Genomic DNA, 54496 nt, shown 5'->3' on the forward strand with positions numbered 1-54496 from the left:
TCGCGGGCGAGGTTGCTCCAGGTGAGATTGGGGACGACGCTGCCCCAGACCGCGAAGTCGGGCTGCGCGCCATCGAGGCGCGCCAGCATCGCCTGCACCACCGGCACCGACAGGGCAATGGCGTCCTGCGCGGCCAGCGCGCCGTCGACCTTGGCGAAGGGCGTGCGGACGCCGGCGGCGATCCAGGCCTGGGGGGTTTTGAGGCTGCTCATGAGGGAACTCCTGTTGGAAGACGAGGGGTCAGGCGGCACGGCGCAAGCCACGCACGGCGGCAATGCCAAGAGCCAGGAAGACGATCAGCAGCAAGCCCTGGCCGAGCGCGAAGCCGGGCGACTGGTCGCTGGGCACCAGCGCATGCAGCGCGGGAATCTTCAGAAAAGCCTGCACCAGCGTGACAAAGGCATCGAGGTAGATCGCGACCGCCAGCGTCGCGCCGTAAGCCGTGCGCCAAGCACCGGCGAGCTGCCGACTCCAGCGTGCGTAGATGGTCACCGCCAGCAGGCCCAGCGACAGGATGCCGAAGGCATGCGAGGGCAGGAACTTGATGAACGGAAAGCCAAAGCCGGTGGCGCTGGTCAGCAGCAGCAGCACGAGGGTCACAGTTGCCAGGCCCGGCAGCGCCTTGCCGGCCTTCCAGCCGAACAGCAGGGGCAGACCGGTGAACAGCGCGGCGAGGCTGATCAGCACATGGATCAGCGTGTAGGTTTGCAGGTCGAACATGGCGGACTCCTTTCTCTATTCGTAAGAAAACGAGGGATGCTGGAACGGGTTCACTGCTTGTAGCGCGGTGCCGCCCGGTTGAGTGACAGCCTTGGCGCCATCTGCAGGCGCGCTGCGGTGTAGGCCTGCCAATCGGCGGGATCGGGCAGCGAGGGAATGCTGATCAGCTCGCCCTGATCGAGTCCGGCGAGCGCGGCGTCGACCATCTCGTCCACCTCCATCAGCATCTCCTTGGGCAAGTGATCGACCGCCGCACCCCAGATGGCGGTGCGGGTCGCACCCGGCAGCACCGCCTGCACGCGCACGCCGTGCGGCCGGAGTTCTTCCTGCAAGGCCTGGCTGAAGTTGATGAGGTAGGCCTTGCTGCCACTGTAGACGCCATTGAAGCGCTCCGGCAGCAGGGCGGTGACCGAGGCGATGTTGATGATGGCTCCGGACTGCTGGGCGATGAAGCCCTCGGCGGCGGCCAGCGCCAGGCGGGTGGGCACGATGCTGTTGAGCTGGAGCATCGCCTCCAGCCGGTCGGGATCGGCGGCGATCATCGCGCCGGTCACCGCCACCCCGGCGTTGTTGACCAGGATGCCGATGCGCTCGTCGCCGCGCAGCTGGGTTTCCACGGCGGCGAGATCGGCGCGCTGGCCGAGGTCGGCGATCACGGTTTCGACGCGAACGCCGGTCTGCTCGCGCAGGGTCTGCGCGACCGCCTCCAGACGGCTGCGGTCGCGGGCGACCAGGATCAGATCGTGGCCGCGGCGGGCCAGGCGGTCGGCGTAGACGGCGCCGATGCCGGAAGAGGCGCCGGTGACGAGGGCGGTGCCGGGCTGGGTAGTGATGCTGTTCATGTGGCGATCTCCGAAGCGGGGTGCCTGGCGCGGCCGCCGGGCTTGGAGACAGCTTGCGCGGCAAAGGCGCGGCGCGGAATCAGGGCCCGCGCAAGCTCACTTTGCAGATTTGCAAAGACCCTCCCGGCGTCGGCGAGCGATGGCGACGGGCTGCGGCGGCGGCCACGAACTGGCAAGCTGATTGCGCGGAGCCGCCAGCCATTCCGCCAGGACCCTGCCGCATGAGCGCTTCCGACCTCGACTGGAACGACATCCCGCTGCTGCTGGCCTTGGCCAAGGCCCGCAGCATGAGCGCGGCGGCGCGCGAGCTGGGTCTGGATGTCTCCACCATCAGCCGACGGGTGGCGGCGGTGGAGACGAGCATGGGCACGCGGCTGTTCATCCGCAGCAACCGAGGCTACGAGCCCACCGATGCCGGCGCGGTGTTCGTCGCCCACGCCGAGCGGGTGCTGGGCGAGGTGCAGGCGCTGCGGCTTGAAACCCGGGCCGAGGCCGAGGGCGTGCAAGGTCCGGTGCGGCTGACCTCGGTGGATGCGCTGTTCGACCACTGGCTGATCGCGCGACTGCCGGAACTGCTGCAGGCCCACCCGGGCTTGCAGGTACACCTGCTCGCCGACAACCACAATCTCTCCTTCACCCGCCGCGAAGCGGACTTCGCCTTGCGTCTGGGACAGCCCACCGAGGATGCGGCGCTGCGCATGCGCAAGGTCGGCACGCCAGGGTTTGCGGTCTATGGCACGGCACGCTACGCCGGCCTGCCGCGCGAACGCTGGGGCGAGCAGCCCTGGCTGGGCTACGGCGAGGAGCTGGCCGGCACCCTGGAAATGCAATGGTTGCGGAGCCTGCGACCGGAGCCGCGCCAGGTTCTGCAGGTCAGCAGCTTGAGCAGCCTGATCCGCGCCTGCGAAGCCGGACTGGGCCTGGCGCTGCTGCCCTGCCTGCTCGGTGAACCGTCGGAACTGTGCCGCCTGAGCGCCGGCGTGGAGCTGCGCCGCGAACTCTGGCTGCTCTCGCACCGCGACGCCGCCGGCATCCGCCGCTTCCGGGTGGTAGCCGACTGGTTGCAGCAGCGCCTACAGGCCGATGCCCAGCTGCTCGCCGGCGACTAGCTCGCGCCTGCCCGCCTGGCGGCGGGCAAAAAAAACCGCGCCCGGAGGCGCGGTTTCTTGTTGCAGCGTCTGATTTAGACGGCGCGGATGCGCGTGGCCTGCATGCCCTTCATGCCACGGGCGGCCACGTATTCAACCTTCTGGCCTTCGGTGAGGGTCTTGAAGCCCTCGCCCTGGATTTCCTTGAAATGCGCGAAGAGATCTTCGCCGCCAGCCGAGGGGGTGATGAAGCCGAAACCCTTGCTGTCGTTAAACCACTTCACGGTACCGATGGAGACGTCGCTCATGTTGTTTCTTCCTAACTTGATACGGGCAAAACCGCCCGCTGGGCTTGTGCACTCAAGAAAGAAAGCTCGTGAAGTAAAGACAACCGTGAAGACGGAAGTGTTAACGCAGGACTCTAATGCTTGACGTACAGCGACGCGGATCATGCGCGCTCGGGGAGCCCTTGTCGAATCGGTGCGGCTGAAAACCGGACGATTGGTGACCGATTCAGCGGCCGTTGGTCAGGCCGGGTCCGCTCGTTTGTCTTCTGGTGGCAGCCGGATCAACTCATCGGTCTTCCGGCGGCAGCCGGATCAGTTCACTTGTCTTCCGGCGGTAGCCGGGTCAGCTCATCTGTCTTCCGGCGGTAGCCGGAAGACCGGCAAGCGCAGATTCCAGACGATGGCGGCGATGCGCAGGCCGAGGATCGCCAGCATGCCGGCGCCGGCGGCGAGGTTGGTCTCCAGGCCCTGGCCGATCAGCAGCACGTACAGCGAGCAGCCGAGGATGATGGCGGTGGCGTAGAACTGGCCCTGGCGGAAGATCATCGGGATGTCGTTGCAGAGCACGTCGCGCAGCAGGCCGCCGAAGCTGCCGGTGATGACGCCCATCACCACCGCGATCACACCATCGTGACCGAGGCCGACGGCGATGCGCGCGCCGGCGATGCCGAACAGCGCCAGGCCGAGCGCGTCGGTGGTTTCCAGCACCCGCTCGGGGATGCGCCGGCGGCGCGCGTAGAGCAGGGTGAAGGCGGTGGCGGCCAGCGCCGCCTGCAGATACGAGGGGTTGGCGATCCAGAACACCGGGCGGTCGAGCAGCAGATCGCGCACGGTGCCGCCGCCGATGGCGGTGACGCCGGCGATCACCGCCACGCCCAGCCAGTCGAACTGCCGGCGGCCGGCCACCAGGGCGCCGGCCACCGCGCTGGCGGCGACGCCAATGAGGTCCAGCCATTGCCCCAGCGTGCTCATGCCGAGCGCGTGCGCAGCCAGTCGGCGGCCAGCGCCCAGGTGGTGGCGGGCGCCTTGCTGCCGGCGAACACGCCAGCGTGCCCCCCCGGCGCCAGGGCGAAGCGCTTGTCGGCGCTGGCGACGATGTCCATCACCTTGCGCGCCGCCTCGACGGTGACGATCTTGTCGCTGGTGCCGGCAATCGCCAGCAGGGAGGCGTCGATGCGGTCGAGCAGGGCTTCCTGGTCCTTGCCCAGCGGCACCCGGCCTTTCGACAGCGCGTTGTCCATGCCCACCCGCACCACGAAGTCCTGGACGATGCCGCCGGGGTAGGCGTGCATGTCATTGAACCAGGCGGCCATGGTCTGGTGCTGCACCACGTAGTCGCGGTCCCAGAGATTCATCAGCAGATCGACATAGCTGGTGAGCGTGCCCAGCGGATTGGTGAGCTTGAAGGCCAGCGAGGACACCCAGCCGGGCACATTGAGCCGCGCCGGGTCGAGTTTGTGGATGCGGAATCCGGTGTAGCGACGCACCAGCTTGATCGGCCCGCGCATGGCCGCCAGCAACTGGCCGGCGACCCCGGCCTGGTGGGCGTCGATGGGGCTGGCGATGGTGACGATGTTCTTGATCTGGCGGTCGTGCGACCAGCCGGCATAGATCAGGCAGAACAGCCCGCCCATGCAGTAACCGAGCAGCGACAGGCTCTTCAAGCGCGCGTGGCGGCGCACCGCCGTCAGCGCCTCGGGCAGCAACTGCGTGGTGTAGTGGGAGAGGCCATAGGCGGAGTGGTCGCGCTCCGGGCTGCCGAAGTCCACCAGATACACCTTGTAGCCCTGGGCGAGCAGGTAGCGCACCAGGCTGCGCTGCGGCAGCAAATCGAAGTTGAGCGGGTCGGCCGCCAGCGGCGGCACCAGCACCACCGGCACCCGGTGGGGCTTGCGCCGCACCGGCACACGCTCGCCGCCGATCTCGATCTCGTCCTCGCTCAGCGGCAGATAGCGGCGCACCGACAGCAGGCCGCTCTGGTGGATCAGCTCGTAGGGCGTCTGGTCGGCGGCGACGAAGCGGTCGGCGTCGCTCAAACGCTCGACGGCGTGCGTGAGCCAGAGCGTGGCGCGCTCGGCCTGCTGACTCAGGCGGTCGGGGATGCGGTCGGTGAGGGGCATGAAGACTCGGAGTAAGGGCCTCATCCGGAAAGGGGCGGAGGACCGGGTGCGTGCCACAATTCTACCGAGACCCCGCTTGCCGCCCTGCCATGACCCTCGCCGCTGCCACTCCCGTCGTGCTCGACTCCGTCGAAGCTGCCGTCGATGCCCTGATCGCCCGCGTCGGCAAGGATCTCCGCATCGGCCTGCCGCTGGGCCTGGGCAAGCCGATTGAGCTGGTCAACGCGCTCTACGCCCGCGCCAAGGCCGATCCGACGCTGTCGCTGACCATCCTCACCGCGCTGTCGCTGGAAAAGCCGGTGCCCGGCTCGGAGCTGGAGGCGCGCTTCCTGCAACCCTTCATCGACCGCGTGTTCGGCGACTGCCCGGACCTCGCCTACATGCTCGACCTGCGCGCCAACCGGCTGCCGGCCAACGTCCAGATCAAGGAGTTCTTCTTCAAGCCCGGCAGCAATCTCGGCAACGCCCACGCCCAGCAGCACTACATCAGCACCAACTACAGCTTCGCCGCGCGCGATGTCTTCAACCAGGGCTGCAATGTGGCGGCGCAGATCGTCTGCAAGCGCGAGACGGCGGAAGGCAGCCGCTACTCGCTGTCCTGCAATCCCGACACCGGCCCGGAACTGATCGGGCTGCTGCGCGAGAGCGGGCGGCCGCACGCGGTGATCGGCCTGGTCAACCAGAACCTGCCGTTCATGGCGCACGACGCCGAGGTGGGGCCGGAGTTGTTCCACTTCCTGGTCGATCACCCGCGCTACAGCACCACCCTGTTCTCGACCCCGAAGATGGCGGTGACCACGCCCGACTACGCCATCGGCCTGTACGCCGCCAGCCTGGTGCGTGACGGTGGCACCTTGCAGATCGGCATCGGCGCGCTGGGCGACGCCATCGTGCACGTCTTGCAGGCCCGCCACGCCAGCAACGCGCTGTTCCGCGAGGCCGCGCGCAGCCTGGGCGCCAGCGAGGAATACGGCGCGCTGATCGAGCGCTGCGGCGGTCTGGCGCCTTTCGAGCAGGGCCTCTACGGCGCCACCGAGATGTTCGTCGATGGCTTCTGGCAGTTGCTCAAGAGCGGCATCCTCAAGCGCAAGGTCTACGACCACTGGGCGCTACAGCAACTGGTCAACGACGGCCGTTGCCGCCCGGAGCGGCTGGAACCCGAGCTGCTCGACCAGCTCGTCACGCTCGGCGTGGCGCGGCTCGATGCCCGCGAGTTCGGCCTGCTGCGGAAGCACGGGGTGTTCAGCGATGCGCTGCGCTGGCAGGACGGCGAGCTGCTGTTGCCGGACGGCAGTCGCGTGGCCGCCGATCTCGGCGATGCCGGCGTGCGTCGACGGCTGGCGCAGCAGGGGCTGGGCAGCGCCCTGCGCGAGGGCGTGCTGCTGCACGGCGGCTTCTTCCTCGGCCCGCGCGACTTCTACCAGGGCCTGCACGAGATGAGCGAGGCGCAGCGCCGCGAGATCTGCATGACCGGTGTCAACAAGGTCAACCAGCTCGACCTCGATCCGCGCCTGTACCGGCTGCAACGCCAGCACGCGCGCTTCATCAACACCGGCCTGATGGCGACCCTCTCCGGCGCGGTGGTCAGCGACGGCCTCGCCAACGGCCAGGTGATTTCCGGCGTCGGCGGCCAGTACAACTTCGTGGCGATGGCGCACCAGCTGGACTCGCCGAGCGTCGGCGGCCGCTCGATCCTGCTGGTGCGGGCAGTGCGCGACAAGGAGGGCAAGACTTCGGAGCCGTCCTCCAACGTCGTCTTCAACTACGGTCACTGCACCATCCCGCGCCACCTGCGCGACATCCTGATCACCGAGTACGGCATCGCCGACCTGCGCAGCAAGACCGACAGCGAGGTGGCGAAGGCGACGCTCAACCTCGCCGACTCGCGCTTCCAGCCCGCGCTGCTGGCCGAGGCGCAGCGCGCCGGCAAGATCGAGGCCGGCTACCGGATTCCGGAGCGCTTCCGCAGCAACACGCCCGCCGCCCTGGAGCAGAAGCTCGACCGCTTCCGGCGCCAGGGACTGTTCCCGGCCTTCCCGTTCGGCACCGACCTGACCGAGGAGGAGATCCGCCTCGGCAAGGCGCTGAAGGCGGTGAAGAAGGCGGCCTCGGCCAGCCCGAAGTGGCTGCTGGCGCTGCAGGCGCTGCGGCCGCAGGCCGTGCCCGCCGAGTTACGGCCCTACCTGGAACGCATGCAGCTGAGCAATCCGCGCAGCGTGCAGGACAAGGTGGTCCGCATGCTGCTGTTGCAGGCGCTGCGCCGCGGCTGAGCCCCAAAAAAAAGCCCCGGCAGGACCGGGGCTTCGACCGCGCCGCGAGCGCCTTCAGTTGGGAAAGGGCACGCTGGCGTAGGTGCGCGCCGCGAAGGCGGCGTACTCGGCACGGCTGAGGCCGGCCTTGGGCTTGATGCGCGCCTGCTTGGCCCCCGCCACCTCGCTGATCTCGGCATCGAGGATGCCCAGCTGCAGCGCCACCGCCAGATGCCCGTACAGCGCCGGGTCGATCTCGGCGGCGTCGACCACCGGCACCGCCTTGCCATCGGCATCGCTGACGCTCAGCGCGGTGTTGGCGGCGATGGCCTTGGCGGCGGCTTCGTGACCGGTGGCCTGCACCAGGGCGTAGGCGACCTGCTCACGGCTGGCGGCGGCCTGGGCCTCGAAGCGGCTGCCGGAGAGCAGCATCAGCGGCGCCGACTCGACGCTGCGATCCATGATCAGCTGGCCCTTGCGGGTGACCGCCTCCGAGGCCAGTGACAGCAGCGCGTTGTCAGCGACGTCGGCGAACTTGGCGCTGCCGGCGATGGCGCGGGTCTGGCGCAGGCCCCATTGCATCAGGTACTCGGCGAGCAGGCCGCGGGTGAGCACGGCATCCGGCTCGAACCTGGTACCGGCGCCGTCGACCAGCCGCCGCGACACCGCGAACAGCACCTGCTGCTCCAGCGGGTGGCCGACCACATCATCGAGGCCCACCGGCGTGCCGGCCAGGAACTGCTCGACGCTAACATCGGCGGTGGCCGGCGGCGCGATGCCATTGCTCATGCCGGTCGGGTCCAGCGGCACGCCGGACACCGAGCCGATGCCACGCATCTGCACCGTCCAGGTGCCGGCCATGCCGGGCGCGGTGGCGGCGACGTTGGCGCCCAGCACCGGCAGCGCGATGCTGGAGCCGTAGCGATTGCCCGCCGGGTCGATCAGCAGCACCGCGCAGGTGCAGACCGGGGCGTCGGGCATGGAGTACTTGGCGACCACCAGCGCGGTATCGGCGCCCACCTCGAACTCCTGCACGGTGCTGAGCGCGCCGGTGGGCTCGAAGATCAGCGAGTAGGTTTCGCTCTGGCTGCCCGCGAAGCCGGTGCTGGCAAAGGCGCCGCGCAGCAGCTTGTTGGCGGCGCCGTAGTCCTTGCGCAGGTTCAGCGCCATCGCCAGGGCGGCTTCGACATTGGCGAAGCCGGCGCCGGCCTCCCAGGCGGCGTAGCCGGGCATGTTGGTGGCGGTGGCCTTGAAGATCGGCTTGATCTCGCGCCAGGTCAGCGCCGGATTGGCTTCCAGCAGCAGCGCGGTGAGGCCGGCGAGGTGCGGCGCCGCCATGCTGGTGCCGGTCTTGTGGGTGTAGTACGGAATCTGCGCCAGCGGGATGTCGCCGGCGGCGATGTCGGCCTCGGTATCCAGCGGCGCGAAGGGATCGGCGGCGATGGCGCGGCTGGAGATGATGTCGGTGCCGGGGGTGACCACGGTCGGACGGTCCTCGACAATCATCGTCTCGCCGTCCACCACCACCTCGTAGACGCCGCCGCTAGGGCGGCCGCGCGAGCTGCTGGGCGCGAGCAGGCCGGTCTTCTCGCCGTTGCCGGCGGTGAGCACCCAGGGCGCCTTCTTGAAGTTGCCGGTGATGGTGCCGTGGCCGGAGCCGGAGTTGCCGGCCGAGAACACCACGATCACGCCACGGTCGGCGAGCGCCTTGGTGGCGATATTGGTCGGGTCTTCAGGATCGAAGCAGGTGTCGATGTCGCCGGTGTTGCCGAAGCTGTTGGTGACGATGCGGAGGTTGTATTCCGGGTGCTCGTCCAGCGTCTGCATGGCGTAGTCGAAGCCGCCGATGGTATCGAGCACCAGCAGCACCGCGCCGGAGCCATAGCCGATCAGGCTGGCGCCCTTGGCAGCGCCGGCGAACTTGCCGTCCGAGGCGCTGCCATCACCGGCGGCGATGCCGGCGACGTGGGTGCCGTGCGAGCCGCCGAGGTCGGTGTTGGGCACGCCCTCGGTGGGCGTGAACGGGAACATCTTGCGGTCCACCAGACCGAGGTCGAGCAGGCCCTGGAGGTTGGTGTGGCCCTGCACGTTCTCGATCACCTTGCTGCCGAAGGCGAGGTCGGGATGCAGACCATCGACGCCGGAGTCGTTGACCAGGATGGTCACGCCCTTGCCGGTGATCGCTTCGCCGGCGGCGTTCTTCAGCTCCGGCGCGGTCTGGGCCTGATCGACCGAGGTCAGGTAGCGGGCCACGTCGTCGTCGTAGCTGAGCCGGTCGTTGAAGCGCACCGAGCGCACGCCCGGCAGCTTCTGCAGGGCCTGGATCTGCGCCTTGGTGGCGATCAGGCCGGCGATCGGCAGCTTCTGCATGAACACGCCGCCGAGACCCAGGCCTTCCAGCAGCTTGAGTTGCGACAGGCCCAGCGGGCCCTTGCCTTCGAAGCTGACGATCACCGAGGCGGTTTCGGCCGGGCCGAGCAGTGCCAGGCGCTGTTCGGTGACGGTATTGGCGTCGATGCATTCCTTGCTGACGATTTCCAGCGGCGGCGGGGTCAGCGGCTCCGGCGTGACCACGGAGGCCGGGCCTTCGCTGCTGCTACCGCAGGCCGCGAGCAGGGGCAGAAGCGCGAACGCGGCAAGCGCCGTGCGCGGGCGGGACATCAGAAGCATGGGACTCTCCGGAAAGGGAACGGAGAGTTAACGGCGCAATGACAACCTGGTTTACTCGTCAGATGACGGAAGCCGGCGGAATTTTCAGACCCGGCCGGCCGGCGGCCCCTGCGCCACCACCGATTCGTGGATGTAGGCGGACTTGCCGCTGGCGAGGTCGAGCACCTCGTACCAGCCCAGGTGCTTCGGCACCAGCCGCCCCAGACGCACCTGCCCGGCCGGCACCATGGCACTGGGCGCGGCCTTGAACGAGGGTGCATCGCGCAGCACCGCGCGCTTGAGCACGGTGAGCTGATAGCTGGCCTGCGCGAGCGGCGTGGCGGCGATGCCGGCAGTGGCCAGCCGCACCGTCTCCGAGGGCTTGGTCACCACCGGCTTGGCCGCCGACGGCGGCGGGGCCGGGGCCCGGCTCACCGCCGGCTGCGCGAGGGCGGCGGCGGTTGCCGGCACCAGCACTGCGACGGTCGGCCGCGCCGCCGCGCGCACCTGCGCCTCGATGGCGGCGGCCTCGCGCTCGGCCTGCTGGGTGACCAGCGCAGCCAGGCGGGCGCAGGCGCCTTCCTGCACCGAGCGGCGCTTGAGGCCGGTGATCAGCACGCCACGCTGTTCGTAGGGACGGTCGTAGACCAGCTCGATGACGCTACGGCAACGGGCATCGCCCAGCGCCTGGACCTCGGCGGAGCCGTTGACTTCCTCTTCCGGCGTCAGCGCCACCCGCAAGGCGCGGGCGCTGCCGAACAGGCCGCGCACCGCGTCGGCCTGCAAGCTGGCCGCGACACTGGTCAAGGCGTCATTCGCCAGCGCCAGGCCGGAGGGAGCCGCCAGGCACAGGGCGAGAGCCACGGAGAGGAGAGAACGGCAGGCCATGTCTGGGTACCTGACGAGAGATTCTGGTTGAGTATGCCGCCGCTCGTCCGACTACACCACGCCGCCCGTCGATTACGCCATGGGTAAAACTTGCTTATCCCAGGTAGGTGTAGCCGCTCAACCCCGCTTCCAGCTCGGCCAGCAGCGTCGCCTGCTCCCCGGCCGGCAGGCGGCTGGCGGCGAGCTTGCGACGGTAGCTCTGGGCCAGCTCTTCCGGCGCCAGATGCACGTAGCGCAGCAGCTCGTCGGTGCGGTCGCCCTGCTCGGGGTCGTCCAGGCGCCAGCCCTCGGGCGCCGCCGGGTCCAGCACCACGTTGACGGCATTGGTATCGCCGAACAGGTTGTGCATGTCGCCGAGAATCTCCTGGTAGGCCCCGACCATGAAGAAGCCCAGCAGATAGGGTTCGCCAGGGCGCAGCGGGTGCAGCGCCAGCGTCGGCGTCAGGCCTTCTCGGTCGACGTAGCTGTCGAGCCGGCCGTCGGAGTCGCAGGTGAGGTCGCAGAGCCGCGCGCGCAGTTCTGGCGCCTCGTCGAGGCGGTGGATCGGCAGGATCGGGAACACCTGGTCGATGGCCCAGGCATCCGGCACCGACTGGAACACCGAGAAGTTGCAGAAGTACTTGGCGCTGAGCCGCTCGCGCAGCAGCTCCAGCGCCTCGCGATGGGCGCGCACGCCGGCGTCCAGCAGGGGGATCACCGCCCGCGCGGTGGCGTGGGTGGCCTGTTCGGCCCAGGCGCGGCCGGCGAGGCTGAGCTTGCCTTCGGCGTACTGGGCGTGGGCCTCGGCGAGCAGGGCGTCGGCCTCGTGCAGGCTTTCCAGCGGCCCGCGCTCGACGATCTCGTGCAGGCAGTCCCACAGTTCGTGCAGCACTGGCGCAGCCTCCTCGGCCGGCGCCTCCAGCGCGCTCTCCGGGATCACCTCGCTGTCAACGACGTTGGCGATCAGCACCGCGTGATGGGCGGTGAGCGCGCGCCCGGACTCGCTGATGAGATCGGGCACCGGCTCGCCGGACTCCGCGCAGACCTCCTGCAAGGTGCGGACGATGCTGCGCGCGTACTCGCGCAGGCCGTAGTTCATCGAGCAGTGCGAGCGCGAGCGGGTGCCCTCGTAGTCGACGCCCAGGCCGCCACCGACATCGACCACCGTGATCGGCGCGCCGAGCCGGCGCAGCTCGACGTAGAAGCGCGCCGCCTCGCGCATGCCGCGCGCCACGTCCTGCACATTGGCGACCTGCGAGCCGAGATGGAAATGGATCATGCCCACCGCTGACATCAGCCCGGCCTGACGCATCATCTCCAACGCCTGCAGGATCTGCGGGGTGGTGAGTCCGAACTTGCTCTTCTCGCCACCGGTGTTCTGCTGGGTGGACTCGCTCATGTTGGCCAGGCGTACGCGCAGGCCGATCAGCGGCGCGACTTCGAGATGCTTCGACTCCTCGATCACCAGCGGCAGCTCGCTGAGCTTCTCGACCACGATGTAGACCTTGTGGCCGAGCTTCTGGCCGATCAGCGCGCGACGGATGTAGGCGCGGTCCTTGTAGCCGTTGCAGACGATCACGCTGCCCGGCCGCGCCAGGCCGAGCACCGCCGCCAGCTCCGGCTTGCTGCCGGCCTCGATGCCGACCCGCTCGCCGCCGTGTTCGAGGATGGCCTCGACCACCGACTTCTGCTGGTTGACCTTGATCGGGTAGACCGCCGTGTAGCGACCGCCGTATTCGTATTCGCGGATCACCTCGGCGAAGGCCCCGGTGAGCGCATCGACGCGGTCGCGCAGGATGTCGGTGAAGCGCACCAGCACCGGCAGCTCCAGCCCCTCGCGCGGCAGGCGCGTCGCCAGCGCCGCCAGGTCCACCGCCGGCCCGGTCTTGAACGGCCGCACGGTCAGGTGTCCGGCGGGATTCACGTCCACATAGCCCTCGGACCACTGCGGGATGTTGTAGAGCGCGCGCGCTTGACTGGGCTGCCAACTCATGGGGGGGACCTGATAGCCTATTCGGCGGGGAAGTGGGAGCAGTTCAACGCTCTATGGCATCGCTGCGGCGTGCGTAGGGTAGCGGCTGGCGCCGCCACTGCAAGCACGCGTCAAGGAAGACGTTTCAGCGCCGCCCCGCGCAACGGTTCTTCCCACGAGTGACGCGGCCCCGAGGCAATGATCCAACACCGTAACGACATTGATGGCCTGCGCGCCGTGGCCGTGGGACTGGTGGTGCTGTTCCACCTCGATTTTCCGGTCTCCGGTGGCTTCGTCGGCGTCGATGTGTTCTTCGTCATCTCCGGCTATCTGATCACCGCCATCCTGCGCGACGACCTGGCCTCCGGCCGCTATTCCCTGCTGGAGTTCTACCAGCGCCGCGCCCGGCGCATCCTGCCGGCACTGGCGGTGGTGCTGCTGGCAAGCACCCTCGCCGCCCTGGTGTTGCTGCTGCCGAGCGGGCTGCGCGGCTACGGTCTCAGCCTGGCCAGCACCGGCCTGTTTGCCTCCAACTTCTACTTCTGGTCCGACGCCGGCTATTTCGCCGGCGCCGCCGAGTCGCGCCCCCTGCTGCACACCTGGTCGCTGGCGGTGGAGGAGCAGTTCTACCTGCTGTTTCCCCTGCTGCTGGCCTTCTTCCACCGCCACGCCCGCAGCGGTTTGCGACTCGCTCTGGCCGCCCTCGCGGTCGGCTCTCTGCTGTACAGCGAGTGGCAACTTCGTCGGGCGCCGGAAGGCGCCTTCTATCTGCTGCCCTCGCGGGCCTGGGAGTTGCTGCTGGGCTCGCTGCTGGCCATGGGCAGCGTCCCCCGCATCCGCAACGCAGCGCTTCGCCAGGGGCTGGGGTGGCTGGGTCTGGCGGCGATTGTCTACGCCGCCTGCACCTACACCGAAAAAACCCGCTTCCCTGGCCTGGCGGCGCTGGCGCCCTGCCTGGGCGCCGCGCTGCTCATCCACAGCGGTGGCGATACCCAGGTCGCGCGCCTGCTGGCCCTGCGCCCGGTGCGTTTCGTCGGCCTGATCTCCTATTCGCTCTACCTCTGGCACTGGCCGCTGATCGTGTTCTACCGCGAGGGCCTGCTCGGCGACTACGGCTTGCCACAGCGTCTGGGCCTGCTGGCGGCTTCGCTGGCGCTGGCGGTGCTGAGCTGGCGCTACGTGGAGACCCCGTTCCGCCAGCTGGACCGCCATCGCTGGCCCGCCGCCCGCTTGCTGCCCGCCGCCGTCGCAGCCCTGCTTGGCACCGTCGCCCTGGGCGCGCTGTTGCGGATCGACGGCCTGCCGCAACGCTTCAGCCCCGCCGAACGCGCCATGGCCGCCTGGCTCGACTACGACCGCGATGCGCAGTTCAGAGCCGGTCGCTGCTTCCTGAGCAGCGGCGGCGATTTCCGCCAGTACGACACCGGCCTCTGCCTCGCCGAATCCGAAGATCGCCCCGACGTGCTGCTGATCGGCGATAGCCACGCCGGCCACCTCTGGGAGGGGTTGGCGCGGCAGTTCCCGGAGATCAATCTGCAACAGGCCACCGCCTCCGGCTGCCTGCCGCTGCTCAAGGCCGAGGGCGCCGCACGCTGCACCAAGCTGATGCGATACATCTTCGAACAGCATCTGACCCGGCATCGGCCCGATGCCATTCTGCTGTCGGCGCTCTGGCCGGGCTGGAAGCTCGATGAGCTGGTGAGCACGGTGCACTACCTGCGGCAGTACAGCCCGAGGGTCGTCGTGCTTGGGCCGGTCACCGGCTACCGCATTGGCGAGCACTACCGGGTGCCGCTGCCGCAGCTGCTGGCCTTGAGCCAGCATCGGCAACAGCCCGAGCTGATCGGCCAATACCTTTCGCGCGAACGTCTGCAAACCGATCAGACCATGCGCCAGCGCTTCGCCGCCGAAGGCCTGGAATACGTCTCGGCCATCGATCCGCTTTGCGCGAACGCCGCCTGCCGCACCCTGACCCCGGAAGGCGTGCCCATGCAGTTCGACCATGGCCACCTGACCCCGGATGGCGCCCGCTGGCTGGCCGGGCAATGGCGCGACAGCGGCGCACTGGATTTCTGAAGCCCAGGCGACCGGCTGTCATGGGCTTGTCGGGCGGTCGGCCCTATACTCGCGGCCCCGCAATTTCCGCTGCAAGGAACACCGCCATGTCCCTCGACCAGACCTGGGTCACCGAAGCCATCGACGCCACCGGCACCGCCTTCGCGCTCAAGGGCAAGAAGCTGCACGAGGAGCAGACGCCGTACCAGAAGATCGAGATCTTCGAGACCGAGACCTTCGGTTATCTGATGACCATCGACGGCTGCACCATGGTCTCCACCCGCGACAACTTCCTCTACCACGAGATGATGTCGCACCCGGCGCTCAACTCGCACCCGAACCCGGAGACGGTGGTGATCGTCGGCGGCGGCGATTGCGGCACGCTGCGCGAAGTGCTGAAGCACAGCGAGGTCAAGTCCGCCACGCAGGTGGAGATCGACGAGCGCGTGACCCGCCTGTCCGAGCAGTATTTCCCGGAGCTCTGCGACAAGAACGGCGATCCGCGCGCCACCCTGTTCTTCGGTGACGGCATCCAGTGGATGAAGGACGCCGCCCCCGGTTCCATCGACGTCATCATCATCGACTCCACCGACCCGGTCGGGCCGGCCGAGGGCCTGTTCGGCAAGAAGTTCTACCTCGACTGCATCAAGGCCCTGAAGCCCAACGGCATGCTGGTGCAGCAGTCGGAGTCGCCGCTGCTGCACCTGGAGCTGATCAAGGAAATGCACGCGGCGATGAAGGAGGCCGGTTTCGTCGAAACCACCCTGCTGCACTTCCCGCAGGTGATTTATCCGAGCGGCTGGTGGAGCGGCTCGATCGCGCTCAAGCAGAAGGGCTCGCTGGTGTCGCGTCTGGACCAAGCCGACGCGCTCGACACCCAGTTCTACAACCGCGAGACCCACAGCGCCGCATTCGCGCTGCCGAGCTTCGTCAAGAAGGCACTGGCCTCGATCTGAGGCGCGGCGGCGGCAGGCGGTCTCAGCGATCCGCCGCCGGCGCGCCAGCGTCGGCGCGCACGACCGCCAGCAGCTCCTGGTAGATCAGCCGCGCGGCATCGTCACGGCAGTAGTAGTCGCGCGCCTGATCGGCGTCGGCACGCTCCAGCGCCATCTGCCGTTCCGACAGGCGATAGACGTTTCCGGCCGGGTCCCGGCCGTACAGCGTCGTCGATTGCGCCATGCTGGCGGCCCGCTCGCGCAGGTCGGCGCAGCGGCGTTGCACTTCCGTCACCAGTTCCGCCGGCGCCGTCGCGGTCGCCTCCCCGGCGATGAAGCGCCGGGCGATGCTCTGCCGGGTCAGCCGTTCCGCCAACCGGCTCTGGTCATCGAAATGCACCACGCCCTGCGCGTCCACCCACTTGTAGACGCTGCCGGCGGCCCCTGCCGCCAGCGGCAGAGCCAGGGCCAGGCACAGGCCGGCGGCTCGGTGCATCAGCGGCTCTCACAGGCGGACTGCACCTGCTCCCGGGTCAGGTTGAGCAGCTTCTGCCGCTCGGCATCGGTGTAGGTGCGCTGCTTGCCGAGAGCATCGGTCTCGGTGATGGTGCTGGCGCTCTCGTAGGTGGTCAGCCGCTCGCGCAGGCGCGTGCATTCGGCCGCTTTCTCCTCGGCGTTTGGGTCGGGCCGGGCGACTCCCTGCACACCGCTGCCCGGCTTCACCAGCACCTGCTCGGATTTCGGTGCGGCCACGTCGCTGTAATGGACGCGGCCCTTGTCATCGACCCAGCGGTAGGTCTTGGCCTCGCCGGCTTGCAGGCCCGATAGCAGCGGCAATGCCAGCAGCAGGAAAAACACCGGAAGCTTGCGGACCATGGGCAGTCTCGACGGGAGGCAGTGCGCCGAGTCTAGCGCAGGCATTCCGGGATCAGGCCCTGGGTAGAATCGGCGTATGCGCTTGAGCACTTTCCTGCTGGGCATCCTGGCCGCCGCGATCCTGGGCGGGGGCGTCTGGGACTACCAGACCCGCGAACAGGCGCGTCTGCGGCTGCGCGTGCTCGCCGCACAGCTGGAACCGCTGGGACAGCTGCAATACCAGGAGCTGCGCGCCCATCCCTGGGGGCAGGGCAGCGTGGAGCAGCTGCGGTTTCTGCCCAGCCCCGACACCGCCCGCCGCCTGCGGCTGCCGGCGGGTGCCGAGCTGCGCGTCGACGCGCTGGAGGTCGACCGCTATCGCGAGTCCGGCGACGGGATTCCGGAAAAGTTCGAGGCCCGCCTGCGAGGACTGCATTGGCCGGCGTCGACGACGGTCACCAGCGGGCCGGAAGTCGGCGATCCGGCGGAGCAGCCGCTGCCCAGCCTGGGCGAACTCGGGTACCAGGAGCTGCGCTTCGACGGCCGTTTGCGGCTGCAATACCTGCGCGACGCCGGCGCCCTGCAACTGGCCTTCGCCCTGCGCGATCCGTCGGCGGCGAGGCTCGACGGCGAGCTGAGCCTGTTCGCAGAGCCAGCCGTGTTTCGCGGCGAATGGCAATCCCTGACACTGAGCCAGCTGCGCCTCGACTACCGCGATCTCGGCCTGCTGGCACGGCTCAAGCCCCTGTTGGCGCTGCGCGCGCGGGTCAGCAACGAAGGCCTGGATGCGGCCCTGGTGACCCGCCTGGAGCGGGAAACCCGGCAGCGCGGACTGCGCTGGCCGGCCGAGGACTACGCGGCGCTGGTCGGCTTTCTGCGTGAGGCTCGCGGCCTGCGTATCCGCATGGACCCGCCCGGCGAGCTGCGGCTGCGCGATCTCCCGCTCTATGCCGAAGCCGACCTGCCGCAGGTGCTGGGCCTGGAACTGCGGCCGCCGCCCGTCGGCGCCACCACGCCGCCATGAGCCACTGGCCCGACCTGCCCTGTCCCTTGCAACTGGCGGCCGGCGAGTACGCCTGGTGCGCCTGCGGCGACACGCGCAATGCGCCGTTCTGCGAGGGCCGCGAGAACTGCGCGCCAGTCCGCTTCACGGTGCGGCCACGGCGCAATGTCGAAACCCAGTGGCTGTGCGGCTGCCGGCGCACCAAAACCGCGCCGTTCTGCGACGGCAGCCACAACAAAAAAGGCCGCTGACGCGGCCTCTGGATTTGCAGCGGGGATAGCGCGCGGCTTCAGACCGCTTCGATACCGGTCTCGCCGGTGCGGATCCGCACGGTCTGGTCGAGGTCGTAGACGAAGATCTTGCCGTCGCCGATGTTGCCGGTCTTGGCCGATTTCAGGATCGCGTCCACCGCCTTGTCGACCATCTCGGGCGCCACCGCCACTTCCAGCTTGACCTTGGGCAGCAGGTCCACCTGGTATTCGGCGCCGCGATACAGCTCGGTATGCCCCTTCTGCCGGCCGAAGCCGCGCACCTCGGTCACCGTCATGCCCTGCACGCCCAGGTCGGCCAGCGCCTCGCGCACGGCGTCGAGCTTGAACGGCTTGATGATGGCGATGAGCATTTTCATGACGAATCTCGGCGTGGCTGGCTGGAAGCCACAGTTTAAACCCTAATCCCCAGGTGACGAAGCCGAATCGGCCACGTCGCGTCCGCGACAAACATCGTCCACAAAAAAGGGGCCGGTTCTAGCGAACCGGCCCCAGGCTTCAACCCCCTGGAGGAGATGTCAGCCGGCGCTCCTCGCAGAGCGCCGGTACCGCAGTACTAGTCGTGGTAGGCCTGCTCGCCATGCTCGGCGATGTCCAGACCTTCGGATTCCTGCTCTTCGGTGACGCGCAGGCCGACGGTGAACTTGCAGATCAGCAGGGCGACGGCGGACACCACCGCGCTCCAGACGATGGCGATCAGCACCGCCTTCACCTGGATCATGATCTGGGCGCTGTCGTAGCCGAACGCCGGGCCGACCCAGCCATCGGTGACGTAGCCGGCACCACCCTTGGCGGGATCAACGAAGATGCCGGTCAGGACCGCACCGATGATGCCGCCAACCGCGTGGACACCGAAGGCATCGAGCGCATCGTCATAACCCAGCGCCTTCTTGAGGAAGGAAACCGCGAGGAAGCAACCCAGACCGCCGGCCAGACCCACCCAGAGCGCGCCCTGGATGCCGACGAAACCGCAGGCCGGAGTGATGGCGACCAGACCGGCGATGGCGCCGGAGAGGATGCCGAGCAGGCTCGGCTTGCCCTTGATGATCCACTCGGCGAAGAACCAGGTCAGCGCCGCGACCGCAGTGGCGAACAGGGTGTTGCCGAAGGCCAGCACGGCGTAGCCGTTGGCTTCGAGGTTGGAGCCGGCGTTGAAGCCGAACCAGCCGAACCACAGCAGCGAGGCGCCGATGGTGGTCATCACCAGGCTGTGCGGAGCCATCTGCACCTTGCCGTAACCGGTGCGCTTGCCCAGGAAGATGGCGGCGACCAGACCGGCGATACCGGCGTTGATGTGCACCACGGTGCCACCGGCGAAGTCCAGCGCGCCGAGCTGCCAGAGGTAGCCAGCGGTAGCGTTCAGATCAGCCACGACCTCGGGAGAGGTGTAGGCATCCGGACCGGGCCACCACCAGACCATGTGCGCCATCGGCAGGTAGGCGAAGGTGAAGAAGATCACCGAGAACAGCAGCACGGCCTTGAACTTCATGCGCTCGGCGTAGCCGCCGGCGATCAGGGCGATGGTGATGGCGGCGAAGGTGAGCTGGAAGAAGGCGAACGCCAGTTCCGGGATCAGCACGCCCTTGCTGAAGGTGCCGGTGGGCACGAAGAAGCCGTTGGCGTCGTAGATCACGCCCTTCAGCAGCAGCTTGTCGAAGCCGCCGAAGAAGGCGTTGCCGTTGGAGAACGCCACCGAGTAACCGTAGACCACCCACAGCACCGCGATCAGGCAGAAGATGCCGACCGTCTGGGTCAGCGTCGACAGCATGTTCTTCTTGCGCGCCATGCCGCCGTAGAACAGCGCCAGGCCGGGCAGCGACATCAGCAGCACGAAGGCGGTGGCGACCATCATCCAGGTCACATTGCCTTCATTGAAGACAGGGGCGACCGGAGCCGCTTCCGCCGGAGCGGCCTCGGCGGGAGCCGCTTCGACCGGAGCCGGAGCCGCTTCGGCGGGAGCGGCAGCCGGGGCGGCTTCGACCGCCGCCGCCGGAGCCGGATCCTGCGCGAAGACGGAACCCGCGCCGATGGAACCCAGCGAGGCGCCGAGCGCCAACGCCAGGGAAAGGGAAAGCTTTCGGAGATTCATGTTCTTTATGCTCCTGACTTAGAGGGCTTCCTTGCCGGTCTCACCCGTACGGATGCGAATGGCCTGGTCGAGCGTGAAGACAAAGATCTTTCCGTCACCGATCTTGCCCGTGTGCGCGGCCTTGCTGATGGCTTCCACGGCGCCATCGAGCTTGTCGTCATCGACGGCAACCTCGATCTTGACCTTGGGAAGAAAATCGACGACGTACTCGGCGCCACGATAGAGCTCGGTATGGCCCTTCTGGCGGCCGAAGCCTTTCACCTCCGTCACCGTGATGCCGGCCACGCCGATTTCGGAGAGCGCTTCGCGCACTTCGTCGAGCTTGAACGGCTTGATGATCGCTGAAATCAGTTTCATCAGTTCAACTCCAACTTCATGTTCGGACTGACTTTTCTGCAATGGTGTCCCTGGCGCAGACCGACCGGCACAGCCCCGAAGCCGGCATGGTGGGTGTGCAAACGCATGTTGCGTGCCAAGCCCAAAACCGGCGAATACGGGCGGCTCCGCCGAGCAGTGCACCAAAATTGTGCGTCAGTGCGGCTGAACGCGGCGCGGCGCGGGCGGTTTCCGGGCGCCGCAGGGCCGCGACGCCCGCCTGGGCTAAGCTCCACCCACCACTAGCCCACCACCACTCCGGCGCAATGCCCGCTGCCACACCGCCATGAACCCCAGCACGATCGAGATCGTCGCCACCGCCCTGTTTGCCCTGGCGCTGATCCATACCTTCTCCACCAAGTTCTTCGAGCGGCTGGCGCACCGCCAGCCTCGGCACGCACGGCTCTGGCACCTGGTCGGCGAGGTGGAGATCGTGTTTGGCCTCTGGGCCGTCGCCCTGACTGCGGCGATGATGGCGCTGCAAGGCAAGCTGGCCACCGTCGAATACCTGGACGGCCGCAATTACACCGAGCCGCTGTTCGTGTTCGCGATCATGGTGGTCGCCGCCAGCCGCCCAGTGCTCAACGGCGCCCAGCTACTGGCACAGGGCTTCGCACGCCTGCTGCCGCTGCCCAACAGCATCGCGCTGTACTTCACCATCCTGGCGCTGATCCCGCTGCTGGGTTCATTGATCACCGAGCCGGCGGCGATGACCCTGGCGGCGCTGATGCTGCGCGACCGTTACTTCGGGCAGACGCTTTCAACCCGCATGCGCTACGGCACCCTGGGCGTGCTGTTCGTCAATATCTCCATCGGCGGCGCACTGACTCCCTTCGCGGCACCGCCGGTGCTGATGGTCGCCTCCACCTGGGGCTGGGATCTGGCCTACATGCTGTCCACCTTCGGCAAGCATGTGGTTCCGATCGTGCTCATCAATGCCGCCGGAGCAACCCTGCTGTTCCGCCGCGAGCTGACCGCCATCCGGCTGTCCAGCGAGGGCGCGGATCGTTCGCCGCTGGCGGTGATCGCCCTGCACCTGGCCCTGCTCGGCGGCATTGTCGTGTTCGCCCACCACCCGCCGCTGTTTCTGGGGCTAATGCTGCTGTTCCTTGGCGTCGCCGCCGCCTACCCGCAGTTCCAGAGCCAGCTGATGCTGCGTGAAGCGCTGCTGGTGGCCTTCTTCCTGGCCGGACTGGTGGTACTCGGGGGCCTACAGCAATGGTGGCTGCAACCGCTGCTGCTGCAGATGGACGCCAAGACGGTTTATCTCGGCGCCACCGCCCTGACCGCGATCACCGACAACGCCGCGCTCACCTACCTGGCCTCGCAGGTTCCCGGCCTCAGCGAGGAGTTCAAGTACTACGTGGTCGCCGGCGCCATCAGCGGCGGCGGTCTGACGGTGATCGCCAACGCCCCCAATCCGGCCGGCCTGTCGATTCTGCGCAGCCGCTTCCCGGACGGCGCGGTCAGCGCCCTGGGGCTGTTCCTGGGCGCGCTGGCGCCGACCCTGGTTACCGTCTGCGCCTTCCTGCTGTTCTGAAACTTCTTTTCCAATCCGTACCCGACACCATGTCCGACGCCCCTCGCATCGAAGAACTGGCCGGCAAGCTCGCCGGCCTCCTGCCTCCCGGCCTCAAGACCCTGCGCGCCGAGCTGGAGGACAACTTCCGCGCCGTGTTGCGCGCCAACTTGGAAAAGCTCGATCTGGTTTCCCGCGAGCGCTTCGACGTGCAGGCGGAGCTGCTGGCACGCACCCAGGCCAAGCTGAAGAAGCTGGAGGAGCGGGTGAAACAGCTGGAAACCGGGGGACGTGCCGGCTAGGCACAGATGCTCTAGGCTAGTCCCATAACGAAAGCCCCCTGCGGGGCGAGGGAACGGGATGAATCAGGGTCTGAACGGCAGCCTGCGGCTGCTCGCGATGTTGTCGGTACTGCTGCTGGGTGCGCTGGCGCTGAGCCTGGTGCTCGATCTATTACCGGCTGCGGTACTGGCCGATACCGCCATCAAGGGGCTCTCCAGCCTGGCCATCCTGGCGGTGGTGGCCCTGGTGCTGGGCGTGCTGATGGACCCACGCGGCTAAGCCAATGAGCCTGGCCACCGTCTACTCGCGGGCCCAGAACGGGCTCGCGGCGGACGCGGTGGTGGTGGAGGTGCACTTGGCGCCGGGGCTGCCCGGCCTGTCCATCGTCGGCCTGCCCGAAGCGGCGGTGCGTGAGGCGCGCGACCGGGTCAAGGCCGCCATCGTTACCTGCGGCTACCAGTTCCCCAACAGCCGCCGCATCACCGTCAATCTCGCCCCCGCCGACCTGCCCAAGGAAGGTGGCCGCTTCGACCTGCCGATCGCGCTCGGCGTGCTGGTCGCCTCCGGGCAGATCGCCGCCGAACGGCTGCAGGGCCTGGAGGTGCTGGGCGAGCTGTCGCTGTCCGGCGAGATACGGCCGGTGCGCGGCGCCCTGCCGGCCGCCCTGCGAGCCCGCGAGGCCGGCCGGGCCTTGCTGCTGCCGGAAGACAACCTGGCGGAAGCCGCCCTGGCACGCGACACCCGCCTGCACACCGCCAACCATCTCGCCAGCCTCGCCGCCGCCCTGAACGCCGGCCCGCTGCCGGCCGCCACTGCGCGACCACCAAACGCCACGGCGGCCTGGGCCGGCCCCGACCTCGCCGAAGTGCGCGGCCAGTTCCAGGCCAAGCGCGCCCTGGAGGTGGCGGCCGCCGGCGGCCATTCGCTGCTGATGATCGGGCCGCCGGGCTCCGGCAAGTCGATGCTGGCGCAGCGCCTGCCGGGACTGCTGCCGCCGCTGAGCGAGGCCGAGTCGCTGGAAGTGGCGGCCGTTGCCTCGGTCGCTGGCGCAACACCGGATCTGGCCCGCTGGGGCCTGCCGCCCTACCGAGCCCCGCACCACACTGCATCGGCGGTTGCTCTGGTCGGTGGCGGCTCGCTGCCACGCCCGGGTGAGATCACTCTGGCTCACCGCGGTGTTCTGTTTCTGGACGAACTGCCGGAGTTCGAGCGGGCCGTGCTGGAAGTGCTGCGCGAACCGCTGGAGAACGGCCAGATCACCGTCTCGCGCGCCGCCCGGCAGGCCGATTTTCCGGCCCGCTTCCAGTTGGTGGCGGCGATGAATCCCTGCCCCTGCGGCTATCTCGGCGACCGCAGCGAGCGCTGCCGCTGCACGCCGGACCAAGTCGCACGCTATCGCTCGCGGCTGTCCGGCCCGCTGCTGGATCGCATCGACCTGCAGGTGCTGGTGCCCCGGGTGGAACCGCAGGCGCTCACCGCCCGCGAAGATCGCGTGGAAACCAGCGACGAGGTGCGACAGCGGGTGATGCTCTGTCGCCAGCGGCAGCTGGACCGTCAGGGCAAGCCCAACGCCCAACTGGGCGCGCCGGAGGTCGAACGCCACTGCGCGCCGGACGCCGAAGCGGCGGGCCTGCTGGAACTGGCGATGGCCCGGCTGAGCCTGTCGGCGCGGGCGTACCACCGCACGCTGAAAGTGGCACGCACGCTCGCCGACCTCGGCGGACTGGCGGAGGTCGGCGCCGCGCAGGTGGCCGAGGCCCTGCGCTACCGGGAACTGGACCGCAGCCCGGCCTGAAAAAGAAAGAGGCCGCAATGAGCGGCCTCTTGTTGTCAGCGGACCCGCTGCTGACTGTTACAGATCGAACACCTTCTTCAGGCCGAACACGACCTTCGGGGAGTCGGAGTCCGGGCCGCCGCCGTAAGCGGGGTCCTGATCGGTGGTGACGATCTGGAAGGTGGCGGTGAAGCCGGCATCCAGGCTCTTGGCCAGGCCGAGGCTGTAGTCGATGTAGGAATCGCCGAACGCGGCCTTGACGCCGTCGCCGTCGTTGAGACCGATGTTGGCGGTGAGGGTCAGGGTTTCGGTCAGCGGCTGCGCGAGGGTGAAGTTGACGTAGCTGGCCGACTTGTCGGTGCCGAAGTACTCGCTGGTGTAGTAGTACTTCACGCCCACCGGACCGTAGGTCAGACCGGCGTAGAGTTCCAGGGTGTCGGGGGAGGTGGCGGGAGCGGTTTCCTCGGCCTCGCTGTAGTAGTAGTACAGGGCGCCAACGTCAAAGCCCAGGTCGCCCACCTTGCCAGCGTAGCCGGTGTAGAAATCGACTTCGGTGCCGTCGCCGCCGGAGCCGGCGAAGTTGAGGTTGGAACCCCAGGTGCCCAGGTAGAAGCCGGAGTCGAAAGCGTAGTCCAGGCCGCCCTGCACCGCCGCACCGCCAGTCTGGGTGACGCCACGGAACATGTAGTCGCTGAACACGCCAACATTGCCGGTCGCGCCCGCGAAAGCCGGCGCCGCAACGCTCGATGCCGCCACCAGAGCCGCGCAAGCCACGATCTGCTTCATCTTCATGAGTACATCCTCTCCTGATATGGGTGGGAACGCCTGCCTTGGCGATGGATTCGACCCAGGCATTTATGCAACAGCAGTTTTTGAGCCAACTTTTTATGGCGTGATCCGGATCGCCCCGTGAGGGTGCACCACCACGAATCGCTGACCACGATCCTGAAAAGGCAAAGGCCATGCCAGTGATCACTGGCATGGCCTTTGGGGCCCCGCAATGGTGCGCCGGATCGGCCGGCGCCTCCCGGCTGTTACAGGCCGCTCTTCTCCAGCATGAGCTTGACGGTGATCTTGATCTCGTCGTCGGTGAGATCGGGATTGCCGCCGCGCGGCGGCATCTGGTTCTTGCCGCTGATGGCCTTGGCCACCACGCCGTCAAAGCCGCCCTCGGCCGCCAGACGCTTGCTCCAGTCGGCCTTGTCGCCCACTTTTGGTGCACCGAGCACGCCAGCGTTGTGGCAGGCCGAGCAGGCCTGGGCGAACACCTGATCGGCGGTCAGCGGCTCGCGCTTCACCGCCGGGGCCGAGGTCTTGAGCAGCGCCGCCGGATCGGTCACCACGGTGGCCAGCGGCTTGATGCGCGCTTCCAGGCGGGCCGCCTCGGCCTCGCTGGGGCCGGCCTTGGGCACGATCAGGCTGGCGGCGAAGATGCAGAAGCCGAAGATGCCGAACAGGGCGGCCAGCACCATGCCGAAGGTGCGGAAGAAGGCCTGGTCGTGCGCCTTGTCGTCGTGATGGCTGTGATTGCTGCTCACGGGTGAAGCTCCGGGTACGGTTTAGGGAATCGGATTCGAAGCCGGGCCGGCGGCCGAGATGGGGCCGGCAAGGCAGGTCTGCATGGGGGAGTCCATCCGCCGGCCGACGGACGCGGGCCGGCGGGCATCGCAGCCCCGCGCCTCGCTCCCCACGGACACCGATCAGTCGAACCCCTGGTCAACCAGCGCAAGCACCGGTCGCGGCTCCCACAGTTGAAAAGTATAGCATTGGCCCATGGCCACCCCGGAGCACCAGCCGGGCCGGTCTCACGCGTTTGCATCACCCCTCGACGGAGGCGGATCGCTAAGCTCCAGGCCATGACCTACGCACGAATCGTTGGCACCGGCAGTTACCTCCCGGCCCGCAGCGTCAGCAACCAGGAGTTGCAGACCCGCATCGAGACCAGCGACGAGTGGATCGTCTCGCGCACCGGCATCGAATCCCGTCATGTCGCCGCCGAAGGCGAGATGACCTCCGACCTCGCCTTTCACGCCTGCCAGCGCGCGCTGGCGGCGGCCGGAACCAGCGCCGACGAGGTGGACCTGATCGTGGTCGCCACCACCACCCCGGACATGGTGCTGCCCTCCACCGCCTGCCTGCTGCAGGCGCGGCTCGGCGTGAAGCAGGGCGCCGCCTTCGACGTACAGGCGGTGTGCACCGGCTTCATCTACGCGCTGACCCTGGCCGACCGCCTGGTCGCCAGCGGCGCCCATAAATGCGCGCTGGTGGTGGGCGCGGAAGTGTTCTCGCGGCTCCTGGACTGGAGCGACCGCCGCACCTGCGTGCTGTTCGGCGACGGCGCCGGCGCCGTGGTGCTGAAAGCCTCCGAGACGCCGGGCATCCTCTCCGGCCATCTCCATGCCGACGGCAGTCTGGCCGGCATCCTGCGCGTCGATGGCGGCATCGCCAACGGCGTGCTGCGCGGCAATCCCTTCGTCGAGATGGACGGCCAGGCGGTGTACCGCACCGCCGTGCGGGTGCTGGCCGAATGCGCCCACGAGGCGCTGAACCAGAACGGCCTGAAGATCGAGGACATCAACTGGGTGGTGCCGCACCAGGCCAACATCCGCATCCTCGCCACCACCGCCGACAAGCTCGGCCTGCCGATGGGCAAGCTGGTGACCACGGTGGCGCGCCAGGGCAATACCTCGGCGGCCTCGGTGCCGCTGGCGCTGGACGCGGCGGTGCGCGACGGTCGCATCCAGCCCGGCCAGAACGTGCTGCTGCTCGGCGTCGGCGCCGGCATGACCTGGGGCTCGGTGCTGCTGCGCTACTGAGCGGGCGCGCCCACCAGGGCATCGAGCCGGGCGCAGTCGCTTTCCCGGCGCACCTCTGCGAACAGCGTCTCCGCCTCCGGATAGCTGCGCGCCAGCCAGGCCAGCCACTGCTTGAGCCGGCCGGGCGCGAAGCGCTCGGGCAGACGCGCGCGCTGCTGGCGCCAGTAGTCCTGCAACAGCGGCCGTATCGAGGCCCATTCCAGCGGCACATAGTCCGTACCGGCCCTGGCGGCGGCGATCTGCAGGGCCAGATCCGGCCGCGCCACCAGACCACGCCCGAGCATGAAGTCCTCGACGCCGCTGACCGCCCGGCAACGGTGCCAGTCGTCCACGCTCCAGATCTCGCCGTTGGCGTACACCGGCAGCGCCACCACGTCCTGGATCCGCGCCACCCACTCCCAGTAGGCGGGAGGGCGATAGGCGTCGGCCTTGGTGCGCGCGTGCACCACCAGTTGCGCCGCGCCGCCCGCAGCCAGGGCGCGGGCGCAGTCCAGGGCCTGATCGCTGTCCTCGTAGCCCAGGCGCATCTTGGCGGTGACCGGGATCGCCGCCGGCACCGCCGCGCGTACCGCCGCGACGATGCGGTGCAGCAGTTCCGGCTCGCGCAGCAGCACCGCGCCGCCCCGCGAGCGGTTGACGGTCTTGGCTGGACAGCCGAAGTTGAGGTCGATCACCGGCGCGCCGAGTTGGCAGGCGCGTACCGCGTTCTCGGCCAGCCAGTGCGGATCGGAGCCCAGCAACTGCACCCGCATCTCGGTCCCGGCGCGGGTGCGCGCGCCCTGATCCAGCTCCGGCGCGATGCGGCGGAACACCGAGACCGGCAGCAATTGCTCGTTGACGCGGATGAACTCGCTCACGCACCAGTCGACGCCGCCGACCCGGGTCAGCACGTCGCGCAGGATGTCGTCGACCAGGCCTTCCATCGGCGCCAGGGCGATCTGCATGGGAGTCGTAGCTCGCAAAAAAGGACGCGCATCTTAGGCGCTGGCGGCCGCCGCGCCGACTAAGCTGATCACCGTCCCGCTCCGACACTCCCATTGGCATGACCGCAGCCACCCCGCCCGAACGCCCCTGGTGGCTCTACCTGCTGGAATGCCGTGGCGGCAGCCTCTACGCCGGCATCAGCCCGGACCCGCAGCAGCGCTACCGCCTGCACGCCAGCGGACGCGGCGCGCGCTATACCCGCGCCAATCCGCCGCTGCGTCTGCTGGCCGCCTGTGCCTACCCCTCGCGCTCGGCCGCCTCGGTGGCCGAGCACTGGCTCAAGCAGCAAGCGCGCGCGGCCAAGCTGGCCTGGGCCGCAGATCACCCCTATCCGGACGGAGCCGAGACACGCGCGGCGCACTCGGCGGCGGTCATCTCGCGCAGCAGCTCGGCCAGCCGCAGGGTGCCGCGCCCGGCGTAGTCGTGGTCGGCGAAGATCAGGTAGAGCGTGCCCCGGCGCTCCTGGCCTTCCAGCGGCAGCGGCTTGAGCAGACCGTCACGCAGTTCGTTGCGGATCTTGTCCAGCGGCATCCAGGCAAAGCCGTAGCCCTGACAGAGTGCGTGGATGGAGGTGGGCATATTGCTCACCGTCCAGCGCTGCTGGGCGTCGATGGTGAGCGTGGACTCGTCGCGGCGGCTGCCGGAGTCGCGCACCACGATGTGCCGGTGCTGGCGCAGGTCGTCCGGTTTCAACGGCCGGCCCAGGTGGTGCAGGGGATGGTCCGGATGCGCCATCGGCAGGATGTACATCTGCATCAGCGGCTCGCCAAAGAAGCCCGGCGGCACCACCGGTGCGATGGCGAGATCGACCCGCCCTTGCAGCAGCGCCTCAGAAGTGCCGCCCAGCACCGACTCGCTCAGCTCGATGCGGGTGTGCGGACTGTCCTGGCCGAAGCGGTCCAGCACCCGCAGCAGCAGCCAGGTGGGAAACACCACTTCCACCGCCAGGCGGATCTCCGCCTCCCAGCCGGCGGCGAGCGCGCTGGCCGCCTGCTCCAGGCGGCTGGCCTCGGCCAGCAGGGCCCGGGCACGGCGGTACAGCAACTGGCCGGTGGGCGTGAGCACCGCCTTGCGGCCCTGGACCTCGAAGGCCTTCACCGACAGCAGGCTTTCCAGCTTCTGCACCGCGTAGGTCACCGCCGACTGGCTCTTGTGCAACTGCTCGGCCGCCTGCGCGTAGCCGCCGGCATCGACCACCGCCATCAGCGCGCGCCACTGCTCCAGGGAGATGCGTGGATTCACAGATGCATCCAATAAACTGATTGTTTAGCGCCAAATATTGTTCTTTTTTATCTATCTGTCGAATTATTTAATACGCACACCTTCAGTCAACGCGGAGATGTGCCATGACCAAGCTTCTTCAGATCAACACCAGCCTGTTTGCCGGCAAGGGCCAGTCCAGCCAGCTCGCCGAGCAGTTCGTCGCCGAGTGGCGGCAGAACCACCCCGACACCCAGGTGCAGGTCCGCGATCTCGCCAATGACGGCGTGCCGCACCTGGACGCCCAGCGCTTCAGCGCCTTCATCACCCCCGCCGAGGCACGCAGCCCCGAGCAGCAGGCGGTGGCGGACTATTCCGAAGCGCTGATCGCCGAGCTGAAGGCCGCCGAGGTCATCGTGCTCGGCCTGCCGATGTACAACTTCGGCGTGCCCAGCCAGCTCAAGTCCTACTTCGACCACATCGCCCGCGCCGGCATCAGCTTCCGCTACACCGCCAACGGCCCCGAGGGCCTCATCAAGGGCAAGAAGGTCTACGTGTTCGCGGCCCGTGGTGGTCTCTACGCCGGCACCCCGCTGGACAGCCAGACCAACTACGTGCGTGACTTCCTGCGCTTCATCGGCATCACCGATGTCGAGTTCGTCTACGCCGAGGGTCTCAACATCGACGCCGACCGCAAGCAGTCCGCCCTGCACCAGGCCCAGGACGCGATCCAGCGCCTCGCCGCCTGAACCCGGCCTGCCTTCACCTGCACCGCACGCAGCTCTCGAAACATTGCCAAGGAGTAACGCCATGTCACCGAAACTCGCCAACCTTGCCGAACTCGCCGGCCGTGTCCTGCTGGCCTCGCTGTTCCTGCTCTCCGGTCTCTCCAAGATCGGCGCCTACGACGCCACCGTCGGCTACATGCAAGCCATGGGCGTGCCGGGCGTCGCCCTGCCGCTGGTGATCGCGCTGGAAGTGCTGGGTGGCGCCGCCCTGATCGTCGGCTACCAGACCCGCGTCGCCGCCTTCCTGCTCGCCGGCTTCAGCCTGGTCTCGGCCCTGCTGTTCCACGCCAATTTCGCCGACCAGATCCAGACCATCATGTTCCTCAAGAACGTCTCGATCGCCGGCGGCCTGTTGCTGCTGGTCGCCAACGGCGCCGGCCCGCTGAGTCTCGACCGCCGCTAACCGCTGCGCAGCCCCATCAGCCCGCCCCACGGGGCGGGCCTTCTCTTCCCACTTTCATCAGGAGCCAGTCATGAGCAACACCTCCACCGACCTGCGCAACCTGGCGCACGTCATCCCCGCCATCGCCACCTCCGACGGTGCCGGCGTCAAGCTGCGCCGGAGCATCGGCAGCCAGCGCGGCCTCTACCTCGACCCCTTCCTGATGCTCGACGAGTTCGGCACCGACAACCCGGGCGACTACATCGCCGGCTTTCCGGCCCACCCGCACCGTGGCTTCGAGACCGTCACCTACATGCTCGACGGCCGCATGCAGCACAAGGACCATCTCGGCAACGTCGGCGATCTCGGCCCCGGCGGCGTGCAGTGGATGACCGCCGGCCGTGGCGTGATCCACTCGGAAATGCCCTTGCAGGAAAGCGGCCGCATGCGCGGCTTCCAGCTCTGGATCAACCTGCCCTCGGCGGAAAAGATGAAGCCCGCCGGCTACCGCGACATCCCGGCCAGCGAGATTCCGCAGGCGGCGCTGCCGGGCGGTGGTTCGATCAAGGTGATCGCCGGCACCGCCGAGGTCGGCGAGGCGCGCATCAGCGGGCCGATCAACAGCCCGGCGCAGCCGCTATCGACCGCGCCGCTGTACTTCGACCTGGAGCTGCCGGCGGGCGCGCTGTTCGAGCAGCCGATCCCGGCCGGCCACAACGCCTTCCTCTACACCTATGAAGGCAGTGTCGAAGTCGCCGGCAAGAGCGCGCCGGCACAGGCGGCGCTGGTGCTGGGCGCCGGCGAGCGGCTGTCGCTACGGGCCGGGCCGCAGGGCGCGCGCCTGATCCTGCTCGCCGGCAAGCCGCTGCGCGAGCCGGTGGTGCAGTACGGCCCCTTCGTGATGAACAGCCGCGAAGAGATCGAACAGGCCCTGCGCGACTATCAGAACGGCGTGCTCACCGAAGCCGCAGCCTGAAGCCGGGCGGGATGGCGACGCCGGATTGACCCACGTCAACGCGGTGCCTGGCGGGGCCGCTAGCTTGACCACTAGCGCCCTCTTTCCCGGTTGAACCCCATGCACGCCGTCCCCCGCCCCGAGCCGACCACACTCCCCGACACCGCGCCGGCACCCAACCCCGGCGCGGCCCTCTGGCTGGATCTCTACCGCCGGCTGCTGGCCGGCGAGGAGCGCAAGCCTCTGCTGCAAAGCCTTTGCGCCGGCCTGGCGCCGCTGCTGGGCCTGAGCCGCGTCCACCTGAGTCGCAAGCTCGCCTCCGGAGTCATCGCCATCGAAGCCTGCTCCCAGGAGGATGCGCTCTGGCTGGAGCTGCAGCGCCTGCCGGAGCGCTGGGACGGCACCGTTGCCGGCGACGGACCGGCGGCAAGGGCGCTGCGCAACCAGGGGCCGGCGCTCATGGTCACCAGCGACGAGGGCTTTCTTCCCTGGCGCCGCACGGCGGAAGCCGAGGGGCTGCGCGCGGCGGCGGCCTGGCCCCTGTTGGCCGCCGGCGAAACCTGGCTGTTGCAGCTCTACAGCGAGCGCGGCAATGGCTTCGCCGACGACGAGCGCCTGCAATTGATCGACCAGCAGCTCGCCGAGCTGCGCCGCTTTCTCGACGACGACGCCCGCCTGCGCGAGCAGGCCCTGCTGGCGGCGGCGCTGCGCATGGCCGGCAATGCCGGCTTCATCACCGACCTCAACGGCGACATCGTCTGGAGCAACCCCGCCTTCAGCCGCCTCACCGGCTATGCCGCCGAGGAGGTGCGCGGCAAGAACGCGCGCATCCTCAAGTCCGGCCGCCAGGGCACCCGCTACTACCGCGAGCTGTGGAGCACCATCCGCGCCGGCCAGGTCTGGAGCGGCGAGACCGTCGACCACGACCGCGACGGCCAGCGCTACGTGATCCACCAGACCATCAGCCCCTTCGGACGTGGCGAGCGCATCAGCCACTACCTGTCGCTGCACGACGACATCAGCAGCCAGAAGGCGGCGCAGCAACTGCACGAGCTGGAGTCGGGCACCGATCCGCGCAGCGGCCTAAACACCCGCGCCAGCTTCGATCAGGCGCTGGAGGAAGCCTGCGCCGGCCAGCGGCCGTTCGGGCTGGCGCTGATCTCGCTGCGCCGCTTCAGCGAAGCCGCCCAGGCCATGGGCCGCGAGATGGAGGACCTCATCGTCGGCGAGATGAGCCAGCGGGTGCGCAACGGCCTGCCGTCACCGCATCGCGCCTGCCTGAGTGGCACCGGCGAGTTCCTGCTGCTGCTCGACAGCGACAGCAGCGCCGGTCACGAGGCGCTGCTGAACACGCTGCGTCTGGCGCTGATCGAGCCCTACCCCTATGTCGGCGAGGACATCGCACTCGACTACCGGCAAGTGCTGCTGCGCGGCCCGCAGGAAGGCCGCGACGGCGAAGCCCTGCTGCGCCAGCTCGACCGGCGCATGGCCGATGAACCGGTGGCGCGCGCGCAGCGACAGATCACCGCGCGCTGAGGCGCCACCGCCCGGACTGACTCAGGTCAATGAGCGCTCGCGAGCCGGTGCCTAGTCTGGGCGGCAGACGATCAAAGGAGAGCCGCGCGTGAACAGCCTACTCAGCCGCAATCCCAGCCAGGGCTTCGAGGCCTTTGTCCAGGCCATCCAGCGCGAACCCCGGCTGAGCCCCGAGGAAGAGCGCTGCGCCGCCGAAGACCTGCACGCCACCGGCAATCCTGAAGCGGCCCGGCGACTGGTGCTCGGCCACCTGCGCTTCGTGGTGCACATCGCCCGTGGCTACCAGGGCTACGGCCTGCCGCTGGAAGACCTGGTGCAGGAAGGCAACCTTGGCCTGATGAAGGCGGTGCAGCGCTACCAGCCCGGCTGGAACGTGCGGCTGATCAGCTACGCCGTGCACTGGATCAAGGCGCAGATCCACGAATACATCCTGCGCAACTTCCGCATCGTCCGGCAGGTCACCACCAAAGCGCAGCGCAAGCTGTTCTTCAACCTGCGCAAGCTGCGCCGCGACTGCGAGCCGCTGAGCAGCGCCGACGCCCAGGCGATGGCCACGCAGTTGCAGGTGAGCCTGCGCGAGGTACGCCGCGCCGACGCCCTGTTCCACGGCGGTGACAGCTCGCTGTCGGCACCGGACGAGGGCTATGCGCCCGAGCGCTGGCTGGCGCAGGAGGGCGCCGATCCCGCCGAGCAGATCGAGGCCGAGGACTGGCAGCAGCGCATGCAGCCGAAGCTGCGCCATGCCCTGACCGAGCTGGACCCGCGCTCGCGCGACATCGTCTCCCGCCGCGAGTTGAGCACCGAAAAGCCGGTCGGCCTGGCCGAGCTGGGCAAGCAGTACGGGGTCTCGGCCGAGCGGGTGCGGCAGATCGAGGTGAAGGCCCGCCAGCGTCTGCGCCGCTCGCTGGAACCGGCACTGGCCGCCTAGGCTGGGGTCGAGCTGGCCGGCGGCGCCAGACGCAGCGTCACCGGCATCCGGCTCATGCGCCGGTACAGCAGCGCCTGCTGACCCAGCGGCCACCAGTCGTAGAGGTAGATTTGCATCGGCCGCCACATCGCCACCCAGCCGCCGACCAGGAAGCTCTCGCGCAGCAGGCTGGCCATCACGCCGGACGGCAGCAGAGCCTGACTCCATTGGCTCAGCAACAGGCAGGCGGTCAGGAACAGCAGACCGATGCCGAGGCTGGTGCGCCCCTGCCGGAGCAGGCCGCGCAACTCGGCACGCTTGAGCCGCTCGCGCTCGGCGAAGTAGTGCTGCACCGCCGCCTCGATCCACTGCGGTCCGTCCAGGGCCGGCGGCGGCTCGCTCAGCCGCAGGCACAGCGATAAGGTCGCCCGCGGCGGCAGCTCTTGCGCCCAGCTGACCAGGTAGTTCTCGGCATGGCTGTCGAGATCGCGCTCGTAGAACGGCGAGGGGTCCAGCGAGTTGAACAGCTGGTGAATGCTGCGCAGCGAAATCTCCAGGCGCCCCGGCGACGTGCCGGCCGCCGGCCCGCCTGCCGCGAGACCCATGCCCGGTGGGGATCAGGCGGCCAGCCGCAGGCGCGGCCGGCAGATGCCCACCGGCTCGGCCAGCGCCCACAGCGCTGCCGGCTCGCGCAGGGTGACGGTCTTGTCGGCGGAGATGATCCAGCCCTTGTCCTCGAAGCGGGTCAGCACCCGGCACACAGTCTCGGTGGCCAGACGCAGATAGCTGGCGATGTCGCGGCGGCTCATCGGCAGCTTGATGGCATTGCCGCGTCCGTTCAGGCGCTCCTGAATGTGCAGCAGGAAGGCCGCGACGCGCTGATCGGCGCTGTAGTCACCGCCCAGCGCCAGCGCCAGGCGCAGTTCGCCGGTGAGGCGCTCCATCACCCGCTGGTTGAGCGACGGAGCGCTGGCCAGCAAGCCCTGCAACTGGCCCTTGGACACCCGGCAGACCTGGGAGCCGACCACGGTCACCGCGTTCTCGGGATAGTGGCCGATGCCGATGGCGTCGAGGCCGACCACGTCGCCCGGCAGATAGAAGCCGCGCACCCGCTCGTTGCCTTCGCCATCGACGGTATAGGTCTTGATGCAGCCGGCGCGCACCACGTAGACGCAGTCGGCCGTGGCGCCGGCGGCGTACAGCGACTTGCCGGCCTGCGCCAGCGGCAGGTGCGGAATCATCACCCCGGCCCAGCGCTGCATGTCGGCCTGCGGCAGGCCGGCGGTGACGCAGTGGCCGCCCACCGGGCAGAGCGTGCAGGCGCTGCGGATCGCGGGATTGCAGGCGGTGGCGGTGGGGTTGCTGCGGATCTCGAAGGCCATGGCGGGCTCCAGCTCGGAAGTTCGATGGAGCACAGCTTGCCGGCCGGACGGCGGCGGGAAAATCCGGAGTTTCCGCAGACCGGCTGCGGGAAGTACGTAGTCGGCCGGGGAGTGTCCGCAGCGCCGGACCGCTGGCCGGATCGCTCTGCAACCTGCCTGGCGTCGGGTCTCAGGCGCTATCCACCTGCAACAGCATCTGCACCAGCTGCGCCAGATTGCGGGCCTCCATCTTCTGCATCACGTGCGCGCGGTGCAGTTCGACGGTGCGCTCGCTCAGGCCGAGATCCAGCGCCACCGCCTTGTTGGCCTGGCCGGCGACGATGCGCCGGGCCACCTCGCGCTCGCGCGGGGTGAGTTCCTCGAAGTGCTGACGCAGCTGATCGCGGCCGGCCAGCGCGGCGCGCTCACGGGCGTCCTGGTCCAGCGCCTTCTGCACGCGGCGGATCAGGTCGTCGTCCTTGAAGGGCTTTTGCAGGAAGTCCAGCGCACCGGCGCGCATCGCCTCCACCGCCATCGGCACATCGCCGTGGCCGGTGATGAAGATCACCGGCAGGGTCCAGCCGCGCCGGTTCAGCTCCTGCTGAAGTTCCAGGCCGCTCATCCGTGGCATACGCACGTCCAGCACCAGGCAGCCGGCCAGCTCGCTGCGGTACTGGCGCAGAAAGCTGGTGGCGTCGGCGAACAACTGGCTGCGCAGGCCCACCGAGCGCAGCAGCATGGCGATGCTGTCGCGCACCGCCTCTTCGTCATCGACGATGAAAACCGTACCGGTGTCCATGCTCCCTCACATTAGGCCGTTGGCAGGCGCACCACGAAGGTGGCGCCGCCCATCGCGTTGCCACGGTAGCTCATCTCGCCACCGTGGGCGGCGATGATCGACTGGCAGATCGACAAGCCCAGGCCCATGCCCTGGTGCTTGGTGGTGTAGAACGGCTCGAACAGGTGCGCCTCGACCGCCTCGCTGATGCCCGGCCCGCAGTCGCTGACCGCGATCTCGACAAAGCCCGCGCCGGCCGGATAGGTCTCGACCTGGATGAAGTCGCCGCTGGCGCGCTCGCTCATCGCCTCGATGCCGTTGCGCACCAGATTCAGCACCACCTGCTGCAGCTGCACGCCGTCGCCGGTCACCGCCGGCAGTTTCGGCGTGAGCCGCAACAGCAGCCGCCAGCCGCTGTTGCGCAGCTCGAATTCCAGCAGCTTGGCGACCTCGCTGATCAGCTGGTTGCAATCCAGCCGCTCGCGCACCGCATCGCGCTTGCGGGTGAGGCTGCGCAGGCCGCGGATCACCTGCCCGGCGCGGTCGGCCTGGGCGCTGATCTTTTCCAGGGTGCCGATCAGCTCCTCGGGCTCGGCCGTGCCGGATTGCAGCAGCCGCCGGCAGGCATTGGCGTAGTTGGCGATGGCGGTGAGCGGCTGGTTCACCTCGTGGGCGATGCCGCTGACCATCTCGCCCAGCGTACCGATGCGGCCGGCGTGGGTGAGCCGGGCGCGCAGCTCCTCGGCCTCGTGCTCGGCGCTGAGCAGGGCCGAGCGGTCGACGATCTCGCTGATCAGCAGTGGCTCCTGCTGCTCCGCTTCGACGCTGTAGGCCGCGTAGTTGCTGGTATGCACGACGGTGCCGTCGCCGCGCAGATAGCGCCACTCGTAGCGGCTGGCGGGCTGCTCGTCGCCTAGCGCCTCCAGCTGCTGGCGGGCGCCGGCGCGGTCGTCCGGGTGCAGCAGGTCCAGCTGCGAGTGCCGGAGCATCTCCGCTTCGCTGCGTCCGAGCAGGGCGCAGCAGGCGCGATTGGCCTTGATGATCTGGCCGTCGAGGCTGGTGATCAGGATCGGCGTCGGCGCGTTCTCGAAGATCACCCGCAGCTCGTCGGCCTGGTGCTTGAGCTGGGCCTGCTGGCGCAGGCGCTCGGAAATGTCGCGCAGGATGCCGACATAGCCGCGCTCCTTGCCCTTGATGAACTCACCCACCGACAGCTCGATCGGCACGGTGCTGCCGTCCTTGCGCTGGGCCGTCACCTGACGGCCGATGCCGATGATGCGGGCCTGCTGGGTCTTCTGATAGCGCAGCAGGTAGCCGTCGTGCTCCTGACGGTAGGGAGCGGGCATGAGCATGCTCAGGTTCTCGCCCATCACCTCGCTGGGCGTGTAGCCGAACAGCACTTCGGCGGCGCGGTTGAAGCGGGTGATGCGGCCGCGCTCGTCGGCCAGGATCATGGCGTCGACAGCGGCGTCGAGCAGCGCACTAAGACGGTCTTCGGCCACGACGGGCGCCTAGGTTCTGAAACGAGAAGGGGGAGAAAGCCGCAGCAAGCGCCTCAGTGTAACGGCAGCCCCGGCGTCACCCGCCAGGGACGGACCGGCGCCACCGCATAGCAGGCGGATCGACATGACCTTTGGTTGAACCTCGGCACCGGCGGCGACCGGCATCGCTAGACTGGGCCCCAGCTCCCCAGAGCGCATTGATGTGCGTCAATGCCCACCGGCACTCCGGGGCCGGAGAGTGCGGAGCCAGGAGAACCCAAACACCGCCATGAGCTACCGCCCCGTCGCCTGGATCAGCCACCCCGATTGCCTGCGCCACGACATGGGCGCGATGCACCCGGAGTGCGCGCAGCGGCTGAACGCGATCACCGACCGCCTGCGGATCAGCGGCCTCTACGACTTTCTGCACCACCATCCGGCACCACTGGCGCTGCGCGAGCAGCTCGCCTGGGTGCACAGCGAGGCGCACCTCGACCGGGTTTTCCACGCCGACACCAGTCGCGGCCCGGTGGCCATCGACGGCGACACCCAGCAGTCCGAGCACACCCTCCAGGCCGCGCTGCGCGCCGCCGGCGCTGGCATCCTCGGCGTCGATCTGGCGCTGGACGGCAAGGCCGGCCTCGCCTTCTGCGCGGTACGGCCGCCGGGGCACCACTGCGAGCGCAACCGGGCGATGGGCTTCTGCTTCTTCAACAACGTCGCGGTGGCGGCGGCCCACGCGCTCAGCCGGGGGCTCAAGCGCATCGCCATCCTCGACTTCGACCTGCACTACGGCAACGGCACCGCCGACATCTTCAAGGGCGACGACCGGGTGTGGCTGTTCTCCACCTATCAGAGCCCGCTCTACCCACACTGGGCCGGCGCCCCCGAGGCGCGCAACCTGGTGGACGTGGAACTGCCCGCCTACGCCGGCAGCACGGTGTTCCGGCAGGCGGTGAGCGAACGCTGGCTGCCGCTGCTGGAAACCCTGCGCCCGCAGTTGATCCTGGTCTCGGCCGGCTTCGACGCCCACGCACAGGATCCGCTCGGCGATCTGCGCCTGGGCTTTGACGACTTCCGCTGGCTGGGCAGCGTGATTGCCGGCGTCGCCGAGAGCTGCTGCCAGGGCCGGGTGGTCGCCACCCTGGAAGGTGGCTACGAGCCGCACGCCCTGGCACGCTCGGTGGAATCCTTCCTGCTGCCCTTCGTCGGCGACGGCCTCCTGGCATGACCATCCGCCATCTCGACAGCCTGCTGCGTGCCGACACGGTGATCTGCGTCGGCGACAGCGCGGAACCGGCGCTGCGGCAGATGCTCGACAACCTGCGCGCCCAGCCGGCCTTGCGGCTGGTGCGGACCGACGCCGCACTCGCCGGCTGGCCGCCCGGAACGCAGCGCAGTTGCGCGCTGATCGCCGACCCGGCGCTCGCCGATGCCCGCCTGATCGCCCGCCTCGGCGAGCGCGGCTGCCACGCCCTGCTGTGGCCGCATTCGCAGGCGCCCGAGCAGACGCTGCTGGCGGAAACGCGGCGCCAGGGCCTGCGTCTGCTCGGGCCGCGCAGCGGCGGCGTCATCCACCCTGCCGCCGGCCTCAATGCCGCCAGCTTCCCCTGCGCGCCCAGCGAAGGCGGGCTGGCGCTGATCGCGCAGTCGCAGTCGATTGCCGCCGCCGCGCTGGACTGGGCCACCGGCCGCCACCTGGGCTTCTCCTGGGTGGCGATCAGCGGCGCCGAGGCCGATGTCGATGTCGCCGACCTGCTCGACTACGCCGCGCTGGACCCGCACACCCGGGGCGTGGTGCTGCAACTGAGCCATCTGCGCGGCGGCCGCAAGTTCATGTCGGCGGCGCGCGCCTGTGCGCGCCTGAAGCCGGTGGTGGTGCTGCAAACCCAGCCCGCCGCCCGCATCGGTCTGGGGCCAGATCCGGTGCGCTCCACCGCCTTCGCCCGCGCCGGCATGGTGGAATGCGAGAACCTGCCCGGCCTGTTTGACGCGCTCGCGGCGCTGCACCGCCTGCCAGCCTTGCAGAGCCCGCAGGCCCTGGTAGTGGGCAATGGCGCCGGCATCTGCACCCTGGGCGTCGATGCCCTGGCGCGCCAGGGCATCGGCCCGCTGGCGCTGGACGAAACCCTGCGCGCGCAGTTGCCGAGGCACCGCCAGGCCGGCGGCGCGCTGGACTTCGGCAGCGCCCCGGCGACAGTGCTCGCCAAGGCCCTGTTCCAGCTGCTCGCCGACCCCCGCCTGCCGGCGCTGCTGCTGATCCACAGCCCCGCCACCGGCTCCTCGCACAGCGAGCTGGCGGAGTTGATCAGCCAGCGCCCCGATCCGCGACTGCTCACCGTCTGGCTCGGTCTAGACAGCGTGATGCCGGCGCGCAACCGCTGCGCCCAGGCCGGGCTGGCCACCTTCACCTCCGCCGACGCCGCCGCCCGCGCGCTGCGCTACCGCTGGGAATACCACCGGCGCCGCGAGCTGCTCACCCAGACGCCACCCCCGCAGCACCTGCCCGAGGCCGACCCGGAAGCGCTGCGCCGGCAGTTGCAGGCGCGCGCGCTGGCCGGCCCCGCCGCGCTGAGCACCGCCGAGCTGGCGCAGTTGCTCGCCAGCTACGGCCTGCCGGCGGCGCAGCCCGGCGCCAGCCCGAGGCTGGAAGTCGGCATCGCCAGCCACCCCGAACTCGGCCTGCACCTGCAAGCCACCCGCCCCGGCGGGATCACCGCCTACGGCTTCGCGCCTCTCGATGCCCTGCTCGCCGGACGCCTGCTGGACCGCGCCGGAGTGCCGCCCGAGGACGAGGCGCGGCCGGCGCTCGCCACCGCCCTGGTGCAACTGGCGCAGTTGCTGGTGGACCAGCCCTGGCTGAGCGCGCTGGGCCTGAGGCTTTGCGTCGATGGCGAACACGCCAGTTGGCTCACCCAGAGCGGCCACGCCACCCTCTGCGCCACCCCGCCGGGCGAGCGCCAGCGTCTGGCACTGGCGCCCTGGCCGGGCGAGCTTTCGGGGCGGATCGAAGCCAGCAACGGCCGTCGCTACCGCGTGCGCGCGGTGCGTCCGGCCGACGAGCCGGCCCTGATCCGCCTGTTGCAGAAGCTCGACGCCGAGGAGGTGCGCATGCGCTTCTTCGCCTACATCCGCCACTTCAGCCATGCGATGGGCGCGCGCATGACCCAGATCGACTACGACCGCGAGATGTCGCTGGTGCTGGTGCCGGAAGGCAGCGATCCCGACGAGGTGATGGCGATCGCCACCCTGGTCGCCGACCCCGATGGCCGACACGCTGAGTTTGGTCTGCTGGTGCACCACGATCATGCCCAGTGCGGCCTCGGCCGCGCGCTCCTGCAACGCCTGCTCGACCACGCCTGGCAACGCGGCATCGGCCAGGTTTACGGCGTGGTGCTGAGCGAGAACACGCCGATGCTCAAGGCCGCACAGAAGCTCGGCTTCCACCGCCGCGCCGAGCCGGAGGAGCCGGGCTGCGTGCGGGTGGAGATCAACGCGCCGGCCTAGCCTAGGCCGTACCGCGATCGGTCGTTCCCTTGTGCAGGCTCATGTGGTGCTGGCAGTCGTGCTCCACATCCTGTTCGAGAAAGGCAGCCGTCGTCAGCGAAGATTCGTGCTTGGCCACGCTGGCAAGGCCGGTGTGCAATGCCTCGTCGATGGCAGCATGGAACACCTGCCGGCCAATCCCGACTCGACCATACGCCGTGACACGCGCATTCTTGGCGCAGCTTTCCTGCCAAGGCTATCGGGCATCGTTGCTACCAAACTCCGCCGCCCCATTTCTTCCGGCAAGCAACAACCCACCAACACATCACGGCTAGCAGACGGTGGTATGGCTCAGACGACTGGCCGTGCCTCGCGCGGCATGCCCAGCCCGCGTTCGGCGATGAGGTTGAGCTGGATCTCGTTGGTGCCGCCATAGATGGTGTCGGCGCGCGAGAAGAAGAACAGTTGCTGCAAGGGCCGCGCGGCTTCGTCACCGCCCTCGCCTTCGGCGCCGAGCACGTCCATGCCCAGCTTGCCGAGATCGCGGTGCCAGTTGCTCCAGGCGTACTTGTAGACCAGGGCCTCGCGGCCGAGGCTCAGCTGATCGTCGCTCGCCAGCATGCGTAGCGCGTGGTAGCGCAGCACCTTCAGCCCACCCCAGGCGGCGGCGATGCGGTTGCGGACGAACGGGTCGCGATCCAGGCCGCGCTGGCGGGCCGCCGCCACCACCCGCTCCAGCTCGTGCAGGAAGTGCATTTGCTGGCCCAGCGTGGAAACGCCGCGCTCGATCTCCAAGAGACCCATCGCCACCTTCCAGCCCTCGCCCGGCTTGCCGACGAGATGGGCGGCTTCGGCTTTGGCGCCGTCGAAGAACACCTCGTTGAACTCGCTGCCGCCGCCCAGCTGGCGGATCGGGCGGATCTCGATGCCCGGCTGGTCCAGCGGCAGCAGCAGGAAGCTCAGGCCCTTGTTGCCCTTGCTGCCCGGCTCGCTGCGCGCCAGCACGAAGATCCATTCCGACTCGTGCGCCAGCGAGGTCCAGATCTTCTGGCCCTGCACGCGCCAGCTGCCGTCGGCCTCCTGCCAGCAACGGGTCTGGACGTTGGCGAGGTCGGAGCCGGCATTGGGCTCGGAATAGCCCTGCGCCCAGTATTCGCTGCCGTCGAGGATGCGCGGCAGGAAGCGCTGTTGCTGCTCCGGCGTGCCGAACTTGATGAGCGTCGGACCGATCAGGCCCTCGCCGATGTGGCCCATGCGGCCGGGGCCGCCGACGCGGGCGTACTCCTCGTGAAAGACCACCTGCTCGGCGATGGAAAGACCCCGACCGCCATGCGCCTTCGGCCAGCCGACGCCGGTCCAGCCGCCGGCGGCCAGTTCACGTTCCCATTCCTTGCGCAGCGCCGGATCGGCCTCTTCATCGCCGGGGCCACCGCGATGTTTGAGCGAGGCATAGCGGCCGCTGAGATGGCGCTGCATCCAGCCGGCGATCTCTTCGCGAAACGCCGCCAATGCTCCCTCCCCCGTAGGCGGGAGCGAGCTGGGATCGGGGCGTTCCGGCGCCCTGACCAAACGCCCCCGCTCTGGCCCTCCCCCGCTAGCAGGGGAGGGAACCGGTGCTTCGGAAAAGACCTGTGCGGCCACCTGCTCGCGCAGCGCCTCCGCGCTACCCAGCCAGTGGCTCGAAGCCTGCGCGCGCTTGAAGTAGAGCTGCGGGTCGTATTCCCAGGTGAAGCCGACGCCGCCGTGCAACTGGATCGCCTCCTGCGCGCACCAGTACAGGGTGTCGGAGGCCAGTGCCTTGGCAGCCGCGCACTCGGCGACGCACTCCGCCAGCCCGGCGCCGGTGGCGAGTTGCGCGGCCGCGCCGGCCACCGCCGAGCGCAGCGCCTCGACGCGCACCATCATCTCCGCACAGCGGTGCTTGACCGCCTGAAAGCCGGCGATGGCGCGGCCGAATTGCTTGCGGGTCGCGGTGTAGGCCACCGTCAGATCGAGGCAGGCCTGCGCCGCGCCCAACTGCTCGGCAGCGATGTACAGGCGCACTCGCGCGGCGGCGGCGGCGTAACCGGCGGCGGCGCGCTCGCCGTCGTCCAGGCGCTCGGCGGCGACCGCGTGCAACTCGGCCTCGGCAAAGCGACGGCCCTGGTCAAACCCGGGCTGGCTGCGGACGCGCAGGCCGTCGGCCTCGCGGCGAACCAGGAACAGGCCCGGCAGCGCCTCGCCCTCGACCGCCGCCAGCAACAGCAGTGCATCGGCGCTGTCGCCCTCGGGCAGGCGCGCAGCGCGACCGCTCAGGCTCCAGCCCTCAGCTTGCGGGCTGGCCTGGAGCGCGGTGGCGGCGAGAAAGCCACGCGCATCGGATGGCAGCGGCGCACTTAGCCGAAGCTCGCCCGCAGCGAGGGCCGGCAACCAGGCGGCGCGCGCCGCGTCGTCGGCGACTTCCAGCAACAGGGTGCTGGCGAGGCAGACGCTGGAGAAGAACGGCGCGCAGAGCAGGCGGTAGCCGCAGACTTCCTGCACCAGCGCCAGCTCCACCGGGCCGAGACCCAGGCCACCCAGCTCCTCCGGCACGGCGATGCCGCACCAGCCGAGTTCGGTGGCGATGCGGCTCCAGACCGAGAGGTCGTAGCCGCGCTCGCTGTCCATCGCGGCACGTACCGCCGCCGAAGTGCTGACATCGGCGAGCAGACTTTCGGCCGATTCGCGGATCAGCCGCTGATCGTCATTCAGGGAGAGATTCATGGTGGCGGATTATTCAATCCGCCCGGCGCGCACTCATCACCCGTTGGGATGATGAGTGCCGGCCTACCGCCGCGAGACCGCGCCGCTACCAGACGCCGTTGGTGACCCGCACCACGTAGAAGCCGCTGTAGCCGTCGGTGTACCAGATCTCCTTGCGCTCGGGCACGAAGGCAGGGCTGGACATCGCCCAGTTGCTGGCCTCGAAGATCGGCGTGATGCGCGGCTGCACCGGCGCGTTGAAATAGGCGATTTCACGCGGACGGCGCACGTCGCGGATGTCGAACACCCGCAGGCCGGAGATGATCATGCTGCAGGCGACGATGTCGGGGTTCACCCGCGTCGGCAGATTGCAGTAGTGGCCGGCATAGCCCTGCACCGGCAACTGCGCGCCGGGGTCGTTGGCGATGGCGTCCCGGTTCTCCGGCTGGTGCACCTCCAGGCGCAGGTCGGAGACCACCTTGGGCTTGCTCTCGTCACTGATGTCGATGATGCGGCCGGCGCCGACCAGATCGCCGTTGAAGCCGACGCTGCCGCCCTGCGAGCTGGCGGAATACTCGTCGATCTCCAGCACGTAGGGCTTGCCGTCGCGGGTGAACGGCAGGGCGTTCTGCGGAATCGACATGCTCGGCCAGGTGACATTGCCCAGCTCGCGCACCTGCGGATTGCTCTTGCGCGCCTGGATCTCGGAGGTGTCGAGAATCAGCATGCCCTTGCCGGTGCCTTCGGCGACGTAGGCGCGGTTGCCGTCGGCGCTCAGCGACAGGCCGTGCGAGAAGATCGGACCGGTCCAGATCGGCACCGGCAGCGAAGGATTGGAGATGTCCAGAGCGGTCAGCGTCGGCGTCCCGGGCGAGGCGGAGTAGAAGGTCTTGCCGTCCGCCGTCAGGCCGCTCTCGTGGCCGAGGAAACCCAGCGCGCCGGTGAAGCGCAGCTTCGGGCTGCGGCAGTCGGCGCTGAGGTCGTAGACATCGACCAGCCCCGGGTAGAAGGCCGGGTTGCCGGTGACCGCCGCCAGCACGCCGGCCTGCTGCGAGACCACCAGCGATTCGTGCGGCGTCAGCATCGCCGGCGTCAGCAGACGCGCGGTCAGCTTGGGCTGGGTCGGATCGCTCATGTCGAGCACATGGACGCCGCCCTGGGCGTCCACGAGATTGGTGGGATACAGCAGGGTGGTGTCGTAGTAGGCGCAGTCGTGGCCGGCCTTGTCGACATAGCGCTCCACCTTGAAGCCGCCCACGGTGCCGATCGCGTTCGGGGTGGTGTAGGAGCCGACCAACTGGGTGTTGCAGGTATAGCCCTCGGCGGCACGGCCGCTGTCGATCTCCGCCCGGCTGACCCGGCCTTGCAGGCCGGTCTCCGGTCGTGAGCCGGGGCCGCAAGCGGCCTTGGGCGTGGCTTCGCCGCTCGGGGTCGCTTCGGTCGGGGCACTGCTACCACAGGCAGCCAGGGCGGCGGAAAGGACCAGCGGACACAGCAGGGCCGGGATGCGGCTCATGGTTGTTTCTCCTCGAAGAGCACTCTTCCAGGATTATCTGAACCGCCTTTCAGATCAGCAACGGTCGCCGCGCCGAGACGGCTGTCGGCCCGGTCAAGCGCTCAGTCGGCGCCGGCATCCAGGCGCGCCTGGATGCTGCGGATCGTCATCACTTCCTCGGATTGCTCGCGGACGATGCGCGCCGCCAGCTCGCGCACGGCCGGCAGCCGCGCCTCTCGCGCGGCAAAGCGCGCCATCGGCAGGCCACCCTGGTGATGGCGGCGCATCAGCTCCAGAAACCAGCGCTGGCGCTCCAGACCGCTGGCGGCGCGCAGGGTCTGCAAGTCCTCCGGGCTGGCGAGGCCGGGCATGCCGGTGCTGGCGCGCTGGCAATCGAGCAGGTACTGACGCAGCTCGGGATCGGGCGGCGCCTGCCCGAGCAGCATCCAGTCCATGCTTTTTGAAGGCGGCACCGCAGGCTGCTCCCAGAGCCGCAGCCAGCCGTGCATCTGGCCCAGCTCCAGCAACTGCTGATTGCGCACGCCCTGGGCGAGCAGCGCCGCAGCACCCGGAGGAGCGTCGAGCAGGGTCTGGGCGATCACCAGCGCCTGCTCGTGGTGCTGGGCCATGAACTGGGCGAAGCGGATGTCGATGGGGCTGGGTTGCTGCTGTTGCAGCGCCGCGCGTTCCTGCCGGGCCTGGTGCTGCTGCCAGCCGCCCACCGCCAGGGCGGCGGCGCCGGTCAACAGCGCGAGCACGGGAATCAGAGAACGCATGAGCAGGGCGAACGCCAGCAGAGCCAGGGGATCGAGGCCGCGAACCTAGGGTGTGTCATCAATTACCTGGTCGCTGCGGCCGAAGTCTGTTTTGGGGCAGTGCAAGGAAGGCAGGGAGGGGAATAGTTGGTTCTATTTCCCTCTCTGGCTGACGCCGCAATGCCCCAAAACAGTCCGGCCCCGAAGGGTTGCGGCCAAAACCGCGCAGTGCGTCGTTGCGAGACTTGCACAGGTTCCAACCTGCGCTACGTCTCGCGCCTCGCACTGCGCGGTTTTGACTCGCAACGCAGCGAGCAGGTAATTGATGACACACCCTAGCACCGCCCGCCGCCGGCTGTCGTCGGGAAAATCTGCCCGGTCTCAGGCCGGCGTGGCCAGGTAGGGAGCGAGCGTCGCGCGCTCGTCCTCGGTCAGCGCCAGCGCCTTGCGGGTCTGGCCGTCGAAGCGCACCAGGGTGGCACGGGCGGTGGCGACGCAGACCTCGCCGGCAAAGATGCCCACGCCCAGCACGAAGGAACTGCCGCCCATGCGCTGGACGTTGATGCCCACCCGCAGCTCGTTGGGGTACTTCAGCTCCTGCCGGTAGTCGATCTCCAGCCGCGCGATCACATTCTGGCGCGCGCCGGTCTCGGTCCAGAAGCCGATGTGCCGCAAAAAGGCGGCGCGCCCGGACTCGGCATAGATGGTGTAGGCCACGTTGTTCACATGGCCCATCAGGTCGAGGTCGTAGAAGCGGACGCGCTCGTCGGCCCAGTAGCGGTAGTCCTGCGGGCGCGTGCCTTCTGTACCAAGCGGCATGGGCTCAAAGCTTGTGAAGAAATCGTAGCGAGCATGCCCAGCCGCTAGGAATAGGAGCGCAGAAACCGGAGCGCACTACTGTGCGTGAGGATTTCGAGCACCGCATGACGACGCGGATGGGCAGCGCAGTAGATTTATTCACGAGCTTTAGGTGCCGTAGACCTTCTGCGCCGGGGGCTCGGTGGCGATCAGCTCGCCGATCACCGTGTGCAGTTCCTGCGGCGCGTAGCGGGCGCCCTTGTTCTTCACCGTGCCGGTCTTCCAGCCACGGGCGATGGAGATCTTGCCGCCCTCCACCTCGAACACCTTGCCGGTCACGCCCTGCGACAGCTCGCTGCACAGATACACCACCAGCGGCGCGACATTGCCGGGATGGTAGTGGTCGAAGCTGCCGTCTTCCGGCGCCTTCATCATCGCGCCGAACGGGCCTTCGGTCATGCCGGTGCGCGCCGCCGGAGCGAGCGCGTTGGCGGTGACGCCATAGCGGCCGAGTTCCGCCGCCTGCACCAGGGTCAGCGAGGCGATGCCGCCCTTGGCCGCCGAGTAGTTGCTCTGGCCGATGTTGCCTTGCAGGCCGGCGCCGGAGCTGGTGTTGACGATGCGGCCCAGCGGCTTGCCGCCGGCCTTCACCTGATCGCGCCAGCGCTGCACCAGCTTGCTGGCGAGGCAGAAGTGGCCCTTGAGATGGACGCGCACCACGGTGTCCCAGTCGTCCTCGCTGAGCGAGGCGAACATGCGGTCGCGCACCACGCCGGCGTTGTTGACCACGCCATGCACCTCGCCGAAGGCGGCGAGCGCGGCGGCGATGATCGCGTCGGCGCCGGCCATGCTGGTGATGTCGCCGAGCGCCACCACCGCCTTGCCACCGGCGGCCTGGATTTCCTGCACCACCGCTTCGGCGGCTTCCAGGCGGATGTCGTTGACGGCGACATTGGCGCCCTCGGCGGCCAGCGCCAGAGCGTATTCACGCCCCAGGCCTGCGCCGGAGCCGGTGACGATGATGGTGCGGTTGTCGCAGATACCCATGATGCTGCTTCCTCGTTAGCTGGTCTTCCCTCTCCCCCCGTGGGAGAGGGATCGAGGGAGAGGGGGTGCTTCACTGGCTAGCGCGCAGCCCCCTCTCCCCTAGCCCCTCTCCCACGAGGGGAGAGGGGAACTCACTCACAGTCGTTCGATGATGGTGACGTTGGCCACGCCGCCGCCTTCGCACATGGTCTGCAGGCCGTAGCGGCCGCCGGTGCGCTCCAGCTCGTGCAGCAGGGTGGTCATCAGCTTGACGCCGGTGGCGCCCAGCGGATGCGCCAGCGCGATGCCGCCGCCGTTGACGTTGGTCTTGGCGTGCGGATAGCCGGTCTCCTTGAACCAGGCCAGCACCACCGGGGCGAAGGCCTCGTTGATCTCGACCAGGTCGATGTCTTCCAGCTTCATGCCGGACTTCTTCATCGCGTAGTGCGTGGCCGGGATCGGCGCGGTGAGCATGAAGATCGGATCGTCCGCGTACACGCTCATGTGCTGGATGCGGGCACGCGGCTTGAGGTTGTACTTCTTCAGTGCACGCTCGGAGACGATCAGCATCGCCGAGGCGGCGTCGCCGGTCTGGCTGGAGACACCGGCGGTGATGGTGCCGCCGGGCGCCAGCGGCTCCAGCTTTTGCATCTGTTCCAGCGAAGTCTCGCGGGTGGTCTCGTCGTGCTCCAGCCCATTGATCGCCACGATCTCCTTCTTGAAGCGGCCTTCGGCGATGGCGCGGCGGGCGCGCACATGGCTTTCCAGCGAGAAGCGCTCCATCTCCTCGCGCGAGATGTTCCACTTGTCAGCAATCAGCTGCGCGCCGTGGAACTGGCTCACCGGCTCGCTGCCGAAGCGCGCCGTCCAGCCCTTGGAGCCGGAGAAGGGATCGGCGAAGCCCAGCGGCTTGGCGGCGATCATCGCCGAGGAGATCGGAATCTGGGTCATGGTCTGCACGCCACCGGCGACGATCACGTCCTGGGTGCCGGACATCACCGCCTGCGCGGCGAAGTGCACCGCCTGCTGGGAGCTGCCGCACTGGCGGTCGATGGTCACGCCCGGCACGTGCAGCGGCAGGCCGGCCGACAGCCAGCAGGTGCGCGCGATGTTGCCGGCGAGCGGACCGATGGCGTCGAGGCAGCCGAAGATCACGTCGTCGTAGTCGTCGGCGGGGATGGCATTGCGCTCGACCAGCGCCTTGAGAACATGGGCGCCGAGGTCGGCACCGTGGATCTGCGACAGGCTGCCCTTGCGCTTGCCGGTAGGCGTGCGCAGGGCGTCAACGATATAGGCTTCGGCCATGAGGTTTCTCTTGCTTGCTTAGTGGGTGAAGGTTTCCGCCGGCCCCAGGGCAGCGCCCTCGGCCAGCACGAAGTCGGCGATGCGCGCCTTGTGGAAAATGGCGTCGCCCCAGGTGGCGTCCAGCGCCCAGGCGCGCTTCATGAACATCTGCAGATCCGCCTCCCAGGTGTAGCCCATCGCGCCGTGGACCTGGATGCTCTTGCGCGCCGCCAGCCGCGCCGCTTCGCCGGCGACCAGCCGCGCGTGCGAGACATGCAGGCCGGCGCGCGGATGCCCGGTGGCCAGCGACTGCGCGGCGCGCTGCACCACCGGCCGGGCGAACTCGATCTTCACCGCGACATCGGCCAGGTGGTGCTTGACCGCCTGGAAGCTGCCGATCGGCTTGCCAAACTGCTTGCGCTGGGCGGCGTAGTCGGTGCCCAGATCGAGCATGCGCTGGGCCAGACCGAGCAGCTGTGCGGAGATCGCGACGCCGGCGCGGTTGATGACGCCCTGCCAGAGTTCGCGGCCCTGCTCGGCGCCGCAGACGCGGGTCTTGTCGCTGGGCGTCCACTGCACGCGGTAGAGCCGGCGCGAGGAATCGATGCTGGCGTTGAGCGTCAGCGTCGCCTCTTCCGGGCGCAAGGCGTGCAGCTCGTCGGCGTGCCAGAGCAGCAGCAGGCTGGCATTGGCGGCGTCGGCAACGAAGGGATTGATCGGATGACCGACCGCCACACGGGCGCTGCCGTCGGCGATCTTCGGCAGCCAGTGCGCCTTGAGCTTGGAGTCTTCCGGCAGCGCCTTGCTCAGGTACACCGCCAGGTAGGCGGTAGCGGTGAGCGAATCGGGAATGGCGTAGTAGCCCAGCTCCTGCTGGATCAGCACCCAGTCGAGATCGCCCAGGCCCATGCCGCCGTAGGCCTCGGGCACCGACAGCGCGGTGAGGCCCTGGTCGGCGAGCTTGGCGCGCATCTCGGCGCTGCGGCCGGATTCGGTTTCCCAGATCTCGCGCAGCAGCTCGGGGGCGGCTTCCACCATCAGGAACTTGTGGATGGCGTCGCTGAGCGAGAGCTGGTCTTCGGTAAATGTGAAGTCCATGGATCAGGCCCTCGGCAGGCCGAGCATGCGCTCGGCAATGATGTTGCGCTGAATCTCGTTGCTGCCGGCATAGATCGGCCCGGCCTGGGCGAACAGGAAGCCGTCCAGCCAGGGCGCGCTCTCGGCGGCCTCCGGCGCTTCCGGCATCAGCTCGCCACGGGCGCCGAGGATGCGCATGGCGGTCTCGTGCATCAGCAGGTCCAGCTCCGACCAGAAGATCTTGTTGGTCGAGGCCTCGGGGCCGATGTGGCCGCCACGCACCAGCCGGCTGGCGGTCTGGTAGGTGGAGAGCGCATAGGCCTCGGCGTCCATCCAGCTCTTCAGCACCGCGTCGCGGATCGAGGGATCGCGGTCGGCATGCTCGCGGTGGCGCTGGTAGAGCGCGACCAGGTTCTGCGCGGTTTTCTGGAAGCGCGCCGGCGAGCGCAGCATCAGGCCGCGCTCGAAGCCGGCGGTGGCCATCGCCACGTTCCAGCCCTGGCCTTCGGCGCCCAGGCGGTTGGCCACTGGGACTCGGACGTTGTCGAAGAAGATTTCGGCGAAGCCGGGCAGGCCGTTGAGCTGCTTGATTGGGCGGATGCTGATGCCCGGCAGGTTTAGCGGCAGCAGGATGAAGGTGAGGCCGTGGTGGCGGCTCGAATCGGGATCGGTGCGGAACAGGCCGAAGCACCAGTCGGCATAGACCGCGCGCGTCGACCAGGTCTTCTGGCCGTTGATGACGTAGTGATCGCCCTGGGAATCACTGGTGAGGATGGCCTTGGTACGGATCGCCGCCATGTCGGAACCGGCGCCCGGCTCCGACCAGCCCTGCGCCCAGATGTCCGCGCCCGCCGCCATGCGCGGCAGAAAGCGCGCCTTCTGCTCGTCAGTGCCGTATTCCATCAGCGTCGGCGCCAGCAGGAACACGCCGTTCTGGTTGACCCGCAGCGGCGCGCCGGCACGCCAGTACTCTTCCTCGAAGATCAGCCAGTCGATCAGGTCGCAGCTACGCCCGCCGAGTTCCTTGGGCCAGGTCACCGCGCTCCAGCGGCCCTCGTGCAGCTTGGCTTCCCAGGCACGGTGCTGCTCGAAGCCTTCCTGGGTGTCGAAGCTGCTCAGCGCCTGCTTGGGCACATTTGCCGTCATCCATTCGCGGACTTCGGCGCGGAATTTCTTCTGCCGCTCGGTGTATTCGAGTCTCATGGCTGATCCTTGAACTCGGCTTCGCGCTTTTCGACGAAGGCACGCCGGGTCTCGGCCGAGTCCTTGCTCGAATAGGCCTGTAGGGTGAAGCCCTGCTCCCAGCGATACTTGCTTTCGAGATTGCCGTCCTCGATGCCGTTCAGCGACTCCTTCGCCAAGCGAATCATCACGGTGCTCTTGGCGGCGATCTTGGCGGCGATGGCGAGTGCGGCCTCGCGCAACTCGGCCTTGGGCACCACTTTCTCGATGGCGCCCAGACGGTAGGCCTCGGCGGCGGTGATGGAGTCGCCGGTGAAATACATCATGCGCACCTTCTGCACCGGGAACAGCCGCTGCAAATGCGCGCCGCCGCCCATGGCGCCGCGATCCACCTCCGGCACACCGAAGGTGGCGCAATCGCTGGCGACCACGATGTCCGCCGCGCCGGCCAGGCCGATGCCGCCGCCGAGCACGAAGCCGTGCACAGCGACAATCACCGGCAAGGGATTGCGGTGCACCGCTTCAAAACTGCGGTAGTTGCCGGCATTGACCGAGATGATCTTCTCCGGGTGCTTGTCCAGCTCCTTGATATCGACACCGGCGCAGAAGCCGCGGCCCTCGGCGCGCAGCACGATCACCCGCGCCTCCGGCAGCGTGCCGAGCCGGGTGATCTCGTCGGCCAGCGCATGCCAGCCAGCGTCGTTGAGGGCGTTGACCGGCGGCCGGTCGATGACCAGCTCGGCAATGCCGTCGCTGATGGTGGTTTTGAATTGTTCGCTCATGGGCGACTCGGGTTAAGTGAGCCCCTCCCCCCTCGTGGGGGAGGGGTTGGGGAGAGGGGGCTACGCTCGCTCATGGCGCACTCGGGCCGGGGACGAAAGTCCCCCCTCTCCCCTAGCCCCTCTCCCACGAGGGGAGAGGGGAACAAAGTCAGTTTCGCGCTCATGGCTATCTCGGCAGCGCCGCCAGGCGCTGCTCCGCCTCCGAAACTATGCCGGCAATCAGCTCGGCGACCGTCGGCAGGCTGGCGATATTGGCAGCGACCTGGCCGGAAGGCAGCACGCCCTCGTCGGGCTTGCCCTCGACCATGGCGCGCTGGATCAGTACCGGCGCATTGGCGGCCATCATGGTCTGGATCGCGCCGTCACCTTCGCGCAGGGCGGCGAAGAAGGTCTTGGCCATGTGGCCCAGGGTCATGCCGGTATGCGCGCGCCAGGCCCAGGCGCTGGACAGCGCCACGAACAGGCGACGCAGCAGGCCACCGCTTTCCAGGCGCAGCAGGAAGGGGTTGTCGATCATCCGCTGCGGCATGCCATCGACGGCGGTGGAAGCGCGGATCTGCGCGGCCTCCTTGACGGCGACGTACTTCTGGAGCGTGCTGCGCGGCACCGGCGAGTCGGCGGTCATCAGGAAGCGCGTGCCCATGGCGATGCCCGCAGCACCGTAGGCCAGCGCGCCGGCGAGGCCACGTCCGTTGTAGAAGCCGCCGGCGGCGACCACCGGCACCTTCACCGCCTCGAGCACCTGCGGCAACAACAGAGTCGTCGGCACCGAGCCGGTGTGACCACCGCCCTCGCCGCCCTGCACGGTGATGATGTCGGCGCCCAGCTCCACCGCCTTCTGGGCGTGCTTGAGCGCACCCACCGTCGGCATGCACAGCACGCCGGCATCCTTGAAGCGCTTGATGATCGCCGCACTCGGGCCACGGCCATAGCTGACCGCGCGGACACGGTCGGCGTTCTGCAGCACCAGCTCGATCACCTCGGCGGCATTGGGCTGGAACATGTGGAAGTTGACGCCGAACTTGGCACTGGTCGCCGCGCGCACGGCGGCGATCTCCGCGCGCAGGGTCTCGGTGGACATGGTGGCGGCGGCCAGAAAGCCGAAGCCGCCGGCATTGCTGGTGGCGGCCACCAGCTTGGCGTCCGCCACCCAGCCCATCGCGGTCTGGACGATGGGGTAGCGGCAGCCCAGCAACTGGGTCAACGGCGTTTGCAGTGCGGCGGGTGCGCTCATGAGGTTCGTGCTGGGAGTGCTACTGGCCGTCCGGCTTCTTGTTGCCGGCGGCCATCGACTTGGCGTCCTGCCCGCCCAGGGGATTGCCCTGGGTGAGATCGCTCTGGGCATGCGCGAAGTGGTGCATGTGGAAGACCGCGTCCATGGCGGTGCGCTTGCCGCGCAGCTCCTCGACATGGTTGATCGCCTGCTTGGTCAGCCAGAGGCCGAGCCGTCCCTTCTCGGCGAGGTTGGCGGCCATCTTCGCCACCTCGGCGTCGAGCGCCTCGCGGGCGACGATGCGGTTGACCATGCCGAAGTTGTAGGCGCGCGCGGCGGGCATGCGCTCGCCAAGCATCAGGAATTCCTTGGCGACGCGCGGCGGCAGCTCGAAGGCATGCGCGAAGTACTCCACGCCCGGGATGCCCATGCGCTGCACCGGGTCCTGGAAGTAGGCATCTTCGCTGGCGACGATCAGATCGCAGACCCAGGCCAGCATCAGGCCGCCGGCGATGCAGGCGCCCTGCACGGCGGCGATGGTCGGCTTGGGCACATCGCGCCAGCGCCGGCACATGCCCAGGTAGACCTCCTGCTCGCGGGTATAGAGCAGCTCGGCGCCCGGCTTGTTGACGTGGTCCGGCAGCAGGTGCTTGCGCTCGAAGCTCTTGTGCAGATCACGCCCCGGCGTGCCGATGTCGTGGCCGGCGGAGAAATGCTTGCCGGCGCCCTTGAGCACGATCACCTTCACCGCGTCGTCGCTGACCGCGCGCGCGAAGGCGGCGTCCAGCGCATAGGTCATCTGCGAGTTCTGGGCGTTGTTGTAGCCGGGCCGGTTCATGGTCACCCAGGCCACGCCCTCCCGCACCTCGTAGAGCACCGGCTCTTCGGTCTCGTAGGTGATCTCGACCTTCTTGGGCTCGACCAGATCGCTCATGGGCCGCGCTCAGGCCGCCGCGCGCAGCGCGGGCGGGTCGTTCTTCAGCACCATGCCGCGCAGATTGTGCGGGTCGAGCTTGCGGATGATGGCGAGCTGTTCGGCGGTCGGCAGCGGCGTTTCACCGAGATCGGGCGCTTGCAGCAGCGGGAAGCCGGTCGCCGCCTGCACCTGCTCGAAGCTCACGCCGGGGTGCAGGGACTTGACGCGGATCGCGTGGTCCGGCCCGCCGAAGTCGAGCACGCAGAGGTCGGTGACGATCAGGCGCAGATCGACGTAGTCCTGCTTCATGCCCGGCCCCCAGCGTTCCGGCTTGTAGCCGACGCCGGAGACCATATCGACCTCGCCAGCGACGAACACGCGCGGGCCGTGGTTGGGCACGAACAGCGAGTTGATGTGGCAGATGCTGTTGCCCGGCAGGCCGCGCACACCCAGCACCGCCGACTTCGGCTTGGCGTAGTCGGGGCCGACGGCGGAGAGATTGGTCTGGCCCCAGCGGTCGATCTGCGTCGGGCCGATCATGGCGTGGCGCTTGCCGCCCCAGACGCACTCGAACACCCGCTCGAAGGACATGTAGCCCTCGTACTTGGGCTTGTAGTCGCCGC

General features: G+C 68.8%; 54 protein-coding genes and 1 pseudogene (2 of these 55 cut by a window edge). 19 read left to right on the forward strand and 36 right to left on the reverse strand.

Annotated features, from left to right (window positions below; genetic code table 11):
* The 3 genes in view from ED208_RS03025 to ED208_RS03035 are tightly spaced (at most 50 nt apart) and all read right to left on the reverse strand, a layout consistent with a single transcriptional unit that may run on beyond the window.
* On the reverse strand, positions 1–212 hold the beginning of the coding sequence (locus ED208_RS03025) for an acetyl-CoA C-acyltransferase (protein WP_123210361.1). Its footprint begins 1072 nt before the window's first position; 212 of the gene's 1284 nt are visible here — the first part of the coding sequence; the start codon lies at positions 210–212; the stop codon falls past the left edge of the window.
* Positions 213–240: 28 nt separating this feature from the next.
* Positions 241–720 carry a hypothetical protein gene (locus ED208_RS03030; RefSeq protein ID WP_123210362.1) on the reverse strand — a complete coding sequence of 160 codons (480 nt, stop codon included), beginning with the start codon at positions 718–720 and terminating at the stop codon, positions 241–243.
* Between the two features lie 50 nt (positions 721–770).
* Positions 771–1562 carry an SDR family NAD(P)-dependent oxidoreductase gene (locus ED208_RS03035; RefSeq protein WP_123210363.1) on the reverse strand — a complete coding sequence of 264 codons (792 nt, stop codon included), beginning with the start codon at positions 1560–1562 and terminating at the stop codon, positions 771–773.
* A 221-nt stretch (positions 1563–1783) separates the two neighbouring features.
* Here ED208_RS03035 and ED208_RS03040 point away from each other — a divergent pair, with 221 nt between their 5' ends.
* Positions 1784–2671: a LysR family transcriptional regulator gene (locus tag ED208_RS03040; protein ID WP_123210364.1), complete on the forward strand. Its 888-nt coding sequence runs from the start codon at positions 1784–1786 to the stop codon at positions 2669–2671.
* 74 nt (positions 2672–2745) lie between these two features.
* Here the strand turns inward: ED208_RS03040 and ED208_RS03045 are convergent, their stop codons facing one another.
* The 3 genes from ED208_RS03045 to ED208_RS03055 all read right to left on the reverse strand — a co-directional run bounded on the left by ED208_RS03045 (position 2746) and on the right by ED208_RS03055 (position 5057).
* The gene (locus ED208_RS03045; RefSeq protein WP_123210365.1) at positions 2746–2958 is read right to left on the reverse strand and encodes a cold-shock protein; all 213 of its coding nucleotides are present in this window, start codon (positions 2956–2958) and stop codon (positions 2746–2748) included.
* A gap of 327 nt (positions 2959–3285) precedes the next feature.
* On the reverse strand, positions 3286–3909 hold the full coding sequence (locus ED208_RS03050) for a trimeric intracellular cation channel family protein (protein WP_123210366.1): 624 nt from the start codon (positions 3907–3909) through the stop codon (positions 3286–3288).
* The gene (locus tag ED208_RS03055; protein WP_123210367.1) at positions 3906–5057 is read right to left on the reverse strand and encodes an alpha/beta fold hydrolase; all 1152 of its coding nucleotides are present in this window, start codon (positions 5055–5057) and stop codon (positions 3906–3908) included. Before ED208_RS03055 ends, ED208_RS03050 begins: the two co-directional genes overlap by 4 nt.
* An 89-nt stretch (positions 5058–5146) precedes the next feature.
* On the opposite strand from ED208_RS03055, the gene ED208_RS03060 reads away from it, so the two are divergent.
* Positions 5147–7327, forward strand: coding sequence for an acetyl-CoA hydrolase/transferase C-terminal domain-containing protein (locus ED208_RS03060; RefSeq protein ID WP_123210368.1), 2181 nt, complete (start codon positions 5147–5149; stop codon positions 7325–7327).
* 54 nt (positions 7328–7381) lie between these two features.
* On the opposite strand, the gene ED208_RS03065 is transcribed toward ED208_RS03060, so the two are convergent.
* From ED208_RS03065 to speA, 3 genes are all read right to left on the reverse strand, one after another.
* Positions 7382–9976 carry a S8 family serine peptidase gene (locus ED208_RS03065; protein WP_123210369.1) on the reverse strand — a complete coding sequence of 865 codons (2595 nt, stop codon included), beginning with the start codon at positions 9974–9976 and terminating at the stop codon, positions 7382–7384.
* Positions 9977–10060: 84 nt separating this feature from the next.
* Positions 10061–10843: a hypothetical protein gene (locus ED208_RS03070; RefSeq protein ID WP_123210370.1), complete on the reverse strand. Its 783-nt coding sequence runs from the start codon at positions 10841–10843 to the stop codon at positions 10061–10063.
* Between the two features lie 94 nt (positions 10844–10937).
* Positions 10938–12815: a biosynthetic arginine decarboxylase gene (gene speA, locus ED208_RS03075; protein WP_123210371.1), complete on the reverse strand. Its 1878-nt coding sequence runs from the start codon at positions 12813–12815 to the stop codon at positions 10938–10940.
* 177 nt (positions 12816–12992) lie between these two features.
* Here speA and ED208_RS03080 point away from each other — a divergent pair, with 177 nt between their 5' ends.
* Both ED208_RS03080 and speE read left to right on the forward strand, forming a co-directional pair.
* Entirely contained in the window at positions 12993–14870 is a 1878-nt protein-coding gene (locus ED208_RS03080) for an acyltransferase family protein (RefSeq protein ID WP_123210372.1), read from the forward strand.
* Positions 14871–14956: 86 nt separating this feature from the next.
* The gene (speE, locus tag ED208_RS03085; RefSeq protein ID WP_123210373.1) at positions 14957–15805 is read left to right on the forward strand and encodes a polyamine aminopropyltransferase; all 849 of its coding nucleotides are present in this window, start codon (positions 14957–14959) and stop codon (positions 15803–15805) included.
* A 22-nt stretch (positions 15806–15827) separates the two neighbouring features.
* On the opposite strand, the gene ED208_RS03090 is transcribed toward speE, so the two are convergent.
* Both ED208_RS03090 and ED208_RS03095 read right to left on the reverse strand, forming a co-directional pair.
* A complete protein-coding gene (locus ED208_RS03090) occupies positions 15828–16280 on the reverse strand; it encodes a DUF4124 domain-containing protein (RefSeq protein ID WP_123210374.1) in 453 nt (150 codons plus the stop codon).
* Positions 16280–16660, reverse strand: coding sequence for a DUF4124 domain-containing protein (locus ED208_RS03095; protein WP_158608403.1), 381 nt, complete (start codon positions 16658–16660; stop codon positions 16280–16282). The genes ED208_RS03090 and ED208_RS03095 overlap by 1 nt, the downstream gene beginning before the upstream one ends.
* Positions 16661–16736: 76 nt before the next feature.
* Here ED208_RS03095 and ED208_RS03100 point away from each other — a divergent pair, with 76 nt between their 5' ends.
* Positions 16737–17663, forward strand: coding sequence for an aq_1923 C-terminal domain (locus ED208_RS03100; protein ID WP_158608404.1), 927 nt, complete (start codon positions 16737–16739; stop codon positions 17661–17663).
* Positions 17660–17893 carry a CDGSH iron-sulfur domain-containing protein gene (locus ED208_RS03105; RefSeq protein WP_123210377.1) on the forward strand — a complete coding sequence of 78 codons (234 nt, stop codon included), beginning with the start codon at positions 17660–17662 and terminating at the stop codon, positions 17891–17893. The genes ED208_RS03100 and ED208_RS03105 overlap by 4 nt, the downstream gene beginning before the upstream one ends.
* 38 nt (positions 17894–17931) lie before the next feature.
* On the opposite strand, the gene ED208_RS03110 is transcribed toward ED208_RS03105, so the two are convergent.
* The 3 genes from ED208_RS03110 to glnK all read right to left on the reverse strand — a co-directional run bounded on the left by ED208_RS03110 (position 17932) and on the right by glnK (position 20357).
* On the reverse strand, positions 17932–18270 hold the full coding sequence (locus ED208_RS03110; RefSeq protein ID WP_123210378.1) for a P-II family nitrogen regulator: 339 nt from the start codon (positions 18268–18270) through the stop codon (positions 17932–17934).
* 197 nt (positions 18271–18467) lie between these two features.
* Positions 18468–20000: an ammonium transporter gene (locus ED208_RS03115; protein WP_123210379.1), complete on the reverse strand. Its 1533-nt coding sequence runs from the start codon at positions 19998–20000 to the stop codon at positions 18468–18470.
* An 18-nt stretch (positions 20001–20018) separates the two neighbouring features.
* Complete coding sequence (gene glnK, locus ED208_RS03120; protein WP_123210380.1) at positions 20019–20357, reverse strand: P-II family nitrogen regulator; 339 nt, start codon at positions 20355–20357, stop codon at positions 20019–20021.
* A 304-nt stretch (positions 20358–20661) separates the two neighbouring features.
* Here glnK and ED208_RS03125 point away from each other — a divergent pair, with 304 nt between their 5' ends.
* Genes ED208_RS03125 through ED208_RS03140 form a run of 4 tightly spaced genes read left to right on the forward strand, consistent with a single transcriptional unit; the run spans position 20662 to position 23971 of the window.
* Positions 20662–21915: a putative Na+/H+ antiporter gene (locus tag ED208_RS03125; RefSeq protein ID WP_123210381.1), complete on the forward strand. Its 1254-nt coding sequence runs from the start codon at positions 20662–20664 to the stop codon at positions 21913–21915.
* A 29-nt stretch (positions 21916–21944) separates the two neighbouring features.
* Positions 21945–22196, forward strand: a complete 252-nt coding sequence (locus ED208_RS03130; protein ID WP_123210382.1) for an accessory factor UbiK family protein — start codon at positions 21945–21947, stop codon at positions 22194–22196.
* Between the two features lie 58 nt (positions 22197–22254).
* Positions 22255–22455, forward strand: a complete 201-nt coding sequence (locus ED208_RS03135) for a hypothetical protein (protein ID WP_123210383.1) — start codon at positions 22255–22257, stop codon at positions 22453–22455.
* A gap of 4 nt (positions 22456–22459) precedes the next feature.
* Positions 22460–23971: a YifB family Mg chelatase-like AAA ATPase gene (locus ED208_RS03140; RefSeq protein WP_123210384.1), complete on the forward strand. Its 1512-nt coding sequence runs from the start codon at positions 22460–22462 to the stop codon at positions 23969–23971.
* 57 nt (positions 23972–24028) lie between these two features.
* Here the strand turns inward: ED208_RS03140 and ED208_RS03145 are convergent, their stop codons facing one another.
* Complete coding sequence (locus ED208_RS03145; RefSeq protein ID WP_158608405.1) at positions 24029–24742, reverse strand: TorF family putative porin; 714 nt, start codon at positions 24740–24742, stop codon at positions 24029–24031.
* Positions 24743–24984: 242 nt separating this feature from the next.
* A complete protein-coding gene (locus ED208_RS03150) occupies positions 24985–25488 on the reverse strand; it encodes a c-type cytochrome (protein WP_233574756.1) in 504 nt (167 codons plus the stop codon).
* A 318-nt stretch (positions 25489–25806) separates the two neighbouring features.
* Here ED208_RS03150 and ED208_RS03155 point away from each other — a divergent pair, with 318 nt between their 5' ends.
* A complete protein-coding gene (locus ED208_RS03155; RefSeq protein ID WP_123210386.1) occupies positions 25807–26766 on the forward strand; it encodes a beta-ketoacyl-ACP synthase III in 960 nt (319 codons plus the stop codon).
* Here ED208_RS03155 and ED208_RS03160 read toward each other — a convergent pair.
* Positions 26760–27710 carry a tRNA dihydrouridine synthase gene (locus ED208_RS03160; RefSeq protein ID WP_123210387.1) on the reverse strand — a complete coding sequence of 317 codons (951 nt, stop codon included), beginning with the start codon at positions 27708–27710 and terminating at the stop codon, positions 26760–26762. The genes ED208_RS03155 and ED208_RS03160 overlap by 7 nt on opposite strands.
* Positions 27711–27808: 98 nt before the next feature.
* On the opposite strand from ED208_RS03160, the gene ED208_RS03165 reads away from it, so the two are divergent.
* Entirely contained in the window at positions 27809–28171 is a 363-nt protein-coding gene (locus ED208_RS03165) for a GIY-YIG nuclease family protein (RefSeq protein WP_123210388.1), read from the forward strand.
* On the opposite strand, the gene ED208_RS03170 is transcribed toward ED208_RS03165, so the two are convergent.
* Positions 28078–28992, reverse strand: a complete 915-nt coding sequence (locus tag ED208_RS03170) for a LysR family transcriptional regulator (protein ID WP_123210389.1) — start codon at positions 28990–28992, stop codon at positions 28078–28080. The two genes, ED208_RS03165 and ED208_RS03170, sit on opposite strands and share 94 nt — an antisense overlap.
* Positions 28993–29096: 104 nt before the next feature.
* Between ED208_RS03170 and ED208_RS03175 the strand changes: the two genes are divergently transcribed.
* The 5 genes from ED208_RS03175 to ED208_RS03195 all read left to right on the forward strand — a co-directional run bounded on the left by ED208_RS03175 (position 29097) and on the right by ED208_RS03195 (position 33539).
* The gene (locus tag ED208_RS03175; RefSeq protein ID WP_123210390.1) at positions 29097–29699 is read left to right on the forward strand and encodes an FMN-dependent NADH-azoreductase; all 603 of its coding nucleotides are present in this window, start codon (positions 29097–29099) and stop codon (positions 29697–29699) included.
* A 43-nt stretch (positions 29700–29742) separates the two neighbouring features.
* Positions 29743–30141: a DoxX family protein gene (locus ED208_RS03180; protein ID WP_436286616.1), complete on the forward strand. Its 399-nt coding sequence runs from the start codon at positions 29743–29745 to the stop codon at positions 30139–30141.
* A gap of 70 nt (positions 30142–30211) precedes the next feature.
* Positions 30212–31096: a pirin family protein gene (locus ED208_RS03185; protein ID WP_123210392.1), complete on the forward strand. Its 885-nt coding sequence runs from the start codon at positions 30212–30214 to the stop codon at positions 31094–31096.
* A gap of 99 nt (positions 31097–31195) precedes the next feature.
* Positions 31196–32611: a sensor domain-containing diguanylate cyclase gene (locus tag ED208_RS03190; RefSeq protein ID WP_123210393.1), complete on the forward strand. Its 1416-nt coding sequence runs from the start codon at positions 31196–31198 to the stop codon at positions 32609–32611.
* An 88-nt stretch (positions 32612–32699) separates the two neighbouring features.
* Positions 32700–33539: an RNA polymerase factor sigma-32 gene (locus tag ED208_RS03195; protein WP_123210394.1), complete on the forward strand. Its 840-nt coding sequence runs from the start codon at positions 32700–32702 to the stop codon at positions 33537–33539.
* Here the strand turns inward: ED208_RS03195 and ED208_RS03200 are convergent.
* The 4 genes from ED208_RS03200 to ED208_RS03215 all read right to left on the reverse strand — a co-directional run bounded on the left by ED208_RS03200 (position 33536) and on the right by ED208_RS03215 (position 37159).
* The gene (locus tag ED208_RS03200) at positions 33536–34123 is read right to left on the reverse strand and encodes a hypothetical protein (RefSeq protein WP_123210395.1); all 588 of its coding nucleotides are present in this window, start codon (positions 34121–34123) and stop codon (positions 33536–33538) included. The two genes, ED208_RS03195 and ED208_RS03200, sit on opposite strands and share 4 nt — an antisense overlap.
* A gap of 12 nt (positions 34124–34135) precedes the next feature.
* Positions 34136–34900, reverse strand: coding sequence for a Crp/Fnr family transcriptional regulator (locus tag ED208_RS03205; RefSeq protein WP_123210396.1), 765 nt, complete (start codon positions 34898–34900; stop codon positions 34136–34138).
* A 169-nt stretch (positions 34901–35069) separates the two neighbouring features.
* Positions 35070–35678: a response regulator transcription factor gene (locus ED208_RS03210; RefSeq protein ID WP_123210397.1), complete on the reverse strand. Its 609-nt coding sequence runs from the start codon at positions 35676–35678 to the stop codon at positions 35070–35072.
* 11 nt (positions 35679–35689) lie between these two features.
* Positions 35690–37159, reverse strand: coding sequence for a PAS domain-containing sensor histidine kinase (locus tag ED208_RS03215; protein WP_123210398.1), 1470 nt, complete (start codon positions 37157–37159; stop codon positions 35690–35692).
* A gap of 268 nt (positions 37160–37427) precedes the next feature.
* On the opposite strand from ED208_RS03215, the gene ED208_RS03220 reads away from it, so the two are divergent.
* Both ED208_RS03220 and ED208_RS03225 read left to right on the forward strand, forming a co-directional pair.
* Complete coding sequence (locus ED208_RS03220; protein ID WP_123210399.1) at positions 37428–38369, forward strand: histone deacetylase family protein; 942 nt, start codon at positions 37428–37430, stop codon at positions 38367–38369.
* Positions 38366–40645, forward strand: a complete 2280-nt coding sequence (locus ED208_RS03225; protein ID WP_123210400.1) for a bifunctional acetate--CoA ligase family protein/GNAT family N-acetyltransferase — start codon at positions 38366–38368, stop codon at positions 40643–40645. The genes ED208_RS03220 and ED208_RS03225 overlap by 4 nt, the downstream gene beginning before the upstream one ends.
* 1 nt (position 40646) lies before the next feature.
* Here ED208_RS03225 and ED208_RS17225 read toward each other — a convergent pair whose 3' ends face one another.
* From ED208_RS17225 to ED208_RS03285, 14 genes and pseudogenes are all read right to left on the reverse strand, one after another.
* Positions 40647–40811, reverse strand: a complete 165-nt coding sequence (locus ED208_RS17225) for a hypothetical protein (protein ID WP_158608406.1) — start codon at positions 40809–40811, stop codon at positions 40647–40649.
* A 164-nt stretch (positions 40812–40975) separates the two neighbouring features.
* Positions 40976–42133 (reverse strand): acyl-CoA dehydrogenase family protein, encoded by a 1158-nt coding sequence (locus ED208_RS17760; RefSeq protein ID WP_366512204.1) that lies wholly within the window; start codon positions 42131–42133, stop codon positions 40976–40978.
* 129 nt (positions 42134–42262) lie between these two features.
* Positions 42263–43366: pseudogene (locus ED208_RS17765) on the reverse strand (acyl-CoA dehydrogenase family protein); the annotation flags it as partial.
* An 85-nt stretch (positions 43367–43451) separates the two neighbouring features.
* Positions 43452–44861 carry an LVIVD repeat-containing protein gene (locus ED208_RS03235; protein ID WP_123210402.1) on the reverse strand — a complete coding sequence of 470 codons (1410 nt, stop codon included), beginning with the start codon at positions 44859–44861 and terminating at the stop codon, positions 43452–43454.
* Positions 44862–44962: 101 nt separating this feature from the next.
* Positions 44963–45616: a DUF305 domain-containing protein gene (locus tag ED208_RS03240; protein WP_123210403.1), complete on the reverse strand. Its 654-nt coding sequence runs from the start codon at positions 45614–45616 to the stop codon at positions 44963–44965.
* Between the two features lie 360 nt (positions 45617–45976).
* Positions 45977–46414 (reverse strand): acyl-CoA thioesterase, encoded by a 438-nt coding sequence (locus tag ED208_RS03245; protein WP_123210404.1) that lies wholly within the window; start codon positions 46412–46414, stop codon positions 45977–45979.
* Between the two features lie 147 nt (positions 46415–46561).
* Positions 46562–47440: an SDR family oxidoreductase gene (locus ED208_RS03250; protein ID WP_123210405.1), complete on the reverse strand. Its 879-nt coding sequence runs from the start codon at positions 47438–47440 to the stop codon at positions 46562–46564.
* Positions 47441–47575: 135 nt separating this feature from the next.
* A complete protein-coding gene (locus tag ED208_RS03255) occupies positions 47576–48724 on the reverse strand; it encodes an acetyl-CoA C-acetyltransferase (RefSeq protein WP_123210406.1) in 1149 nt (382 codons plus the stop codon).
* 18 nt (positions 48725–48742) lie between these two features.
* Entirely contained in the window at positions 48743–49801 is a 1059-nt protein-coding gene (locus ED208_RS03260; RefSeq protein ID WP_123210407.1) for an acyl-CoA dehydrogenase family protein, read from the reverse strand.
* Between the two features lie 3 nt (positions 49802–49804).
* Entirely contained in the window at positions 49805–50983 is a 1179-nt protein-coding gene (locus ED208_RS03265; protein WP_123210408.1) for an acyl-CoA dehydrogenase family protein, read from the reverse strand.
* Entirely contained in the window at positions 50980–51744 is a 765-nt protein-coding gene (locus tag ED208_RS03270) for an enoyl-CoA hydratase family protein (RefSeq protein WP_123210409.1), read from the reverse strand. The genes ED208_RS03265 and ED208_RS03270 overlap by 4 nt, the downstream gene beginning before the upstream one ends.
* Positions 51745–51910: 166 nt before the next feature.
* Positions 51911–52978, reverse strand: coding sequence for an NAD(P)H-dependent flavin oxidoreductase (locus tag ED208_RS03275; protein ID WP_123210410.1), 1068 nt, complete (start codon positions 52976–52978; stop codon positions 51911–51913).
* A gap of 19 nt (positions 52979–52997) precedes the next feature.
* Complete coding sequence (locus ED208_RS03280; RefSeq protein ID WP_123210411.1) at positions 52998–53891, reverse strand: enoyl-CoA hydratase; 894 nt, start codon at positions 53889–53891, stop codon at positions 52998–53000.
* Positions 53892–53900: 9 nt separating this feature from the next.
* Positions 53901–54496, reverse strand: the 3' portion of a protein-coding gene (locus ED208_RS03285; RefSeq protein WP_123210412.1) for a CoA-transferase subunit beta. Its footprint extends 208 nt past the window's final position; only the last 596 of its 804 coding nucleotides appear in the window; the start codon falls outside the window, past its right edge; the stop codon is at positions 53901–53903.

Source organism: Stagnimonas aquatica (assembly GCF_003730135.1).
Lineage (GTDB): Bacteria > Pseudomonadota > Gammaproteobacteria > Nevskiales > Nevskiaceae > Stagnimonas > Stagnimonas aquatica.

What these genes read in the sequence shown, in the direction of transcription:
- ED208_RS03030 (WP_123210362.1), bottom strand. Translation starts at nt 720, where the DNA reads ATGTTCGACCTGCAAACCTACACGCTGATCCATGTGCTGATCAGCCTC.
- ED208_RS03035 (WP_123210363.1), bottom strand. Translation starts at nt 1,562, where the DNA reads ATGAACAGCATCACTACCCAGCCCGGCACCGCCCTCGTCACCGGCGCC.
- ED208_RS03040 (WP_123210364.1), top strand. Translation starts at nt 1,784, where the DNA reads ATGAGCGCTTCCGACCTCGACTGGAACGACATCCCGCTGCTGCTGGCC.
- ED208_RS03045 (WP_123210365.1), bottom strand. Translation starts at nt 2,958, where the DNA reads ATGAGCGACGTCTCCATCGGTACCGTGAAGTGGTTTAACGACAGCAAG.
- ED208_RS03050 (WP_123210366.1), bottom strand. Translation starts at nt 3,909, where the DNA reads ATGAGCACGCTGGGGCAATGGCTGGACCTCATTGGCGTCGCCGCCAGC.
- ED208_RS03055 (WP_123210367.1), bottom strand. Translation starts at nt 5,057, where the DNA reads ATGCCCCTCACCGACCGCATCCCCGACCGCCTGAGTCAGCAGGCCGAG.
- ED208_RS03060 (WP_123210368.1), top strand. Translation starts at nt 5,147, where the DNA reads ATGACCCTCGCCGCTGCCACTCCCGTCGTGCTCGACTCCGTCGAAGCT.
- ED208_RS03065 (WP_123210369.1), bottom strand. Translation starts at nt 9,976, where the DNA reads ATGCTTCTGATGTCCCGCCCGCGCACGGCGCTTGCCGCGTTCGCGCTT.
- ED208_RS03070 (WP_123210370.1), bottom strand. Translation starts at nt 10,843, where the DNA reads ATGGCCTGCCGTTCTCTCCTCTCCGTGGCTCTCGCCCTGTGCCTGGCG.
- speA (WP_123210371.1), bottom strand. Translation starts at nt 12,815, where the DNA reads ATGAGTTGGCAGCCCAGTCAAGCGCGCGCGCTCTACAACATCCCGCAG.
- ED208_RS03080 (WP_123210372.1), top strand. Translation starts at nt 12,993, where the DNA reads ATGATCCAACACCGTAACGACATTGATGGCCTGCGCGCCGTGGCCGTG.
- speE (WP_123210373.1), top strand. Translation starts at nt 14,957, where the DNA reads ATGTCCCTCGACCAGACCTGGGTCACCGAAGCCATCGACGCCACCGGC.
- ED208_RS03090 (WP_123210374.1), bottom strand. Translation starts at nt 16,280, where the DNA reads ATGCACCGAGCCGCCGGCCTGTGCCTGGCCCTGGCTCTGCCGCTGGCG.
- ED208_RS03095 (WP_158608403.1), bottom strand. Translation starts at nt 16,660, where the DNA reads ATGGTCCGCAAGCTTCCGGTGTTTTTCCTGCTGCTGGCATTGCCGCTG.
- ED208_RS03100 (WP_158608404.1), top strand. Translation starts at nt 16,737, where the DNA reads ATGCGCTTGAGCACTTTCCTGCTGGGCATCCTGGCCGCCGCGATCCTG.
- ED208_RS03105 (WP_123210377.1), top strand. Translation starts at nt 17,660, where the DNA reads ATGAGCCACTGGCCCGACCTGCCCTGTCCCTTGCAACTGGCGGCCGGC.
- ED208_RS03110 (WP_123210378.1), bottom strand. Translation starts at nt 18,270, where the DNA reads ATGAAAATGCTCATCGCCATCATCAAGCCGTTCAAGCTCGACGCCGTG.
- ED208_RS03115 (WP_123210379.1), bottom strand. Translation starts at nt 20,000, where the DNA reads ATGAATCTCCGAAAGCTTTCCCTTTCCCTGGCGTTGGCGCTCGGCGCC.
- glnK (WP_123210380.1), bottom strand. Translation starts at nt 20,357, where the DNA reads ATGAAACTGATTTCAGCGATCATCAAGCCGTTCAAGCTCGACGAAGTG.
- ED208_RS03125 (WP_123210381.1), top strand. Translation starts at nt 20,662, where the DNA reads ATGAACCCCAGCACGATCGAGATCGTCGCCACCGCCCTGTTTGCCCTG.
- ED208_RS03130 (WP_123210382.1), top strand. Translation starts at nt 21,945, where the DNA reads ATGTCCGACGCCCCTCGCATCGAAGAACTGGCCGGCAAGCTCGCCGGC.
- ED208_RS03135 (WP_123210383.1), top strand. Translation starts at nt 22,255, where the DNA reads ATGAATCAGGGTCTGAACGGCAGCCTGCGGCTGCTCGCGATGTTGTCG.
- ED208_RS03140 (WP_123210384.1), top strand. Translation starts at nt 22,460, where the DNA reads ATGAGCCTGGCCACCGTCTACTCGCGGGCCCAGAACGGGCTCGCGGCG.
- ED208_RS03145 (WP_158608405.1), bottom strand. Translation starts at nt 24,742, where the DNA reads ATGAAGATGAAGCAGATCGTGGCTTGCGCGGCTCTGGTGGCGGCATCG.
- ED208_RS03155 (WP_123210386.1), top strand. Translation starts at nt 25,807, where the DNA reads ATGACCTACGCACGAATCGTTGGCACCGGCAGTTACCTCCCGGCCCGC.
- ED208_RS03160 (WP_123210387.1), bottom strand. Translation starts at nt 27,710, where the DNA reads ATGCAGATCGCCCTGGCGCCGATGGAAGGCCTGGTCGACGACATCCTG.
- ED208_RS03165 (WP_123210388.1), top strand. Translation starts at nt 27,809, where the DNA reads ATGACCGCAGCCACCCCGCCCGAACGCCCCTGGTGGCTCTACCTGCTG.
- ED208_RS03175 (WP_123210390.1), top strand. Translation starts at nt 29,097, where the DNA reads ATGACCAAGCTTCTTCAGATCAACACCAGCCTGTTTGCCGGCAAGGGC.
- ED208_RS03185 (WP_123210392.1), top strand. Translation starts at nt 30,212, where the DNA reads ATGAGCAACACCTCCACCGACCTGCGCAACCTGGCGCACGTCATCCCC.
- ED208_RS03190 (WP_123210393.1), top strand. Translation starts at nt 31,196, where the DNA reads ATGCACGCCGTCCCCCGCCCCGAGCCGACCACACTCCCCGACACCGCG.
- ED208_RS03200 (WP_123210395.1), bottom strand. Translation starts at nt 34,123, where the DNA reads ATGGGTCTCGCGGCAGGCGGGCCGGCGGCCGGCACGTCGCCGGGGCGC.
- ED208_RS03205 (WP_123210396.1), bottom strand. Translation starts at nt 34,900, where the DNA reads ATGGCCTTCGAGATCCGCAGCAACCCCACCGCCACCGCCTGCAATCCC.
- ED208_RS03210 (WP_123210397.1), bottom strand. Translation starts at nt 35,678, where the DNA reads ATGGACACCGGTACGGTTTTCATCGTCGATGACGAAGAGGCGGTGCGC.
- ED208_RS03220 (WP_123210399.1), top strand. Translation starts at nt 37,428, where the DNA reads ATGAGCTACCGCCCCGTCGCCTGGATCAGCCACCCCGATTGCCTGCGC.
- ED208_RS03225 (WP_123210400.1), top strand. Translation starts at nt 38,366, where the DNA reads ATGACCATCCGCCATCTCGACAGCCTGCTGCGTGCCGACACGGTGATC.
- ED208_RS03235 (WP_123210402.1), bottom strand. Translation starts at nt 44,861, where the DNA reads ATGAGCCGCATCCCGGCCCTGCTGTGTCCGCTGGTCCTTTCCGCCGCC.
- ED208_RS03240 (WP_123210403.1), bottom strand. Translation starts at nt 45,616, where the DNA reads ATGCGTTCTCTGATTCCCGTGCTCGCGCTGTTGACCGGCGCCGCCGCC.
- ED208_RS03245 (WP_123210404.1), bottom strand. Translation starts at nt 46,414, where the DNA reads ATGCCGCTTGGTACAGAAGGCACGCGCCCGCAGGACTACCGCTACTGG.
- ED208_RS03250 (WP_123210405.1), bottom strand. Translation starts at nt 47,440, where the DNA reads ATGGGTATCTGCGACAACCGCACCATCATCGTCACCGGCTCCGGCGCA.
- ED208_RS03255 (WP_123210406.1), bottom strand. Translation starts at nt 48,724, where the DNA reads ATGGCCGAAGCCTATATCGTTGACGCCCTGCGCACGCCTACCGGCAAG.
- ED208_RS03260 (WP_123210407.1), bottom strand. Translation starts at nt 49,801, where the DNA reads ATGGACTTCACATTTACCGAAGACCAGCTCTCGCTCAGCGACGCCATC.
- ED208_RS03265 (WP_123210408.1), bottom strand. Translation starts at nt 50,983, where the DNA reads ATGAGACTCGAATACACCGAGCGGCAGAAGAAATTCCGCGCCGAAGTC.
- ED208_RS03270 (WP_123210409.1), bottom strand. Translation starts at nt 51,744, where the DNA reads ATGAGCGAACAATTCAAAACCACCATCAGCGACGGCATTGCCGAGCTG.
- ED208_RS03275 (WP_123210410.1), bottom strand. Translation starts at nt 52,978, where the DNA reads ATGAGCGCACCCGCCGCACTGCAAACGCCGTTGACCCAGTTGCTGGGC.
- ED208_RS03280 (WP_123210411.1), bottom strand. Translation starts at nt 53,891, where the DNA reads ATGAGCGATCTGGTCGAGCCCAAGAAGGTCGAGATCACCTACGAGACC.